This window comes from Acanthopleuribacter pedis, from assembly GCF_017377855.1.
In the GTDB taxonomy this organism is placed as follows: Bacteria; Acidobacteriota; Holophagae; order Acanthopleuribacterales; family Acanthopleuribacteraceae; genus Acanthopleuribacter; species Acanthopleuribacter pedis.
This window is the reverse complement of the sequence record NZ_JAFREP010000006.1, coordinates 1-57,671: the sequence shown is the minus strand read 5'-3', so window position 1 is coordinate 57,671 and position 57,671 is coordinate 1. Positions and strand designations below refer to the sequence as shown.

At 61.3% G+C, this 57,671-nt stretch carries 20 protein-coding genes (1 of these 20 running past the window's edge); 14 read left to right on the top strand and 6 right to left on the bottom strand.

Annotated elements, in window-relative coordinates; translation table 11 throughout:
• Nucleotides 1-1,657 carry the 3' portion of a DCC1-like thiol-disulfide oxidoreductase family protein gene (locus J3U88_RS08395; RefSeq protein WP_207858258.1) on the top strand. It extends 179 nt beyond the left edge of the window, so only the last 1,657 of its 1,836 coding nucleotides appear in the window; its start codon lies beyond the left edge, outside the window; the stop codon is at nucleotides 1,655-1,657.
• 2 nt (nucleotides 1,658-1,659) lie between these two features.
• Nucleotides 1,660-4,911: a carboxypeptidase-like regulatory domain-containing protein gene (locus tag J3U88_RS08390; protein ID WP_207858257.1), complete on the top strand. Its 3,252-nt coding sequence runs from the start codon at nucleotides 1,660-1,662 to the stop codon at nucleotides 4,909-4,911.
• 61 nt (nucleotides 4,912-4,972) lie between these two features.
• Here J3U88_RS08390 and J3U88_RS08385 read toward each other — a convergent pair whose 3' ends face one another.
• The 5 genes from J3U88_RS08385 to J3U88_RS08365 all read right to left on the bottom strand — a co-directional run bounded on the left by J3U88_RS08385 (nucleotide 4,973) and on the right by J3U88_RS08365 (nucleotide 11,428).
• Complete coding sequence (locus J3U88_RS08385) at nucleotides 4,973-5,617, bottom strand: O-methyltransferase (RefSeq protein WP_207858256.1); 645 nt, start codon at nucleotides 5,615-5,617, stop codon at nucleotides 4,973-4,975.
• A gap of 251 nt (nucleotides 5,618-5,868) precedes the next feature.
• Nucleotides 5,869-6,633, bottom strand: a complete 765-nt coding sequence (locus J3U88_RS08380; protein ID WP_207858254.1) for a hypothetical protein — start codon at nucleotides 6,631-6,633, stop codon at nucleotides 5,869-5,871.
• Nucleotides 6,634-7,636: 1,003 nt separating this feature from the next.
• Nucleotides 7,637-8,794, bottom strand: coding sequence for an arginase family protein (locus J3U88_RS08375; RefSeq protein ID WP_207858252.1), 1,158 nt, complete (start codon nucleotides 8,792-8,794; stop codon nucleotides 7,637-7,639).
• Nucleotides 8,795-9,079: a TfoX/Sxy family protein gene (locus tag J3U88_RS08370; RefSeq protein ID WP_207858250.1), complete on the bottom strand. Its 285-nt coding sequence runs from the start codon at nucleotides 9,077-9,079 to the stop codon at nucleotides 8,795-8,797.
• A gap of 672 nt (nucleotides 9,080-9,751) precedes the next feature.
• On the bottom strand, nucleotides 9,752-11,428 hold the full coding sequence (locus J3U88_RS08365) for a peroxidase family protein (RefSeq protein ID WP_207858248.1): 1,677 nt from the start codon (nucleotides 11,426-11,428) through the stop codon (nucleotides 9,752-9,754).
• A 752-nt stretch (nucleotides 11,429-12,180) separates the two neighbouring features.
• Here J3U88_RS08365 and J3U88_RS08360 point away from each other — a divergent pair.
• The 11 genes from J3U88_RS08360 to J3U88_RS08310 all read left to right on the top strand — a co-directional run bounded on the left by J3U88_RS08360 (nucleotide 12,181) and on the right by J3U88_RS08310 (nucleotide 55,657).
• Nucleotides 12,181-12,609: a VOC family protein gene (locus J3U88_RS08360; protein WP_207858247.1), complete on the top strand. Its 429-nt coding sequence runs from the start codon at nucleotides 12,181-12,183 to the stop codon at nucleotides 12,607-12,609.
• Between the two features lie 297 nt (nucleotides 12,610-12,906).
• Nucleotides 12,907-14,079 carry a lactonase family protein gene (locus J3U88_RS08355; RefSeq protein ID WP_207858244.1) on the top strand — a complete coding sequence of 391 codons (1,173 nt, stop codon included), beginning with the start codon at nucleotides 12,907-12,909 and terminating at the stop codon, nucleotides 14,077-14,079.
• Between the two features lie 801 nt (nucleotides 14,080-14,880).
• Nucleotides 14,881-25,872, top strand: coding sequence for a polyketide synthase (locus tag J3U88_RS08350; RefSeq protein WP_207858243.1), 10,992 nt, complete (start codon nucleotides 14,881-14,883; stop codon nucleotides 25,870-25,872).
• 149 nt (nucleotides 25,873-26,021) lie between these two features.
• Nucleotides 26,022-38,990 carry a type I polyketide synthase gene (locus J3U88_RS08345; RefSeq protein WP_207858242.1) on the top strand — a complete coding sequence of 4,323 codons (12,969 nt, stop codon included), beginning with the start codon at nucleotides 26,022-26,024 and terminating at the stop codon, nucleotides 38,988-38,990.
• Nucleotides 38,991-39,135: 145 nt separating this feature from the next.
• Complete coding sequence (locus J3U88_RS08340) at nucleotides 39,136-45,819, top strand: type I polyketide synthase (protein ID WP_207858241.1); 6,684 nt, start codon at nucleotides 39,136-39,138, stop codon at nucleotides 45,817-45,819.
• Between the two features lie 186 nt (nucleotides 45,820-46,005).
• Nucleotides 46,006-50,598: an aminotransferase class I/II-fold pyridoxal phosphate-dependent enzyme gene (locus tag J3U88_RS08335; protein WP_207858240.1), complete on the top strand. Its 4,593-nt coding sequence runs from the start codon at nucleotides 46,006-46,008 to the stop codon at nucleotides 50,596-50,598.
• A 331-nt stretch (nucleotides 50,599-50,929) separates the two neighbouring features.
• Nucleotides 50,930-51,247, top strand: coding sequence for a hypothetical protein (locus J3U88_RS08330; RefSeq protein ID WP_207858239.1), 318 nt, complete (start codon nucleotides 50,930-50,932; stop codon nucleotides 51,245-51,247).
• A 117-nt stretch (nucleotides 51,248-51,364) separates the two neighbouring features.
• A complete protein-coding gene (locus J3U88_RS08325; protein ID WP_207858238.1) occupies nucleotides 51,365-52,792 on the top strand; it encodes a hypothetical protein in 1,428 nt (475 codons plus the stop codon).
• A gap of 316 nt (nucleotides 52,793-53,108) precedes the next feature.
• Nucleotides 53,109-54,740 (top strand): AMP-binding protein, encoded by a 1,632-nt coding sequence (locus J3U88_RS08320; RefSeq protein WP_207858236.1) that lies wholly within the window; start codon nucleotides 53,109-53,111, stop codon nucleotides 54,738-54,740.
• Entirely contained in the window at nucleotides 54,661-54,942 is a 282-nt protein-coding gene (locus J3U88_RS08315) for an acyl carrier protein (protein WP_207858234.1), read from the top strand. The genes J3U88_RS08320 and J3U88_RS08315 overlap by 80 nt, the downstream gene beginning before the upstream one ends.
• A gap of 28 nt (nucleotides 54,943-54,970) precedes the next feature.
• The gene (locus tag J3U88_RS08310; RefSeq protein WP_207858231.1) at nucleotides 54,971-55,657 is read left to right on the top strand and encodes a GNAT family N-acetyltransferase; all 687 of its coding nucleotides are present in this window, start codon (nucleotides 54,971-54,973) and stop codon (nucleotides 55,655-55,657) included.
• Nucleotides 55,658-55,721: 64 nt separating this feature from the next.
• On the opposite strand, the gene J3U88_RS08305 is transcribed toward J3U88_RS08310, so the two are convergent.
• Nucleotides 55,722-56,954: a 6-bladed beta-propeller gene (locus J3U88_RS08305; RefSeq protein ID WP_207858230.1), complete on the bottom strand. Its 1,233-nt coding sequence runs from the start codon at nucleotides 56,952-56,954 to the stop codon at nucleotides 55,722-55,724.
• 593 nt (nucleotides 56,955-57,547) lie between these two features.
• Here J3U88_RS08305 and J3U88_RS35270 point away from each other — a divergent pair.
• Nucleotides 57,548-57,671 (top strand): transposase (locus J3U88_RS35270; RefSeq protein WP_207858328.1); only part of this gene is annotated, 124 nt, incomplete at its 3' end.

Here is a 57,671-nt window from a genome sequence, read left to right as displayed (position 1 = left end):
CACCAACGAAGGCGTGCTCCCCACCGATCTGCTCGTCAGCAAGTACAACAGCACCAAAGTGTTTTGGTACAACCCCCACTTCTACATCAACACCTTCGCGTGGCAAGCCTTTTGGTTTTGTGTCGCCGCCCTTTTGGCGGTTATGCTCCTGGTCGGGTACCGCTCGCGCTGGGTCGCCTTCGCCAGTTGGTTTCTGCTGCTTTCCCTGCACAACCGCAACCCGATGGTGCTGCAATCCGGCGATACCCTGCTGCGCATGCTCGTTTTCTGGGCCATGTTCCTACCCATCGGTGCCCATTTCAGCGTCGACCGCGCCCTCGACCCCACCGAAAAGGAACCGCCGCGGGCCGTGGTCAACCCACTCACCGCGGGGCTGCTGCTGCAAATGTTCTGCCTCTACTTCTTTACCGGCATCCTCAAGAAGGGCGCCACCTGGGAAAACGGTACCGCGTTGTACTACGCGCTGAACATCGACGCCTGGACCCGGCCCTTCGGTTCATGGATGTTGCAATTCCACGAAATGAACGCGCTGGCCACCCACGGCACCTTGTACCTTGAATTGTTCGGTCCCTTCCTGCCGTTCCTGCCGCTGTTCACCGCCCAGTTCCGCATGCTGGCGATCACCGTCTTTTGTTCGCTCCACATCGGCATTGCGCTTACCATGGACGTCGGCCTGTTTTCCTACATCTCCATGGCCGGGTGGCTGCCCTACCTGCCCACCAAGTTCTGGGATTTTCTGGGCGCGCGGATCGGCACCTGGGGCCAGGGTTTGGCGATGTACTACGACGGCAATTGCGGTTTTTGCAAAAAAGGCGTGTTGCTGGGGCGCAGTTTCCTGCTGCTGCCCAAGGCGACCATCGCGCCGGCCCATACCCGCCGCGAAATCCTCGACTTGATGGAAGAAAAGAACTCCTGGGTCGTGGTCAGAAACGATGAGAAGTTCATCGAATTCGACGCGGTCATTGCCGTGTTTGGGTCCTCGGTGCTGACCTGGTGGCTGGTGCCGCTGATGCGCATCGGCGCGGTTCACGCGTTGGGCACCAAGGCTTACCGCACCGTGGCCAACAATCGCAAACTTTTTTCCAAGCTCACCCGTCCCCTCTTCTACCGCAAACAAAGCTGGAATACCCATGGGGTGGTTTCGCTTTTTGCTTTAGTATGTCTGCTGTATGTGTTCGCCTGGAACATTCGTTCCACCAACTTCAACGAACACAAGTCGTGGTTCCCCAGGAAAAACAACGGGTTCGGTTACTTCTTGCGCTTGGATCAGTACTGGGCGATGTTTGCCCCGGATCCAACCCGCGTCGACGGCTGGTTTGTGATTCCCGCCTTTCTGGAAAACGGTGGGCAGATCGACCTCTACAAAAACGGCGAGGCGGTTAGCTTTGAAAAACCCAAGGCGGTGGTGTACCAGCACCCAACCATGCGTTGGCGCAAGTACATGATGAACCTGAAGGTCCTCAAAAACGCGGAACACCGCGATCCCTTCGCGGATTACCTATGTAACGCCTGGAACGCGAAACACCCGGACAACAAGATCAAACGTCTACAAGTCATTTTCATGCGCGAGGACACACCCAACCCGAAAGAAACCGAACCGGTGTATCCGCGCAAAATCTTTTTGAAAAACTACACCTGTGGCAATTACCGGAGGTAACCTTGTCCCCCAGTTCTCGTGGCAACCCCAACCCGCTGTTTCTCGCGGCGGTTCTTGTTCTGATCGGCATCGGTGCCGCCCTCTTTTGGCAAAGCGGTTATTTCTCGTCTAGGGAAAGCGGCGCGGCCCAAACGGCCGAGCCACCTGCCGCCCCCGCGGCCAAGGCGGAAGAGGCCCGCGGCCAAACCGGCAAGAAACGCCATTCCGGGTTGGACGACCCAACCGTTGCCATTTACGGGAACGTGGTGGACGTGGACGGTAAAAACCAAGCGGGTGTCCCCGTTTACCTGCTCAACCACAACCAAAAAGATACCTTGGCGGCCACCCAAAGCAACGCCGAGGGACGTTTTGAGATAAGCGCCGTGTTGCGCGGCGATTACCAACTGGTGGCGAGCACCGATGTGGGCAGTTCCCTCGACGACGCCGGCCAGGGGTATCCGTTGTTCGTGTCCCAGGATACGCAACGGGTCGGCCCGGTCACCTTGACCCTGCGCGACCGTGCCCGCCTGTCCGTGCAGGTCGTCGATCATCGCAGCAGCAGCCCGATTCCCGGCGCCACCGTGACCGCCCAACAGCAGGTCGCGGTAACACAAACCGTTGCAAGTGACGGCGTCGCCTATTTCAATCTGCCGCCGGGGATTGTCACCCTGAGCGCACACGCCGAGGGATACGCTTGGGAACACCAACAGATGCAACTTCGTTTGGACCAAGCAAACCAGGCACAACTGCGTCTGGTGCGCGGCGCCAACGTATTCGGCAAAGTTTACGAACCGAACGGTGTCGGTCGCGAAGGGATTACCGTGCGTTTGTGGCAATCGCGCCGCAAGCACGAAACCAAAACCGACCGCGACGGCATGTACCGCGTTGAAGGGATGCGCCCCGGCCAACCGTTTGAGGTGGCGCTGCTGGTTGGCGAGCAGTTGGTGGCACGGCCCGGCGTGTTCACCATTCCCACCGATCAGAGCGAGGCCGAGTTCAACTTTAAGTTGCCCGAGAACCATTTCCCGCTGAAATACGCGGTGGTGAGCGGTGTGGTGATGGACGAAAGCGGCAACCCGGTCAACGACGCCCTGATCGAGTTTATGCTGGGTTCCGGCAAAACCTACGCCACGCGTAGCGGCAGGGGCGGCACCTTTGAGTTGCGCTTCGAGCACAACAGCCTGAGCACGCGTATTCGCGCAAGCGCGCCGGGTTACGCCGACAATATTCAGAAAAACGTGGCCCTGCTGCTGCAGGAAGAAAACCAAAAAGTACGCATTGTTTTGGGGCCTGGCAACACCGCATCCGGCCAGGTCGTGAGCGAGGCCGACGGCGCGGGCTTGGCCGGGGTCGCCATCTTCGCACAAAGCCAGGATGAACTGCTGGGCGACGGCAACTGGATTGAGGTTGGCAAAAGCGGCATCAACGGGGCCTTTGAACTGAAGGGTCTGCCGCTGAGTTTCCGACTCAAGGCGCAACAGGGCGGCATGCGTTCGCGGGAGATGGGGCCTTTTGAGGGCGATCAAATCGACTTGGTACTGCCGATGAGCAATGCCTTCCTGCTGGAAGCCTGGGTCGTCGACAACGAAAGCGGCGAGCCGGTGACCGACTTTGAAGTGCGCGTCCTGCCCAACGGCACCCAAACCCACCGTTCCGAATGGTCAAACCAACAGGACCACGGCTGGGAACCTTACCAAAACGGCCTGAAGGTGCGTGACGAAAACGGTTCATTCACCGTGACCAACGTGCCCCACACCGACCGTTTCGCGGTGGAAATTATGGCCGAGAGTTACGCCAAGGCCGAGGCCGATCAAAACCATTTCGAACAGGAACTCAAAAACGACGGCGCCTTGGTGCACTACACCCACGAGTTCCGCTTGAAACGAACCCGGCCGAACATCGCGGGCAAGGTGTTGAACGAAAAAAACAACCCGTTGCGCAATGCCTGGGTGGGTTTGGCTCAGGCCGACGGCCAACCGCCGGCGCCACCGTTCTGGCCCAAGCCGGGTCCGGCGAGCGGGCGCGGTTTCCGTTTTGCCAAAACCGCGGGCAACGGCGGCTTTCAGTTCACCAACGTGAACAACAACCAAGCGCTCGCCATCGCCGTTTTCTTCGACGGTCAGGTGCGTTACCACGCGTTGATGTCGGAATTCGCCACCCAGAACTGGGGCAAGTTAACCCTGAAGATTACCCCCGCGGGCCGCATCGATGTGGAAGTAGACCGCGACGATTACCCCAACGCACGGAGCGTTCAGATTCAGCAGGAAGGCGCAACCGTGGAACACATCCCGGTCCCCTCGGGGGCGGGCCTGTTTGCGCACACGGTGGAAAACCTGCTGGAGGGACGCTACCAGGTGCGCCTCGACTTGGACAGCAGCAACGGCGGGCCGCCCTCGTTTTTCAAAGGCGCGATGGTCAACCACAAAAACACAGCGCGGGTCGTTTTTAAAGACGACAACAAGGCCTTCTTGCGCGGCGAGATTCTGATCGACGGCGAACCCTACCGCAACCTGCCGGTGATTCTGCTGAGTTTCCCGCAATTGTTGCCGCTGGAAACCACCACGGACGGCGCGGGCCGCTTCACCCTGGAAAACCTCAAAGCGGGTGCCTACAGTTTATTCGCGCCCGGCCGCATGCGGGTTCAGGCAATGGATTACTCGGCGCAACGGGAATACATCGACATCCCGGCGGAAGGGGTGGAGCGGCGCTTTAACTTCAAGTCCCTGGGTTCGGTGCGCGGTCAAATCGCGGGCTGTCCGGTGTCGCAGGTGATGATTAACGGCATTTCGGAAGACGGACGCCCGGTAAACATCACGGCGGATCTGGAAGCGGACGGCCGCTTTTTCGCCAACAACTTGCCCAAGGGCGAATACGCGGTGTACGGCGATTGCCCACCCAACAGCAAGGAACAGTTGTTCCCCCTAACGGACCCATTCGCAATCATCGGCGAGGGCGAAACGGTGGATTTAGGCGAGGTCACACCGGTCGATTTCGCCCACGTATTCCTGCGATTGGTATCGGGTTACCCCGAATTCAAGTCACGCAGCTTGTCGATCACGGCAACGGACCAAAACGGCCGCACGCTGGAGAAAAAACGCGCGGTGGTGGGTGACCGCCCAATTTACCTGGGCGGCTTCCGCGAAACCACCATCATCGTGGAAGTTGACGCCAACCAAAATGATCCAATGCGCGCCGAAACCCGCAAACGCACGCTAACGCTGCAACCGGCGCAGACGTCACTGCTGGAGGTCAACGTGGTGCCGAATGAGCGATAGATACAGCGGCAGAGGTTGATACTCCGCCGCTTATTCGTTCGGGTGCGCTAACGAATGAGAATTAAGGCGCGACCACCATGGTGATGCCGTCACGGAGGGTGACCATCACTTTGTCGAGGTGTTCGAGGTTGCGTAGGTGGGCGTTGAAGGCCGCGATGGCTTTGGTGGATTCTTCCTGCTCTGACTCGGGGGCCAGGACTTTGCCGCTCCAGAGTACGTTGTCGATCAAGATCAACCCACCGGGACGCATCTTGGGCAGGATGGCGTCGAAGTAGTTAATGTAGTTCACTTTGTCCGCATCGATGAAGGCCATGTCGAAGGGGCCGCTCAGTGTTTTTAAGGTGTCGGCGGCTGGGCCGAGTTTGATCTCGATTTGATCTTTGTAGGGGCTTTTGTCGAAAAATTCGCGGGCGATGGCCGCGTTGTCCTCGCTGTATTCGAGCGTGGTGATGTGGCCGCCCTCGGCCATACCCATCGCCATCATCAGGGCACTGAAACCGGTGAAGGTGCCGACTTCCAAAATTCGTGAAGCACCACTTACCCGGGCCATGGTTTTTAAGAATTGGCCGGCCAAGGGGCCGGATTGCATTTGGGGCAGGTCGGTTTTGGCGTAGGTCGCTTTGGAAAGTTCCTGGAGCAGTTCCGGCAGCGGCGTGGTGTTTTCACGCGCGTACTGTTCAATCGCTTCGCTGACAAGTGTTAACAATGGATTCCCCCGATTCTCGGCCGCACAGCATGCGGCCCGTTTTGACTAAGTCTCCTATTTTCATGGTATCGCGTCCCCACGTCAAAGCCTTTTCCCGGAAGTTGTTCACCTTGACCGACCCCAAACGACCTCCTGCGACGCGGCCGCGGTGAGCCGACGTGTTCACCGCGACCGGCCGCGAGATGAGAACGTTGAGGGACATACAAGGTGCTTTTCCTAGTTCCTAGTCAACGGACCACCCCGCGTTTATGCTAAGCCGCGGTTGATGCTTCATCCGCGCGCACGTTACCGGGTTCCCATTGAATGTAGGTCGTGGTGCGCAAAACCTGAATCACTACCTGGCTGTCGCGTGAACCGCTCCCCGTTGGGAGGTATTCGCCCGACGTCAGTTGCAGTGGCTCGCGGCCCGGTCGACGGACCTCGACCAAACCTTCGCACACCAAAAAGACCCCTTCGCCTTGACGGAACAGCAAGGTGCTGCCCGCCGCCACCGTTTGCCGACGGCTGTCCGCCAACAAACGCAACACATGGGTCGGGGCCAAGTTTTCTTCCTCCTGTTCGATGAGTTTCAGTTTTCCGCCAATCACCAGCGCCGCGCTGATCAGCACCACATTTTTGATGATGTACTGACCTTCCATCGTGAGCGCATAGGGAAAAACGAGAAAACATTCCTGGGGCAGCATCACCAGCGGCAACATGGTGCCGGGCATGTGAAAGGTCAACATCACCAGCGCCCAACGCAGGGCCGGCCGCCAGATGAAACACATACCGATCAACACTTCCCAACAACCCAACAAGGTTGGGAAATCAGGTAATGGGATCCAAAAGGTGGTTTTGAGGACGAGTTCCAGCGCGGGGCTCATTCCGAGAACCTTGAGACCGCCGAACCAAATGAACACAACCCCCAATGCCGCTCGCAGGAGAAAGGTGCCGTACTGTTCCATGGCCTGGAACAACCAATCATCGACACGCAGCATGGTCTGACTAGGAATAAAGGGCAAAGCTAAAATACGCATGACATCACCTCTTAGGCGCGAGTTCGTTACACAACAAACACAGCACCGCGGGCGACAGTACGGCTCAAAGAACCGCCACCACCGACCGAAACCGCCTAAGAATGACAAAATTAACAACGCATCAATGGCCAATACACTCAATAGGTGATTCGTGCCGGCTTGCGAGAACGAGTATTTTCCAGCCGCCGCCCCATGCTACGCACGTGAGGCAGCCGAAAGTTAAGGTTGTATCGCGGTTCCCGTCGTCTCCATTCGATGTCTGTCCCACCGCGGGATACCGGCAAAGCAAAGCGTTTCTCAGCAAATAAAGTCGTGGGTTGTCGATGCCTGGTCCAACCAAACACGCGGTACCCAAATCCATCATCAAGCGCAAGAACCGCCAAACCTCGCGGCGCCAATCCGGGTTATACCGGACCAGCCGTGGTTTGACCCAACACATCGTTTTTCAACCATAACGGAAACCCATAACCCGTCCAACACACCCGAATGGGTGCAACAAACGGATAGACCGCGCGCGTCCCAGATCATCCACACACCGTGCTCCGGCTTAAACCGGCCACGAGAGTTCGATCTGTCGCCCGCTGAAAACCTCGCCCGGTTTTCAACCACAACAGCCGACCCAAACCACCGTTTCATAGACGGTGATCCTGGCACATGGTCTTTTTCGCTTCCAAACCCAAGGTTTCCTCGTGGGGATGGAACCCTTGGTTCGAAGCCGTTTCCAGTCGGCGACGCCGGTGTGGGGACACCCGCCGCCACGTCGCGGAAACAGACGCGGTTCGATAGTTATAAAAAAGGACAACATCACCTGAGCCGCGGCGGTGACGCACCGCGAAGGCGATCTGTCCCCGCGCGTGCCGTCAGAGCGGATAACCCGCCGATCCGACACGTTTGGGGTTTGGATAGGACACGACGGTGAAACCAGGAGGCGTTTTCACCGGCGCTGGGATTGCGGTTGGTTCCGCGCCCGCGACAACTTTAGGATTGCCGCGAGCACCGAAGGTTAAACAGACACGTCGATATCGGCTAGGCCAAGTACCGTTCGGCTTTGATCAACGCGTTCTTTTTGGTGGGGCATCAGTTCTTGCCCCGGTAAGGTTTGTAAGTTGGGTAAGTAAGGATCTTCCAAAGGCGGCAGGCCCGCCAGTTCGGTGACGATCCCCTGCACCAAAAAGGGCACGTGCCACGGTGAGTAACCGCCCTCGTGGGAGGCAATGAGGCGACCGCCACAAAGCTGATCGGCCAAATCCACCAAACGGCGCGTCATCATTTGAAAGGTTTCCGAGGTACACATTTGCATGCCCATCGGATCGAAACCGCCGGCGTCTTGGCCGGCCGCGATCAGGATCAAATCGGGACGGAATTGAACCAAGGCGGGTGCCACGATTTGCTCGAAGGCGTAGAGGTGGGCCGCGTGACCGGAGCCCGGGGGCAACGGAATGTTGACGTTAAAGCCGTGACCCGGTCCTTTGCCGCGCTCGTGGGCGCCGCCGGAACCTGGCGGGAACAAACCGTCCTGGTGCATCGAAATGGTCAGCACACTGGGATCCTCGTAAAAAATCGATTGGGAACCGTTGCCGTGGTGCAGGTCCCAATCGACGATGGCGACCTTTTCAGCACCGAGCCGTTGCGCGGCACGGGCGCCAATCGCCACGTTGTTAAAGATGCAAAAACCCATGGCGCGTTCGGCCTCGGCGTGATGACCGGGGGGACGCACCAGGCAGTAGGCTTTGTCGGGACCGTCGCCGAGGGCGACCTCGACGGCGCGAATCACACCACCCGCCGCCAATCGCGCGGCGGCGGCCGAGTGATAACCCACGGGTGCATAAATCCCCGCCTCACCACCGCCGGTGGCACACAGGTTGAGGATGTGGCGCAGGTAGGGCCGCGAATGCACGGCGCAGATCTCATCGTCGGTCGCGGGTCGGGGTTTTACGCGCAGGAGATGATCCAAAACGCCGTTGACCTCAAGCAACGAGGAGACCCGCTGTTTGGAGGCGACAGATTCCACGTGTTGGAAAGGTTGGATGCCGGGGCCGACGGGTAACAAGCCACCCGCGGAGCCGGTATCATGCCAATAGTAAAGATCGTGGGAGATCCACGCGGCGCGCGGCGGTTCGTCGGCGCCGGGAAGTTGGGAAGGGGGGTTTGAATGGGCCACCTAGACACTCCTCATGGATTTTTGGCCGGGGCGAACCCGTGCCAATAGGTCTTCTTTCAGGGGTTTGGGCAACGCATTCCAGTGAAGGTCCAACAGGGCGCCTTCAAAGGAATAGAGGTAGTAACACACGGGAATGGTTTTGCCGGGATGTTGGTTGCAAATCAATCGATAGGCATCGACGGATCCCACCCGGGCGAGGTCCTCGCGTGAATGGATGTTGATTTCATTGAGCCGTTTCTCAATGGTTTTGCCGATGTTTTTTAGTTGACCAAGCGGCGTTGGCATCGAGTCCTCCTTGGTAGGCCGACGCTTGATCACGCCGGTTGGTTGCTTTAGCCCGCATTTCTCACAAGGAATTCTGCGACGAAGCCGAAAGCCATGCGATTACGAGGGGGCGGCCTTCCGCGTTACTCGGTCGAGCCGCCTTCGCCTCAGCTGCTACGCCGAAGGGTCGGCACTCTGTGCGGTCTCTCAGTCGTAAACTTCGTACGCACAGGTCTTTCAGCTTCTCGCGACGAATCCTTGTGAGAATTTCGGGTTAGAGAAGGCGCACCGCGGGCACAGCACGGCCAGGCAACAAGCCGACACCGGTTGTGTCGTGCCCGCGGCGCAATCAGAAGGAACGGTGGTCTGGCGAATCGAAGGACCCAACCCGAGAAAATCAAAGGGACGCTAACGGGTTGTGGACAGGGTCGGCAGCGAATCACAAGAAGGATTTGGGTTCCAAATACACGGTGTTTCAGGGGAAAACCGAGTTTGGGCGCCAACGTTCCTTGGGAGCATTCGGGGAGATTGAACCCAATCAACGCGCTTCAAGGGGAACAGGCGCGGAGATGGGGCGTGGCAGTGGGATGTTGGGTGCAGGGCACGCCATGCTGCATGCGGCATGGGGCATGCAGACAACCACGCGGTTCGGAACCCGACCGGGCTGTCGAAACCGGGCGCGGTGGTTTCGACTTAGTTGGCACCCTCAACGAAAGGTCGGTCGGGGGTGGTGTCGGGTTTGAGGTCGGCGGCGTAACGGTCGGTCATGGTGAACACGTTTTTGCCAAGCATCTTGTTGGTAACGGTTGAGTTGCGTTCGATCACCTTGGCGAGGGTTTGGTCTTTCAACCAGCGCAAGGTTTGACCGCGGAACTGGGTTTCGTACCAGAAACGGTCACCGTCACGCAGCCGTTCGAACTGCAACTTAAACACCTTGGCCAGGGTTAAACCCACCGCGGCGTTGTAGATTTTGTCCTCGGACATGGCGCCGACCCAGAAGTCGACCCGGTTCACGTCACCGTAAACCTGTTCCAAACGACCGGACACCTCGGGATCACTGGAGATTTCCTGGAACGAAGTCACGGGCAGAAAACCAAGTGATTGACGAATGGTGTTGTAGTCGGCCAGACCGTGGTCACGGCCACGTTGGATGTTGATCGAACCCAAATCCAAACCGCCGGCACCGGGGATCCCGAACAAAAAGTTGCGCACCTCATCGACGATAAAACCGTCGACTTCCTCGGCGACGCGGTTGCTTAAACCGCGCAGGATGGGTTCGATGCCGCCTTGTTCCAACACGGCGGCGGGGTTAAAGAAGGCCGAACGCAGGGCGAGGTGGCCAAATTCGGTTTGGCTACCGTCTTCCTCAATGCGCGGCACGGTCGCGGACAACATGCTGTGCCCGAAACGAAACGCGGCGCTCGAGAACAGGTTCATGATCTGCGGATTCACATCGCGCTTGTAACCCTTGTATTTGTCCAACTCGATGGGACCCATGATCATGGGCAACCATTCGCGGTAGGTAATTACCTGCATTTGGGCGCCGACCAAGGCACGGGCACGCTGGTAGATTTCCTCACCGCTCAGGTTGGGATTGGCACCACGAATTTCGTCGGCCAGACGGTTGTGCTCGCGCATCCACAGGGTGTGCATGGAAATCAAGGCCACATTTTCGTTGACGCGTTCGTCGCCCGCGAAGAACTCAAACGGCAGGAAGGTACCGCCGCCGGCACTGTCGAAGTGACCTTCAAGGAAGGGCAACAGGTTGGCGGGGCCGACCTTGAGCCTACCGCTCCCGTCATTGGCGCGCAACGCGGTGGCGCGTTCCTGATCGGAGCCATAAACGTTGGAGGCGTCGATGAAGGCGGTAATTTCGTTAAGCTGCTGGCGCGGGTTGTCAGGGCCGGTGCCGGTGGCACGGTCATACTCGGAGCGGTTGAACGGCAGGATGGGCACACCCGAAATAAAGAACGGGTCGTCCTCCGGCAGGCTGATGTTATGCGGCTCCAACGGAAAGACCGGGTTGGTCAAACTGATGTCGTGGTCGAGGAACTGCCCCCAGACCCAAACCATGTCGGTGAGCTGCTTGCTGCTGGGTTTGGATTCCGATTGGGACAGCACGATGTTGCTGATGTCGCGCGGTGCCGGGCGGTTCTGACCACTTAAGGTAGAAACCCCGTCGGCGTAGGCGGGGGGAACAACCCGTTCCAGCTGGGTAAAAGGAGTGCCCCAGGTTGGGTTGTTGCGGTTGTTGTTGGAGCCGTCAATGGTACGGTACTCGGTTTGCGCGACGGCGAACGTGGCGGCAAAGAAGATAAAAAATAGCGATGTCGAAAGACGGGACGTTGGCGAAGACGGTAACAAGAACATGGTAGAACTCCGCTGTGAATAAAATTCAAAGCAGAGGCGACACACATGGCACTTTCACATCACTTTTCCCAACGATAACCTTCCACTTTTCTATGAAAAAGATGAACGGAATAACTCGCGATTCATCATGAAGGTATTGGTTGGATTCTCACGTTCAGGCATATTCAACATAAGTCATTAGTTGATGAAAAAGCAAGCATTCCTGTCATTTTTTTTGACATTTTTTATCTCAAATGGATCCTTCCATTATATAGATGTATTGATTCTTTTCATGGATCCGCCCAAAGCGCTAAATAAAAACCGACGGATGCAACAATTCCTTACGGTTGCGTGAGCGCAAGCACCACACCCCAAGCATCGGCCACCCCAAAAAAACCAAAACCGGCAACAAAAACGCACCAGACCCAAGAAAACAACCACACCGCTAAAAAACCACCACCGCCCAGCTTTTTTTCGGCTGAATGCCGCCCAACAGACGCAAAAGTGGTCAGACCTCACGCACGTTCAAACGCGTTCACCCCCTCCTCGGGAGCCTTCCAAAAGAATCTATAAAAAAATGAGTTTCTGGAACCGTTGGGCCCCAACGACTACAGCTAAACCCGCGAGAAAAGCAAAAAATGTCAAGAGGGCCCCCGGGAAAAAAACCAGAATAGTGTCAAAGCTAGAGGGCACGACACACAGGCACACCATCACACTTCTCACAATCCTCCGGCAGACGTTCCCAAAACCAATTCTTATAAACGAGGCATCTCATGAAAATGACAGCATGCACCCCGGTCGTAAACACCGACCGCCTGGAAGAATGTAAAGCATTCTATACACAACACTTCGGCTTCGAAGTGACCTATGACAGCGACTGGTACGTCAACATCCAAAGCCCGGGCGAGAAGCACTTCGACATCGGCTTCCTCAAACCCAACCACGAAAGCCAACCCCCTGTTTTTCAACCCGCTTACCACGAAGGAATCTCCTTCAGCATCTACGTCGAAAGCGCGGACGACGCCTACAAAGCCTTGAACGACGCCGGCGTACCCATCCTTCACGAGTTAGCCGACGAACCTTGGGGCGAGCGCCACTTCGTGGTGGTTGATCCCGCCGGTGTACCGCTCAACATCTGCCACATGATCCCGCCCTCGGAAAGCTTTATCGAAGGTTACGCCCCCGGTCACGCCGCGGTTTAACGCTTAAAAAAGTTTTCCTCAAGGGTTTATTACCCGATTCACACGCACGCTTTCGCGCCTGAAGGCAGTGCCACAAATCACAAAACCCTTTACCTGAGGATAAGCACGGTTGTTTTCCGAGGGTTAGTAAAAAAACCGCGTTCCGCTTGACAGCGAAACCCCGTATGTTAGGATCATGTGATACCGCCCTCAGAAGATTATCTTTTATTCATCACATCTGTTCCTAACGATACGCTGTACGTTGATACCTCCCTCCTCGGTTTTCGACCCTGCTTCTCGATCTAGCGAGGTTCTTCTATGACTATCACAAGCCTATCACGCTTTGTCTGCTTTTGTCTGCTTCTGTCCAGCCTGAATAATTACGCGGGCCGATACCTCTACACCATTGGCAACGCCTTTGGCAACACGGTCATCGGTTTCGAAATTCAGGACGACGGCTCCTTGGTCCAACTGCCCGGATCCCCCTGGGAAACCGGCGGCTGGGGCCTAACCGTCACGCCATTCACCCAAAACGGTTTAATCGCGAGCAAGGACGGCAAATACCTGTTCGCCATCAACATCCTAACCAACAACATCTCGGTATTCCGCATCGCCGACGACGGAACCTTGACCCAGGTTCCCGACTCACCCTTCGACACCGGCGGCCAGGTGCCTTCCTGCATGGCCTTGTCCGACGACATTATGTATGTGGCCCACCTGGGTACCAACCTCAACTTCTGCGTTGAGTGCGACTACCGCGGCCTGTTCTGGGACGAAACCAACGAAACCCTGACGCCGATCCCCGACTCGGTCATCCCCTTGCCAGTCAATCCGCCCGGTTTTGTGTTGGCCGTCGACTTCGCCCCCGACGGTGTCAACATGCTCGGCGCCCGCGTCGGCGACCACAAAATCGACAGCTTCATGCTGGACAAGGACACGGGTTTGCTGGAACCAGCCCCCGGCTCGCCCTTTGATTCGGTGGTCACCCAACCGCTGGGTTTCGCCTTCAGCCCGGTCAACGACAGCCAAGTCTTCGTTTCCAACCTGGTTGAACTGGACGAACGTCCCGGCCTGCTCTCCTCCTTCCTGCGCTCCGGCTCCACCGGCCAACTCGCGCCCATCCCCGGTGCCCCTTACACCACCGGCGACCAAGGCGCGGCCTGCTGGATTGTCCTGACCAGCGACGGTAAAAACCTGTACACGACCAACACGCGTTCCGACTCACTCACCCGTTACACGACGAATCCGGACGGCACCCTCAACTTCATCGAGGTCGTGGACGTTCCCAAGATCGACGAACTTAACGACGAACCGCTCGACATGATCATCACCGGCGACGACCAGTTCTTGTACCTCGTCAACGGCGGCATCGGCGGCATGGTCGGTTACCGCATTCACGAAGACGGCTCCTTGTCCTTGGCACCGGGTCCCCAGCCCACCCCGTTTGCCACGGACTCCGCGCCTTTCGGTCTGGTCTACATCGAAAAGTAACCATCCCACGGCAGGAACGCCGCGCACCGCGCTTGTCGCCCTGACAAAACCGGGCCTTCCCCCCCACACGGGTTACCCAACCTGACGGCATTTGCCTTTCAAACCGGGAAGACCAGCAGTGTTCACGCCGAACCCCTTCACCCAAACCCTTGTCCACAAACGTTGTGCTTCGCGAGCCCCCGCGGGTGACCGAAGACGCCCACCAGATTCTCTACGAGAATACGGCTTTCGCCTTTCGAACGGGAGAAACAACGCGGACACACCGGGTGTTCGCCGGGTCAGCCCCATCCCCCCATCCGGTCAAGCCCCGACCAAGGAACGCGCCTTACGCACGGGAATGAGGCTTAAACCTAAAAAACACGATTGATCGTTCCTTTTAGGTTCAAACCCGGCAACCCCACCACCTGTTTTCACCATGATCACCGGCGAACAGCTCGCCCATGTCGTCGGTGATCGACTTTTTGCATGAAGCGCCCCCCAGCCCAACATGCAGGTCCTGCTTCTCAAACCATTGCTCACGCCGCATTCGCAATGGTTCCCGCGATTGTCATCCCTCAGCCCAAACGACAATCCATGACTCGATTCTTTATTACTTGAGCCACACACACACGACCTAAGTTCCGTCATCGCCAATCGGCTCGGTGCCCGATCCACATCGGCACGGTGCGGTGGTTGTCCTCTACCCACCACCGCCCTCGGTGTGTCACGCCACCCGTCGGTACACCGAGCCCAAACACGGCAGCCCCCGCCGGACGGTCTCGGTCTACCCGCCCCCACCTACGTTTATCCTGGAGACCCAAAATGTTGGAAAATCAACCTATTCATATCAGACCCTTTCGTTGCCGGCTCATCGGCCAAGGCAATATGTTGATTCGTTGCGGCGAGATGTTGCGCGAACAAGGTCACCGGATTCTCGGCGTCGTGACCGAAGATCCGACCGCCGTCGCATGGTGCGCCGAGGCGGGCATCCCGCAACACCGTTACGAGGATCGCGACCAAATCGGAAACGAACCCTTCGAGTACCTGTTCAGCATCGTCAATTTCCACATTTTGGAAGACGATTTAATCAGCCTGCCCACTCAAGGCTGTATCAACTTCCACGACGGGCCGTTACCCGATTACGCGGGTCGCAACACGCCGGCCTGGGCCTTAATCAACGGCGCGAGCAGCTACGGCATCACCTGGCACGAACTGGTCCCTGCTGTAGACGCGGGTCGCATTTTGGTCAAACGCGACTGGCCCATCGGCGCCCACGACACTGCCGCCGGCCTCAACACCAAGTGTTTCTTTGCCGGTCTCGAAGCCTTCGCCGAGTTGATCCAAGGTTTGGCAAGCGACACCCTGAAGGGCGGCGCGCAGCCCGAACGCAAACGGCGCTTCTACAACAGCACCCGCAAACCCAAGGGCAACGCGGTGCTCGATTTCCGTCAACCGGCGGTAAAGCTGGCAAATCTCCACCGCGGCCTGAACTTCGGCACCTACGCCAACCCGCTGGCACTGCCCAAGGCGATGATCGCCTCCGCATCGGGTGCCCGTTTCCTGATTCCGCGCCGCTTGGAACGCCTTAACGACCACAACGACGCCGCGCCCGGTACGGTTGTCGCGGTTGACAACGCCGGGGTGACGGTTGCCACCGGCGACGGCGAACTCCATCTCTCGCGTTTCATCGACGGCGACGGTCGCGCGGTCGACATCGAGGAGACGGGCCTGCAAATCGGCTCTCGCTTCCGCTACCCCGAGGCGGCCACCCTCAAAAAGATCAACACCTTACAAAAAGAACTGGCCCGACACGAGGCCTTCTGGCGCAACCGTCTGGCAACCACTCAACCGCTGCGCGCCCGTGAAACACCGGCCCGCACCCACGCTTACGGCAGCGGCACCCTCAATGCGCTGCACAGCCACCGCGTGTCCCTCGCCGACCTATGCTTGGCCTTGAAACGGGTGCTGCAACGGGAATACGGCTTTAGCGGCGACACCTTCGCGCTGCAAAGTGAACTGGAACCCCTTGACGACTGCCCAATCCACCACCATTGGCTGCCCTTCCCGGTTGCCGACGAAACATCAACCATCGCGCAGGAAATCAAAACGACCCGCCGCGCCTTGGGTTTCACCGCCGACCTGCCCGCCCGCCTCGCCAAAAATGAAGCCGATCCCGATTGGACCCCCCAAGTCGGCATCACCTTCGACGGGGCGTGCGACACGGCCACCCCACCAATCCACATCCACTACGGCAGCCGCACCATTCAGATGAATGTGGACACCGCCTTCGACTTCGACGCCATCACCTTGGCCAGCCAGGTTGAGGCCGAACTGATCGTGCTGCGGCAAACGCCGCTGGGGAATCGCTTGAACGAAAGCAGCAAGTTACCCCACGGCCGCGTTGCTTCAACCGAATATCCCCGTGCCGCCACCATCCACGCTTTGTTCGAAGCACAGGTCGCCAAAACCCCGCATGCCGTCGCCGCCGAATTTGGCGCGGTTCAACTGAGCTACGCTGAACTCAACGAAGCCACCAACCGGCTGGCCCATGCACTGATCGCCAAGGGTACGCAACGGGGCGACCTGGTCGGCATCTGCATGGAACGGTCCGAACAGATGTTGATCGCCTTGTTGGCCACGCTCAAAGCCGGCGCGGCTTACCTGCCGCTGGACCCTGCATACCCGGCCGACCGCCTTGCGATGATCTGTGAGGACGGCGACGTGGCCTTGATCCTCACCAACGGCGAGCAACCCGACTGGCTCAACGCCCAACAGGACCGCCTCGATCTCGAAGCCTCGGCCGCGTGGATCAGCGAACAGCCCAACGACAACCTCGCCATAGGAACCTCCGGCGATTTGGCCTACGCGATTTATACCTCGGGCAGCACGGGCCGTCCCAAGGGCGTGCTGATCGGTCACCAAAGCGTGGTCAACTTCCTGTACACGATGCAACGCCAACCAGGCATCAACCCGGCGGATCGCCTGCTCGCGGTGACCTCGATCTCCTTCGACATCTCGGTGTTGGAACTGTTCCTGCCCATCCTGTTTGGCGCCACCGTAATCATCGCGGATCGCGCCACGGCCGCCGACGGTCGCGCCTTGGCCGACCTGATCCAAAGCAGCACTGCGACGATGATGCAGGCTACCCCGGCCACCTGGGAAATGTTGTTCCGCGCCGGTCGCCCACCCCAAGCCGGGTTTAAGGTGCTGAGTGGTGGCGAAGCGATCAGCCGCGATTTGGCAAGCCGCCTGCTCGACCATGTCGGCCCTTTCTTCAACCTTTACGGCCCGACCGAAACCACAATTTGGTCGACCTGCTGTCACGTGACCAGCGCCGAGAACGCGATTCCCATTGGCAAACCCATCGCCAACACCCAGATCTACATTCTGGACGATCAGTTCCAAGCGGTACCCGCCGGCACCCAAGGCAACCTCTACATCGGCGGCGAAGGCCTGAGCCTCGGCTACCGCAACCGCCCCGACCTGACGGCGGAACGCTTCCTCAGCGACCCCTTCTCGGACCAGCCCGGCGCCCGCATGTACTGGACCGGCGATCTGGCTTCCTTCACCGAGGACGGCGTGATTGAGTTCCACGGCCGCGCGGACTTCCAGGTCAAAATTCGCGGGTTCCGCATCGAGTTGGAAGAGATCGAAGCGATTCTCGACACCCATCCCGCGATTGAAAAAGCCATTGTGACGGCCCGCCGCGGCGAGGACGGAGGGGAAGCGCATCTGGTCGGTTACCTGATCGCCGAACGCGACCAAATCAGCCTGAACGCCGCACGCACCCACCTGGAAAACAACCTGCCCCGTTACATGCACCCCGAGCAATTTGTGCTGGTAACGGCCATGCCGTTGACGCCCAACGGCAAAGTCGACCGCAAGAGCCTGCCCGCGCCGACCCGCGAGAACCTGTTGCTCGACGGTTCCTTCAAAGCCGCCTCCAGCGCGGTGGAGCAACAGCTTGCCAAAATTTGGGGCACGGTGCTGAAAACCGACAGCGTCGGTGTCGACGACAACTTCTTCGAATTGGGCGGTACCTCGCTTCTGGTGGGCCTGCTCAACGAAAAGTTGGCGGAACTGACCGGCGACAAAGTGGACACCACGCTGATTTTCGCCTACCCCACCGTGCGCACCATGGCACAATGGCTCAACCAGAATTATGGCACCCGTTTGCAACAAACCGCGGTGACCAAACCCAAGGCCGCCAAAACCCAACCGGCCCAACCCCGCCCGAAAGCGGTGAGCAAACCCAAGCCGGTAGCGGTCGTAAAAACAACGCCGGCGCCCGCACCCAACAAAGCCGTCGCCAAGCCGATCACAATCAGAGCCACGGCCCCGGCAACAAACAGTGAACGGATCACCAAAAGTGAAGGGTTCGCCGTCGTCGGCATGGCCTGCCGCTTCCCCGGCGCCAACGACATCGAGCAGTTTTGGCAAAACCTGCGCGTCGGCATCGACTCGGTCACCGAGGTGCCCTCGCAACGCTGGGACTGGCGCCGCTTCTACGACCCCAACGGCCGCCGCAAAGCAGGCACGGTCAGCAAATGGCAAGGCCTGGTTAACGGCGTCGACCACTTCGACTACAAATTTTTCGGGATCAGCGCGGTAGAAGCGCGCCGCATGGATCCGATGCAACGCCTGATCCTCGAGGTGGCGTGGCACGCGGTGGAACACGCGGGCTACCGTCCCTCCGATTTCACCAACAGCAGCACCGGCGTTTACATGGGGCTGATCGCCAACGAGTACCCCAACTACCTGCGCGGCACCGACGCCTTCTGGGACGCCCACACCGGCACCGGCAACGCCTTGTCCCTGGTCGCCAACCGCATCTCCTACCTGTTCAACTGGCAGGGGCCCAGCATGGTGGTCGACACGGCTTGCTCTTCCTCGTTGGTCGCGGTTGATCTGGCCTGCAACGCCTTGCGCGAGGGTTTGATCTCCACCGCGCTGGTGGGCGGTGTCAACCTGATCCTCGAGCCGGACAACACCATCCGCTTCAGCCAAGGCGGCATGCTCTCACCCCAAGGTCGCTGCCAAACCTTCGACGACGAGGCCGACGGTTATGTACGCGGCGAAGGCGCCGGCGCCCTGGTGATCAAGCCGCTGGAGCGCGCCATTGAAGACGGCGACACCATTTGGTGCGTCATCAAAGGCACGGCGGTTAACCACGACGGCCACCAAAAGGTCGGCCTGACCGCCCCCTCCCCGCTCGCCCAACAAAACGTCATCCGCAAAGCCTACAACCGCGCGGGCGTTACCCCCGACACCATCGATTACATCGAAGCCCACGGCACGGGCACCTCATTGGGTGACCCCATTGAAATCCGCGCCCTCGCCGAGGTGTTCCGTCGCGAATCGAGCTGGGGTTCCACGGCCATCGGTTCGGTGAAATCCAACATCGGTCACCTGGAGCCGGCGGCCGGGGTCGCGGGCATTATCAAGGTGGCCCTGGCCTTAACCAACGGCGAAATCCCTCCCACCTTGCACGTGCGCAACCCCAACCGCCACATCTCCTTCGAGGAAACCCCCTTCTACATCAACGACCGCGCCCGCATGTGGCGCAAAAAAGCGCATCCGCGCCGCGCCGGTGTTTCTTCCTTCGGTTTCGGCGGCACCAACGCCCACCTCATCATTGAGGAAGCACCGGACGCCTTACCCCCCGAAAAAACCGCGAGCGAATACCACGTATTGACGTTGTCGGCCAAAGAAGTGGAACCCCTGCGCGACATGCTGCGCGCCTGGAACCACGCGCTTGACCAAAACAACCTGTGCCACCTCGCCGATCTTTGTTACACCGCCAACATCGGCCGCGAGCTGTTCGAGCACCGCGTCGCGCTGGTAGTGAACAGCATCGACCAACTTTCCGACAAGCTGCACCTTGCCGAGTTGGTGAGCTGCGACCAAAAGCTGCGCCGCCTGGGCATTTTCCGCTCGACCGAAATCCTTGAAGAAGAAAAGGAAAGTCGCGTCACCCGCATCTGTGCCGAACTGGCCCGCGCCGATTGGGAGAAGCTGGTGCGCTGGTGTCCCGCCGTCGCCGAATACCCTTGCGGCGACGCCAACCCACCCAAACAACGCCTGCTGTTCACCGCGCTGGCCGAACTCTTTGCGCTCGGCTTTGCCGTGGATTGGCAAGCGGTCGACGGCCGTCGCCGTCCACGCCGCCTCCCGCTGCCAACCTACCCCTTCGTGGCGCGCACTTGCCGGGTGCCACGCCCGGCGATGCGCCGCAACGCCGGCTCCCCGCACCCGCTGATCTTCCGCGAACAAGCCTCGCTGGGCCAAGCACTGTTCGAACCCTTCCTGCAACGGGACGGCAACTGGGTCCTCGACCAACACATCGTCAACGACAAAGCCGTACTCCCGGGAGCGGCCATGCTGGATTTGGCCTGCTTCGCGCTGAACCGGATTCAAAAACCCATGCACCTCACCGACATCAGTTTCATGGCGCCGATTTTTGAACGGGAAAAGCAAGACGGCGGCGTGATGCTGAACCTGCAACCCGGCAGCGGCGAGCAACTGGCAATCAACATTAATGAAAGCGCCGGTGCCACACGCTTCTTCAGCGCGATGAGCGGCGCCGGCGACCTGCAGGTCGACGCCGTGCCCGCCAAACCGCACCGCGCCATGGCCCACGAGATCGACATCGACGAACTGTACAGCCAATTCGAACACGCCGGTTTGATGTACGGCCCGCTTTACCGCTGCCTGCGCTCGGTTCAGGTCTACGACAACCTGGTCTTTGGCGAGGTGGCCCTGGAAGAATCGGTCCAAATCGACGACCACCTGCTGCACCCGGCCTTGCTCGACGCGGCTTTCCAATGTGCGTTGGCCCCACTGGCAACCCGCGCGCAAGCGCTGTACCTGCCTTTCTTGGTGGAAGAACTGCAGCTGCACCAAGCCTTGCCGCGCCGCTTCAAAGTGATCGCGGAACTGACCACCACCGAGCCAGGCTCGCCGCTCCTGCGCGGTAACCTGACCTTCCTGGGTGAGAACGACCAACTGCTGGCCCACTTCCGCGACATGAGCTGGAAACGCGTCAGCCAAGAGAACCGCGCGGTGCTGGCACGGCGGATTTGGCGCCCCGCCACCCTCAGCGAGCAGCCCTTGCCCCAAGGACACTGGCTGATTTTCGGCGACGACAATGCGGTCATCGACAGCCTGCGCGCCGGTCTGGAGCAACGCGGTTCGATGGTCACGCAAATCGTTCGCGGTGACCACTTCCAAATTTTGGCGCCGGACCGTGTGGCGGTGAACCCGGAGAAAGGCGAGGACTACGTCTCGCTGCGCCACCTCGCCGACCGCATGTCACCGCGCACGGTGGGCCTGCTTCACTGCTGGTCACTGACCAACGCGGGCGACAACGACGCGGCGCTGGTCAATGGAGTTCACGCCCTCTCTCACTTGGCCCGCGCCTGGCACAACGCCAAGACGCCCGAGGGCGAAGAAGACCTGATCCTGCGGGTGATCACCTGCGGCGCCACCGCGGCATCCTCCCAGTTCGCACCGGCCAACGCCGCCCTGACCGGCTTGACCCAGGTCATCCGCCGCGAGTTCCCACGCCTCAACTGCGGTACGGTCGATCTGGGCCGCTTCCCCAAAACCATCAACGACGAGCGCATGTGGTACATCCTCGAATCACTGGTCGACCCCAACCCCGAAATCCTCTTGCCGGAAGCCTCGCTCAAAGCGCTGGTCCCCGACCTGGATCCCCAGTGGACCGCGGTCAAAGACGCACCGGCCATTCGCCGCGGCGGGGTGTACCTGATCACCGGCGGCCTGGGCGGCATCGGTCTGGCCACGGCGCTGTGGCTGGCCCGCGAGTACAACACCCAGTTGGCGCTGATCACCCGCTCCGGCCGCGTCTCCGACCCCGAACTGCTGAAGCAGATCCGCCAAACCGGCGTTGCGCTGGAAATCATCCGCGCCGATGTGGCCGACGAGGAGCAGATGGAACGGGCACTCCACCAGGTGCACCTGCGCCTGGGCCGCGTCCACGGCATCTTCCACGCCGCCGGTATCTTGCGCGACAAGTTGCTGATCAATAGCGACCGCGAGGATTTTGACGCGGTGCTTCGTCCCAAGGTTCAGGGCACCCTGATCCTCGACAAACTCACCGCCCGCGACAAACCCGAACTCATGGTCTTGTTCTCCTCGGTTTCCGGCCTGTTCGGCAACCCCGGCCAAGGCGCCTACGCCGCCGCCAACCGCTTCATGGACCGCTTCGCCGAGCAACGCGACGCGGCCGGCAACCGCACCATTAGTATCTCTTGGGGTTTGTGGCGCGAGGTCGGCATGGGCACGGACTTTGTTGAAACCGCCGAGGCGCGCGGTTACTGCACCCACACCACGCTGGAAGGTCTGTCGCTGATGAAACGGGCGATGGGCTTATCGGAAGCCACGCTGGCCACGGTCCCCGCCAAAACGTTCTTTAATGAAGACCGCCCGGCACAAGCCGCCAAACCGGCGACACCCAAAGCGACGGCGGCTCCCAAACCCCGCATCGCACTGACCCCGGCTCCCGCCGCACAAAGCACACCGCAAAGCCAACCCGCCGCGACGGCCGCGGCAAGCGCGGCCGCGGTGAACACCGAGGACCTGCACGAGGCAGCACTGGAATTGGTGGTGACCAAGCTGGCCGACACCTTGGAGTGCGCGGCGGACGAGGTGCAACACGACATTCCCTTCCTCGAAATGGGGTTGGATTCGATGCTGTCGATCAACCTGGTCAAAGACCTGGAAGATCACACCGCCAAAAAGCTGCCGCGCACCTTGTTCTTCGATTACGCCAACGTGGAACAGCTTGCCGAGGCGCTGGTAAATCGCTACCAGTTCCAAGCCCCGGGCGGCGAGGCCCAGGCCACGCAGGCCGCGGCGGCACCGCAACCGGTGGCGAAACCGGCGGCTCAACCAACACCCCAACCGACACCCCGCCTCGCGGTCAAACCCGTCCAACCCGCGCCTAGCCAGGCCACCGTCGCCGCACCCAAACCAGCGTCGGCCAAACCCGCGGCGGTCAAAGCGGTCAAAGCGACCGCGGTGGCGGACACCCACCCCGCCGAGGCGCCAAACCCCGCGCCCATCGCCGTCATCGGCATGGCCGGTCGCATGCCCGGCGCGGCCAACCTCGACGAGCTCTGGGACGTCTTGAAAAACGGTCGCGACGTGGTCGGTGAGGTGCCGGAGGATCGCTGGGACATCAAACGCTTTTTTGACGAGGATCCCGAAACCACCGGCACGACCTACTCCCGCTGGGGCGGTTTCCTCGAGAAACTCTACGACTTCGATCCGCTGTTCTTCCGCATCTCCCCGATGGAAGCCGAATGGATCGACCCCCAACAGCGCATCTTGATGGAAACCGCCTGGGAAACCATCGAGGACGCGGGTTACGCGGGCGGCCACCTGCGCGGCAGCAAAACCGGAGTCTTCGTCGGCGCCAGCTACACCCACTACCGCGACCAAAAGGTAGGCGACGTCATGCCGACCTTCGCCGGACTGGGCAACCTCAACGCCATCTTGACCAACCGCCTGAGTTACTTCCTCGACCTGCGCGGTCCCTGCATGACGGTCGACACCCTGTGCAGTTCCTCCTTGGTCGCGGTCAACCTGGCGGTCGAGAGCTTGCGCCGCGGTGAAAGCGAGTACGCCCTCGCGGGCGGGGTCCACGCCGACCTCTCGCCGCGCTACTACCAAATGGCCTGCCGCCTGCGCGCCTTCTCGCCCACCGGCCGCTGCCGCACCTTCGACAAAGGCGCCGACGGCTTCGTCCCCGGCGAAGGGGTAGGTTTGATCCTGCTCAAGCGCTTGGACAAAGCCTTGGCCGACGGCGACCACATTCACGGTGTGATTCGCGGCACGGCGGTCAACCACGGCGGCCAGAGCAGCGGCCTGACCGTTCCCAGCCGCAACGCCCAAGCCGAATTGGTTCGCACCGCGCTGAACGACGCCGGCCTCAAAGCCAACGACCTCAGCTACATCGAGGCCCACGGTACCGGCACCTCGCTGGGCGACCCCATCGAAGTCGGCGCGCTTAGCCAGGTGTTTGAGGACGATACCGACCAAACCGGGTTCTGCGGGATCGGCTCTTTGAAAACCAACATCGGCCACCTCGAACCCGCCGCCGGCATCGCCGGCTTGCTCAAAGTCCTGCTCTGCCTGCGCGAGAAACAAATCCCCGCCAGCCTGCACGTGAAGGAAGAAAACCCCGAAATTGACTTCGCCAACTCGCCCTTCTACGTCAACACCAAGCTGAAGAACTGGCAACCGGTACAAGGCGTACGCCGCGCCGGTGTCAGCAGCTTCGGCATGGGTGGGGTCAACGGCCACGTGATTCTCGAAGAGGCACCGGCCGTCGCCGAGCCAAACGAGCCAAGTGGTCGCTCCGAGCATGTCTTAACCCTGTCGGCCCGCGGCCGCGGCGCCCTGGAAGCCATGATCAGTCGCTTCGCCCACCTCAAAGGCGCGGCCCGCGACGCTTCGGTCGGCGACCTCTGCTACTCGGCCAACACCGGTCGCACCCACTTTAACCATCGCCTGGCGGTGGTGGGAAGCAACACGGAGGAAATCCTCGAGAAGCTGGCCCGTCTGGAACCGCAGGGCAAGCCGCGGCGCTTACCCGCCGGGGTCATCTTCGGCAAAGGGTCACGCGCTCCCAAAACGGCGATGCTCTTTACCGGTCAAGGCTCGCAGTACCCCAACATGGGCCGTGACCTCTACGAAACCCAGCCGGTCTTCCGCGCCACCCTCGATGACTGCGCCGACGTGCTCAAGGACATCCTGCCCATCCCCCTGCTCGACCTGCTCTACGATCCCCAGCACAGCGAGGACATCCACAACACGGTGTACGCACAACCCGCCTTGTTCGCGGTCGAATACGCCGCCGCCTGTATGTGGCTGGACTGGGGCGTCAAACCCAGCGCGGTCCTCGGCCACAGCGTCGGCGAGTACGTCGCAGCCTGCGTCGCCGGTGTCTTCGGCATGGAAGAAGGTCTGCGCCTGGTTGCCGAACGCGGTCGCCTGATGGGCGCCGAACCCCTGGGTGTCGGCACGATGGCGGCGATTCTGGCCCCGCGCGATCAGGTCCAACCCTTGCTCGACACCTACCCCCAACTCGCGGTAGCCGCCGAAAACGGTCCGGCCAACACGGTGATCTCCGGTGAGCGCCAACAACTGGAAGCACTGCTCGGTGAGCTCAAGGGCGAGATTCAGGTGATGCGCCTGCGCGTTTCCCACGCCTTCCACTCACCCATGCTGGATCCCATCCTCGACAACTTCGAGGCGCTGGCCGCCAAAACCACCTACCGCAAACCCCGCATCCCGCTGATCTCGAACCTGACCGGCAAAGCCAAAACCGCCGTCCCCGACGCCGCTTACTGGCGCGACCACCTGCGCGGCACCGTGGCCTTTGCTTCCGGGATCGAAACCCTGCACCAAATGGGCATCACCCACTTCCTGGAAGTCGGCCCACACCCCACCCTGAGCAGCCTCGGTCGCCACATCCGCAACATGGAATCGGCGATGTGGATTCCCACCATGGAACGCGGTCGCGACAACGGTCCGGTCGTCATGCGCGCGCTCAGCAAACTCTACACCGCGGGCACGCCCATCGATTGGGAAGCCTTCAACCGCGACAGCAACCACCGTCGCGTGCCCCTGCCCACCTATGCGTTTGAACGGCGCACCTACCGCGCCCCCGATCCCAAACCCACCCACCAAAACCCAGTCGTCCAGGCCGATAAAGCCAACGCCCATCCACTCCACCCGTTGATTGATCGCCGCGTTGTGATCCAGCTCGGCGGTTCCGACTCGTAATGATCTTCCCGGCCGGTTATCGGCCGGGGACATGACTTCCTACTGCTATCAGCTCAGCTCGTATTTGTATGCCTCCGGCCGCTGTTCCCCGCGGCCACCAGGTCGCGCTTAAAGCGACCGCCCAATCCTATTCTTGAGGAGCCGCCGACATGGGTGCCAAACCAACACAACCCTCTTCGATTCCCCACACCACCGAAGCCTTTGAAAAAGACCTCGTCTTCGAACGCGAACCCCTGCTCAACGACCACCTCGTACACGGGGACGGGGTCCTGCCCGCCGCCGCCCAACTGGAAATGGCCCTGACCACGGCCCGCGCCGTTTGGGGTGGTGCCGTCTGCCTGCGCAACATCGTTTTCCAACAAGGGCTGGTGGTCAAACCCGGCCAAACCATGACCCTGCGTTTGATTCAAACCAAACGCGACAACAGCGGCTCCTTCGAAATCCTCGCCCGTCAAGGCGAAGGCCCATGGCAAAGCTGCACCACCGGCACGGTCGAACCCATGACGGCGCCCCAACCCGAGGCCCGCAACATTGAACAACTGCACCGCGCCTGCACGGAACAACGCGACCCGGCCGAATACTACCGCTTCTACAACGGCCACGGCATTCAATACGGTCCCCTGTTCCGCGTGATCCGCGCCATGGCCCACAACGACAACCAAACCCTGAACCAGTTGGAAACCAGCGGTTGCGACCGCCTTAACGACGAACACTTCCTGTTGCATCCCTGCCTGATGGACGGCGCCCTGCAAAGCCTCGCCGGCCTGATCCCAACCGACAGCGCGCTCACCCTGCCGTTCACCATCAAACGGTTGCGTGTATACGACCGTGTCAACGGCCTGGTACGGGTCTGGGCCGAGGCCCAGCGCCGCCACGGCGACGGAAGCCTCTCCGGCAACGTGCAACTGCTCGGCGAAGACGGCCGCATTTTGGCCGAAGCCGAGGGCGTATTCCTTAAAGCGGTGCCCAAAACGCAAGCGGTCGTCGATACGGCGGCCTGGCACCACACCTTGACCTGGGAAACCGGCGCAACCCTTTCGACCCGTCCCCTGCCCGCCGGCCGCTGGTTGGTTTTTGACAACGAACAGTTCTGGTGCACCCAACTCAGCCATCGCCTTCGCGAAAGCGGCGCCGAGGTAATCAGCATCCGTCGCGGCAAAAAATTTCGCTATGCCGCGAATGAAGGCCGGGTCGTCCCCGGTGAACGGGCCCACCTGCAGGCCTTGCGCGAACAGATCGGCGCCCAACCCCTCGGCGAACAGCCTTTCGCCGGCCTGATTTTCACCTGGCAGGAAGAAAACGCGACCTGCAGCGACGCACTGGCACTGGCACAGATCGCCGCGGTCTTCGGTCAAGGCGCCGCCAAACCCGCCGAACTCTGGGTACTGACCCAGCAAGGGCAACCCATCGGCGAACGCCGGCACATCGCCCTCGCCGCCGGCGCCAACATCGGCCTGGCCCGCGTGATCCGCGCCGAAATGCCGCGCCTCACCTGCCGCGCCGTCGACCTCCCCGCCGAGGAACCCGCCGAAGCAGCCTGGCGCGAAATCAGCGGCAACGGCACGGCCGCCGAGGTCGTCATCCGCGACGGCAAACGCCTGTTGCCACGAATCACCGCCCACACGCCTGCCGGCGAAAGCAACCCGGTCCGCAAAGACGGCATTTACCTGATCACCGGCGGCATGGGCGGGATCGGTTTGGAAATCGCACGCACCTTGGCCGAAAACGGTGCCCGCACTTTGGTATTGGTCAACCGCAGCCCGCTGCCCGCCCAATCGGAATGGCCCGCGATTGCCGCCGACAAAAACCACCGCGATCATCAGAAAATCACCGCGCTGCAAGCGCTCACCGCCGCCGGCAAAACCGTGGTTCCGGTCGCCCTCGACATCAGCGACAGCAACGCCGTGGGCGACCTGGTTCGCAAGGTGGTCAATCATTTCGGCAACCTCAACGGCGTGGTCCACGCGGCCGGTGTCTTGCGCGACGGCCTGATCCAGCAAATCAAAGCCGACGACTGGCACACCGTGTTCGCACCCAAACTGAGCGGCGCCCTCGCCCTGGCCCAAGCCTGCGACAAGCTGGAACTCGACTTCTTCACGATGTTCTCTTCCGCCACCTCGGTCTACGGCAACCTCGGTCAAGGTACCTACGCCGCCGCCAACGCCGCGCTCGACGCGCTCGCCTACCAACTGCGTGCCGCCGGCGTAAAGGCCACGGCGCTGAACTGGAGTCTGTGGTCGGAAGTCGGCATGGGCACCGACCTGGTCGCCGAAATCAACAAACGCGGCTTCCAAGCCATCGACAACCGCACCGGATTGGCTTTGTTTGCTGCCGCGGTCGGCGACAACGCAGCCCAACATGTGTTTGCCCAATTCAGCGGCGAAGCAATCCATCTCGAAGCCGAACAGCTCGCCGCCGTGCAAGCCGCCGCACCAACCGCGCCGGCGGCACCGGCGGTACCCGTCGTCGCCGACAAAACCAGCGTCCGCCGCGCCTTGTGCGCGGTACTCGCCGCCGGTCTGAAAATGGAAACGGACGATTTCGAACTGGACTCCGAGTTCGGCCAATTCGGCATCGACTCCATCCTTTCCGTCCGCCTCGCGGGCGACATCGGCAGCCATTTCAACGTGGAACTCGGCCCCACCACCTTCTACCAATACGCCACGGTGGGCGAGCTGGTCGACGCGCTGGTCGACGAGTTTCAGGTGACTTTGCCAGGGGCTGAGCCGGCACAAGCCGCGGAGGAGACGGTTGTTGAAACGGAGGTTGAAGAACCAACCGCCGCGGAACCCCAAACCGCCTCACCATCCACCAGCCAAGCCTCGGTCGGCATGGTGTTTGACTTGATGGGTGTCCCCGAACAAACCGCGTCGGAAACCCAAGCCAAAACGCCCCAACAACAAACCGGCGGCATCGTTTCTTTCGATCCGGTTCAACCCGAACCCGCCGCGACACAACAAGAAACGGTCAAAGAAGCGCCGGTCACGATTACCGCCGTCGAACCCACGAACGAGACTGAAGACAACCCGGACAGCGATGCAATAGCCGTGATCGGCATGGCCGGCCGGTTCCCCGGCGCGGGCGACATCGACAGTTTTTGGCAAAACCTGCGCAACGGGGTCGACGCCGTCGGCGAGGTACCGAAGGAACGTTGGGACGTGGATCGTTGGTTCTCCACCGACCCCACCGCCGAGAACAGCACCTACAGCCGGTGGGGCGGCTTTTTGGATGAAATCGACCGCTTCGATCCCGAGTTCTTCCGCATTTCTCCCCGTGAAGCCAAGTGGATGGATCCCCAGCAACGGTTGCTGCTCGAGGTCGCCTGGGAAGCCTGTGAACACGCGGGTTACGCGGGCGGCACGCTCTCCCAAGGCAAAACCGGCGTTTACATCGCGGCCAGTTACCAACACTACCGCGACGCCATCGGCCTAAACAACGTCGACGTCTACTCCGGGCTCGGCAACCTCAACGCCATCCTCGCCAACCGCCTCTCCTACGCCTTCGGCCTGAACGGCCCCTGCATGACCGTCGACACCTTGTGTTCCTCTTCCCTGGTGGCCATCCATCTCGCCATGCAGAGCTTGCGCCGCAATGAATCCGACTACGTCCTGGTCGGCGGCGTCCACGCCGCGCTGAGTTCTTGGTACTACCGCTCACTCAGCCGCCTCAAGGCGCTTTCGCCCAACGGCCGCTGCGCCACCTTCGACAGCGAGGCCGACGGTTATGTCCCCGGCGAAGGCGTTGCCGTCACCCTGCTGAAACGCTTGGATCGCGCTGTCGCCGACGGCGACGCAATTTACGGCGTCTTGCGCGGCGCCGCGGTTAACCACGGCGGTCGCGCGGGCGGTTTCACCGTGCCCCGCGTCGAAGCCCAGGTCCAGGTGATTCAAGACGCCTTGCGCGACGCCAAAACCCAACCGGAGGAACTGAGTTATGTCGAGGCCCACGGCACCGGCACCGCGCTCGGCGATCCCATCGAGGTACAGGGCCTGACCCGCGCCTTTGATTCGGAACGGCGCCAGTTCTGCGCGTTGGGTTCGGTCAAATCCAACCTCGGTCACTTGGAACCCGCCGCCGGCATGGCGGGCTTGGTAAAGGTCTTGAAGTCGATGGAGGCCAGTGAGTTGCCACCCAGCCTGCACGTGCAAGCGCCCAACCCGAAAATCCATTTCGAGAACACCCCCTTCTACATCAACAACCGCTTGAGCAAATGGCGCGCGGCCAAAAAAGTCGCCGGCATCAGCGCCTTCGGCATGGGCGGCGTCAACGCCCACGTGGTGATTGAAGAGGCGCCCGGTGTCGCGCCCCGTGAACACAAAGACGGCGCCCGCGTGTTCGTACTCTCGGCCCGCTCACCCGAGGCCTTAACCCGCATGAGCGAAAACATGGCTGGTTGGCTGGAATCGAACAAGCCGCGGCACCTGGAAGACGTGTTTTTCACGGCCAACACCGGCCGCGGTCGCTACGAATACCGCCTGGCGGTAGTCTGCCAAAACCCGGTGCTGCTCGCCAAACACCTGCGCGCCGTTTCCGATGACCCCGCCGTCTTCCTCTCGCCCGATGACGAACCCAAAAAACGCGACGCCCACCAACGCGCCATCCAGCACCTGCTTTCCCACGCCGACCACAACCAACTGAAACGCTGGTGTCGCGGTACCCGCTGGGAAGACCGTTTCCTGCCCATGCTCGCCAAAGCCACGGTCAAGAAACAGGATCGCGTCGCCACCTTGCGGGTCTTGGCGCTGCTGTTCGTGAACGGGGTCGACATCGATTGGGAGGCCTACGAGCGCGACACCGCCGCTGAATACGGCCAACAACCGCGCCGCATCGCGCTGCCGACCTATCCGTTTGAACGCCGTCGCTTCCACATCGAACCGGAAGAGGATCGCCCCCAAACCGCGGAACCCGCCGCCGGCCTGCACCTGCTGATCGACCGGGCCTGCGCGGACCTGGAAGGCGCGCGTTTCCGCAAAACCTTTAGCAGCGCCGCTGACGCCTTGCTCGCCAACCACCAACTGTTCGGCCAAGCCGTGTTGCCCGCCGCCGCGGTGATGGAAATGGTGCTGGCCGCCGCGCGCCGCCTCAACCATCCCAACCACCAACTTCACGACCTGCTGCTGCGCCACCCCATCGTCGATCAGGAAGGCGGCTTAGAAGTCGACCTCGCCGTCAAACGGGCCGAGAACAACGCGCTCCAGTTCCGGCTCACCTCGGATGAGGGACGTCGTGAACACGCTCGCGGTCGCTTGGTGGAAGGCGGCTTGTCGCAAAGCCGTATCGACCTCGACAGCACCCGTGCCGGCCACAACCACAAGGTCGACACCATCGCGGTCACCAATTGGCTCGTCGAACGCGGCCTCGCCGTCGGCCCGATGTTGACCCATTGGGTCAGCCTCGCCACCGGCGACAACGGGTTCCTGCTGGAACTCGACCTGGGCGCCGACCTCCCGGAAGACGTACGTCTGGCGATTGCGGTCGACAACGGCCTGCGCGCCTTCGCGGCCCTCACCCAACAACGGGAACCCGACCTGGAAGCCATCCCGGTCCCCTACAGCTTCAGCCAAACCCAGGTTGGCGAGTTGGCCGCCATTCAGGGTCGCCTGTTCCTTGTCGGCCGCCGCGACAGCCACGGCGCCGGCGGCATGACCCTGTGCGACGAACAAGGCCGCGTCCTGCTCGAAATGGAAGGCATCGGCTTCCGCGCCCCGATGAAACGCACCTCAGCCACCGAGGTCCCCACCACGGCGGTTGTTGAAGCGGAAATGGACGCCGAGGGCGCGCTCCTGCGCCGCACCTGGCAATCCGCACCGGTCACGGCGGCAACCCGAGATCCCGAGGGTTTGCACCTCGTCTTCCGCGGCAACGACCCCCTCGCCTCACGCATCGTTGCCGGCCTGCGCCGCGGTGGCACCGAGGTGATCGAGGTCGGTGAGGCCAGACAGTTCCACGCCGGCGGCAACCACTTCAGCATCAACCGCGGCGATGCCAACCATTACTCCCGCCTCTGTGCCGAACTCAAACAACGCGATCTGCAACCCGCCGCAATCCTGGTCCTGCTCTGTGAGGACAGCCGCGGCGAAGACGGCAACGCGATCGCCGACCTCTTCCTGCTGGTTCAGGCCATGCTGCAACACTACGGCGGCCAAGCGCTTGAGTTCCGCCTGGTCACCACCGGCGGCGCGTTGATCCACGGTGAAAGCGGCGCCGACGATCCCGTTCAAAGTTTCCTCGACAACCTGCTCAAGGCCATGAACGCCGAGGTGCCCGAAGGTGGCGGCGAAGCACTGCTCAGCAGCCAAAATCCCCACCACGTCGCCCGCCACTTGATGCGCGAGGCCTTGTATCCGGCCTCGGTCGTCCTGCTCGACCCGGCCCACGCCGGCGCCCACGGCCTGCTCGCGGTGCTCGCCAACGAGGCGCCCTCCTGGCAATGTAGCGCGGTTTCGCTTTCCTCCGCCGACCGCAACGAACTGTTGGCCCCGCTGCTCGACGAACTGAGCCGACCGGTCAACGAGGTGGAGGTCGCGCTGCGCGGCAACGCCCGTCTGGTGCCCAAACTCGAAGTGATCGCGGATACGGTCGGCGACGAACTGAACCTGGTTCAGCGCGGTGTCTACCTGATCACCGGCGGCCTCGGCGGGGTCGGTCTTGAAGTAGCCCGCTGGTTGGCCCGCGCCGCCAAAGCCCGACTCGCCCTGGTCAGCCGTCGCGGCTTGCCCGAGGACGCCGGCCACCCGGTCCACGCCGCCATGCGCGACATGCAAGCCCTCGGCGGCGAGGTCACCGTCTTCCGCGGCGACGTCACCGACCCGCAATCGATGCGGGCCGTCTTCGACGAGGTCGAAACCCGCTTCGGCGGCGTCGACGGGGTCTTCCACGCCGCGGGTGTTGTTCGCGACGGTCTGCTGAAGGGCAAAAAACCCGAGGACTTCGGCGCGGTGATCGACCCCAAGGTCGAAGGCACCCTGACCCTCGACCGCCTCACCCGCGAACGCAATACACAACTGCTCGTGTTGTTCTCCTCGCTCTCCGCGATCACCGGCAACATCGGCCAAGGCGACTACGCCGCCGCCAACCGATTCATGGACGCGGTTGCCTACCGCCGCGTTCAGGCCGGTTACCCCACGCTCAGCATTAACTGGGGCCTTTGGGGTGGGGTCGGCATGGGTGCCGAATTGGCAGCCACCACCCGAGCGCGCGGTTACGAACCCCTGACCACCAGCGAGGCCCTGGAAGCGCTGCGCGTCGGCTTGATCCTCGGCGGCCCCAACTTGGTGGTGCCGGGACGGCGTTTGGCCGCGGGACAGCCGCCCCAACCGGTCCGGCAACACATTAATCCCGGTTTGGAGCACAAGGAAGCGTTGCAAATGGTGTGTGCCGTCCTGCAGGAACACCTGGAAATGGACCGCATCAACACGCGCCGCCCCTTCCTCGAACTGGGTCTGGATTCAATCCTCGCCGTCAAGCTGGTGGATGACCTCAGCCGCCGCCTAGAGCTGACCTTGCCGCCCACCTTGTTCTTCGACTACGCCAACGCGGAACGCCTGGCCGATGCGTTGATCAAGCTGGTGCCCGCCAAACCCGCCGCCGTTGCGGAACCGGCGGCACCCCAAGCCGCGGCGCCGGCGGCAACCATCCCGCGCGCTCCACTGGCCAACCACATCAGCGACATTGTCTGCCGCCACCTCGAGTTGGAGCGCAACCGCTTTAACCGCAAGCGCCCCTTCCTGGAACTGGGTCTCGACTCGATCCTGGCCGTCAAAATGGTGGACGACTTACAACCGCTCAGCCAAGCAAGCCTGCCCCCCACCTTGTTCTTTGACTACGCAAACGTTGAGAAACTCAGCGATGCCTTAATCGAACACTTCGGCGTCACTTTCGGCGCGCCGGATCCCGTGCCCGCCCCGGCCGTGCAAACCCCGGCACCGGTCGCGAAAAAACCACGCGCACAGGAACCAATCGTTTCCCAACCACAACCCAAGCTGGCAACACCGGTGAAACCGGTGGGACCAGTAGCAACACCGGCGAAACAGAGCGCGAAAAATGTCAAACTGAGCGCGCCGCAACGCCTGCCGCAACGGGAGGCGGGCGTCGCCTCCGGCGGGAAAGCCGTGGCCGTCATCGGCATGGCGGGCCGTTTCCCCGGCGCGTCGAACCTGGTCGACTTTTGGCGCAACCTGGCCGAGGGCAGCGAAACCGTGGCAGACATCCCCAAACAGCGCTGGGACATCGACGCCTACTTCGACGCCGATCCCAACGCCCGCGACCGCATCTACACCAAACGCGGCGGGTTCCTCAACGACATCGACCAATTCGACGCCGCCTTCTTCCGCCTCTACCCCCGCGAGGCCGAGGTCATGGATCCCCAACAACGACTGGCGCTGGAATGTGCCTGGGAAACCTTGGAAAACGCCGGCTACGCACCGGACCAACTGGCCGCCCAACGCACCGGCATCTTCATCGGCGCCAGCTACAACCACTACCGCGAGCACCACATCGGTTCCATGCTCGACGCCTACTCCGGGCTCGGCAACCAAAACGCGATCCTCGCCAACCGTATCTCCTACTTCCTCGACCTGCGCGGCCCCTGTCTGACCGTCGACACCTTGTGCTCTTCCTCACTGACCGCCTTGCAGTTGGCCATCGAAAGCCTGCGCCGCGGCGAGTGCGACAGCGCCCTGGCGGGCGGCGTTCACGCGGGCCTCTCCCCCGCCTACTACCAATCCCTGTGCCGCCTGCGCGCCGTTTCTCCCGACGGCCGCTGCCACACCTTCTCCAAAGACGCCAACGGGTATGTCCCCGGTGAAGGCGCGGGCCTGGTGCTGCTGAAGTCACTGGACAAAGCGCTGGCGGACGGCGACCACATCCACGGTGTGATTCGCGGCATCGCGGTCAGCCACGGCGGCCAAACCAGCGGTTTGACCGTGCCCAGTTCCAGCGCCCAAGCCGAGTTGATCCGCCGCGCCCACGCCGACGCCGGCGTGAACCCCGCCTCGATCAGTTACGTGGAAACCCACGGCACCGGCACCTCGCTCGGCGACCCCATTGAAATCGCCGGCTTAACCCAGGCCTTTAGCGATCCCAATCCCAGCCAGGCACCCACGCCGCAGAGCTGCGCTGTCGGTTCGCTGAAATCCAACATCGGCCACCTGGAACCCGCCGCGGGCATCGCGGGATTGATCAAAGTCCTGCTTTGCTTGAAAGCCAAACAGATCCCGGCCAGCCTGCACGTCGATGAAATCAACCCGGCGCTCAGCCTGGAGAACAGCCCCTTCTACGTCAACACCCGCTTGCGCCCCTGGCGCGAACGGGACGGGGTACGCCGCGCAGGCTTGAGTTCCTTCGGCCTCGGCGGGGTCAACGGCCACCTCGTTTTAGAAGAAGCGCCCCTGCCGCAAGCGACCCGCAACAGCACCGAACGGCCACTGCACGTGTTGGCCTTGTCCGGCAAAAGCCGTCAGGCCTTGCGCGATCTGGCCGGCCGCTACGTGGAACAGGACTTGACCGACGCGGTCGCCGACCTCTGCTTCACGGCGGGCGCGGGTCGCGCCCACTTCGACCATCGCCTGGCGATCACGGCGGCCAACACCACCGAACTGCGAGAGAAATTACGGGCCTGGTTGCAACGGGGCCAAACCGCCAACAAGGAAACGGCCGACGGAAAACTGGCCTGGATCTTCACCGGTCAAGGCAGCCAGTGGCCCGACATGGGTCGCGGATTGTACGAAAACCACCCCGTTTTCCGCGCCACCCTGCAACAGTGCGCGACGGTCCTCGACCCCCTGCTTGAGGTACCCCTGCTCGACTTGCTCTACGGCGAACAGCACCGCGACCTGATCCACCAGACCGGCAACGCCCAACCCGCCTTGTTCGCGCTCGAATACGCGCTGTCGCAACTCTGGCGCGCTTGGGGTGTGGAACCCGACGCGGTTTTGGGTCACAGTCTCGGCGAATTCGTCGCGGCCACCGTGGCCGGGGTGCTCGACTTGGACGACGCCTTGCGCCTGGTCGCCGAACGGGGCCGCCTGATGCAATCGCTGCCCCTCAACCAAGGCGCCATGGTCACCATCGCCGCCGGCCCGGAGAAGGTGAAGCCCCTCCTGGTCGAGGAACCCATGCTCAGCATCGCCGCCCTCAACGGTCCAACCAACACCGTGGTTTCCGGCGATAAAGAAGCCTTGGCCCGCCTGACCGCACGCTGTAAACAACAGGCGTTGACGGTGGTTCCGCTGCGCGTCTCCCACGCCTTCCACTCACCGCTGATGGAACCCATCCTCGACGCGTTCCGCGCCGCCGCGGCCAAAGTCCAAAGCCGTGCCCCCCGCATGCCGCTGATTTCCAACCTGACCGGCTCACCGCTGGAGCAGGCACCCGACGCCGATTACTGGTGTCGCCACCTGCGCGGCGCGGTCGCCTTCAGCGACGGCATGCGCTGCCTGGCGGAGTCCGGCCACACGCGTTTCCTCGAAATCGGCCCGCACCCGGTGTTGGTCGGCATGGGTCGCAAGGTGTTGGGCGAAGGTTTTGCCTGGTACCACAGCCTCGAGCGGCGCGGCGGCGACTGGCGCGTCTTGCTCCAAAACGCGGCGGCCCTTTACGAGAGTGGTCAGTTCATCAACTGGGAAAACTTTGACGCACCCTACCAACGGCGCCGCGTCACCTTGCCCACCTATCCCTTCCAACGCAAACGCCTTTGGAAGGAAGCCACCGCGCGTCAGAAACAGGCAGCCCCCGCGGCAACGACGATTCCCGCCGCGGCGACAGCCGCCGCCATCGACTTGCCCGAGGCCGAGGGTTTCCGCCTGCACCAACCCAGTTGGCAGGCGGCCGCTCCCAGCGCCCACGGCTTGGTCGGCACCTGGTTCCTGCTCGACGGGGACGCCGGCAAAACCAACGTGTTGCGCGCTTTCCTGACCGCCGCCGACAACCGCGTGTTCAGCCGCAAGGCCTCGGCACTGGGTCGCACCGGCGAGGCGGCACGGTTTGACGCGGCCGCGCTGAAGGCGTTCGTCGCCGACATGGCCCGCGAAGGTGCGATTGGTTTGATGGTTCACGCCGACATCGCCGCCGATCTGGACGGCGAACAAGCAGCCTTGCCCCTGCTCCAACTGACCCGCGCTTTGCTTGCCGCCAAATTGACGGGCCTCAACGTGGCCGTGCTGACCGAACAAGAAACCACCAGCCATGATCTCAGCGCCGCGGTCGCCAATGCAATTGCCGCCGAGCACAACCCCTTCAATTGGAAAACCATCTGCCTCAGCCGCCAAGGCATCGTCGAAGCCTGCAGCCAAATTTGGTCGGCGGCGGGAACGGCGGACGGCAGCCGCGAGGTGCTCTTGCAGGAAGGCGGGATTTACCGCCGCGCCTGGGAAAGCAAACAGAACCACAACGAAACTACACCTTTGCGTCGCGGCGGCGTCTACATCGTCCCCGGCGGTTTGGGTGGCCTGGGTTACGCGGTGGCCTCGGATCTGCTCGAACGCTACCAAACCCGTCTGGTCATCAGCGGGCGGTCGGAAGTAAAGGAAACCGACGCGGCAACGGCAACCAACGACAAAGAACGCAGGCTGGCGGCCTTGCGCGCCAAGGGCGAGGTGAGCTACATCGCCGCCGACCTGAGCGACGCCGAGGCGGTCACCCGCCTGGTCAATACCGCCCGCCAAAGCTACGGCGCGGTTCACGGTGTCATTCACGCGGCCGGGGTCGCCGACGCACCGCGATCCCTGCGTGCCAAGGACGACACCCGCTTCCAACAAATTGTGTCGCCCAAGGTAACCGGCTCCAAGCTGCTCTACCAAGCCGCCGAACAAGCCGGCGCCGAGTTGGTGGTATGGTTCTCCTCGGTCTCCAGCTTGTGCCCGCTGCTCGCCAAGGGCATGAGCGATTACGCCGCCGCCAACGAATGGCAGAACCGCCACGCGCTGCGACCGCGCGAGGTCGGTGCACCCAAGGTGGTCAGCCTGGTGTGGCCGGAATGGCAAGGGACCGGTTTGTCGAAGGACCACAACCATGTGGGTCCCCTGCAAGCCATCAGCAGCACCGCCGGCGTGGCGGCCTTCTACCACGCCTTGGCCGAGGGTTCCCCCTGCCAGATCATCCTCAACCAGGACGATCCCATCAACGGCGACCGCTTCTTTAACTTGCCCGCACCCACGCATAAGATCGAAGCCAAACCGGAACCCATCACGGCCGCGCCGGCAACACCGACCCTTGCCCTCCAAGACCCGAGCAACACGGTCGATCTGGTACGCGGCGTGATGGCCGAGGTATTGAAGGTTGACGCCGAAGAGCTGGACCTGGACACCAACTTCGCCGAGATGGGCCTTGACTCGTTGCTGATTGCCGACACCGTCGCCGCGCTTGAAAAGCATTATGCGCAGCCAATTGAACCCCATGTGGTCATCAGCTATCCGACCTTGCGCAAGTTGGGCGGCTTCTGCGCCGAGCAATTCGGCTCCGCTCCGATTGAGAGCAGGCCACCCGCGCCGGTTCTCGCGGAAGGCCTCGTCACCGAAACACCCATCGCGGTTCCCAACGCGACGGCCCCGGTCATCCCCACCCCGGAACCGGCCGCGGCACAAGAAACGGATGGGGTGTTCTTGGTTCGCGACCTGATGGCCGAGGTGCTCAAGGTGGACGCTGAGGATTTGGCCCTGGACGACAACTTCGCGGAGATGGGGCTTGACTCGCTGCTCATTGCCGACACGGTTGCCGCGCTCGAGAAGCACTATGGGCAACCCATCGAACCCCATGTGGTCATCAGCTACCCCACCCTGCGCAAGTTGGGCGGCTTTTGCGCGGCGACCTTCGGGCCTCCCAACGAGGTCACCGCCGCGGCGCATCCACAACCGCAACCCGAAACCGAACCGACGACGGCGGTGATGCCGTCCCTAGAAACCGAAGCCATTCTCAAAGAATTGATCCGCCAAAACGCACCCAAAAGCCAACCCGTCGCCGAAGCGCCGGGCCCGGTCGCCGAACCGAGCCAGGAAGACGACGACATCCAAGACATTTTGCGCCGCCTGAAACACGGGGACTTGTCCCTGGACGACGCCGAACACGTGTTGCGGGACGGAGCGCAGGCAGAGAACAAACCATTGGAGGTAGGTACCTTATGAATTTCTTCATCTACCTCCGGTAAATTGAGCCCCCGGTCTCGCGCCGGGGGCGGCGCTCCACCAAACACCGTCCTTCTTATGTCGATGAACCCCGCGCCACGGCGCACCGCAACCGAGTCCAAATGATTTTTCGTGGGAGTCCCCAATGAGTATGCATCGCAAAATATTAGAACTCTTTCAGCAAAACGAGTTGTCAGAGCGTGCCGCCGTGGTCCTCTTGGCGGCGACAAAAGCAGCCCAAGCATCCGGCGCCAAAGCGGAACCCGCCCCCGCTTCAGCGACACCCGGCGCCGTTTTTGAAGAACCCATCGCCGTGGTTGGTTTGGCCTGTCGTCTGCCCGACGCGCCCAACGCCCGCGCGTTTTGGGAAAACCTGAACAACGGGCACCAAGCGGTGACCAAGGTACCGGAAAGCCGCTGGCCCGAATCCACCTATTTCAGTGAAAACAACAGCGCGCCGGGATTGGGTTATGCACGCTGGGGTGCGTTCCTGAATGAGATTTACGATTTCGACGCGGCCATGTTCGGCCTGACCGAAGAGGAAGCGGCGGTTTTGGACCCACAGCAACGGCTGATGATGGAAGTCGCCCGCGAAACCTTGGACCACGCCGGCTACGGCGCCGATTGCGACACCCGCCGCGACACCGGTATTTTCATCGGCGGGCGCATGAACGACTACGGCCGCGATTATTTCCGTTCCCTGCGCGAAGCCGAGGGTCCGCAAAACGTGCCGATCAACCGCGCCTCATTGCTCGGCCGCAGCCAGAATTTCATGGCCGCCTGGGTCGCCGACCGCTTTAACCTGCACGGCCCGGCGCTGGTCACCGACACTGCTTGTTCTTCCTCTTTGACCGCGCTTTACCAAGCCTGCGCCGCCCTGCGCCTGGGCGAATGCGAGATGGCCTTGGCCGGCGGCGTCGACCTGCTGATCGACCCGTTGACCTACGTCATGCTCAGCAAAACCCGCGCGCTTTCCCCCGACGGCCGCTGCTGGACCTTCGACCGCCGCGCCAACGGCTACGTCCCCGGCGAAGGCGCGGGCGCCGCCTTGCTCAAGCCGCTGTCCGCCGCCCAACGCGACGGCGACACCATTTACGCCACCATCCGTGCCGCCGCGGTCAACAACGACGGCCACACCATGGGCATCACCACCCCCGATATGGACGCCCAAATCGCCCTGCTCGACCGCATCTACGGTGAGAACGGCATCGATCCCGAAAGCGTCGGCCTGATTGAGGCCCACGGGACCGGCACCACCATCGGCGATCCCATCGAGGTCAAGGCCTTGTCCGAGGTCTTCCGCCGCCGCACCAAACGCAGTGGTTACTGCGCCATCGGCTCTGTCAAAACCAACATCGGCCACCTGCACTCGGCCTCGGGTATCGCGGGTTTCTTGAAAACGGTGATGTCGCTGCGCAACAAAACGCTGGTGCCCACGCTGAACTGCGAGGATCCCAACCCGCGTTTCGCCTTCCACGAATCGCCCTTCTACCCCAACCTGCAGCGCCGTCCTTGGAGCCAGAGCAACCAACCGCGCCGCGCGGGCATCAGTTCTTTCGGGTTCGGCGGCACCAACGTCCACCTCTGCCTGGAAGAAGCGCCCGCCGACAACCGCCCCGCGGTGAACAGCTTGCCCAGCGCCTTGTTGACCTTGTCCGCGCCAAACCGGGCGGGTTTGATCGACCTGGTCAACCAATGGATCACCCTGCTCGAGGATCCCACCAGCGCGGCCATTCACGACCTCGCCGCCACCAGTCAAGCGGGCCGCAAACACGAACAGCATCGTTTGGCCCTGGTGGTGCCCAACCGCCAGCAAGCGATAAGTGACCTGCGCGGGTTTCTGCAAGGCGCGGCCCCACACCGCGCCGACAGCGGCGCGCTTTACAGCGGCGAGGCGGGGCGTCCCAAGGTCGCCTTTGTGGTGGATCCCCGCGTGTTCAAGAACAAACGGGAAACCTTGCGCCAAACCTTCGCGGCCGTTCCCGAATTGACCGGCCACCTGCAAACGGTGTGTCGCCACTTGCCGCCGCTCCAAGGCGAAGCCATTGAAGCGGCGCTGTGCAAAGACGGCCCAATCACCGCCAACGCCCGCGAGGACATGGTTTTGTTCTGCCTGGGTCTGGCCTGCTTGCGCCTGCTGCGCGGCTGGGGTTTGCAGCCCAAACTCCCCAAAAACGACCTGTTCCACCAAAAACTCGCGGCCGCCGCCAAACCCCGCGCCGACGTAGCCGCGGTGTTCAAAGAGATCGTGCGCCAACCACTGCACCTGGAAGAGGCCCCGCTCGACAGCATTGAGGCCGACAGCACCTTGTACCTGGGTCCCGTACCCGTGCCCCACCGCATGCACACGCAGATCTTGCCCCTGTTGGTGAAGCAAGGCGCACCACTGGTTGGCTTGCATAAGTTGCTGGGCGCCCTTTACGTCAGCGGTGCCGCCATCGACTGGAGCAAGGTCGTGCAACCTGGATTTCGCCGCGTGCCGATCCCTTCAATCGGCTACCAACGCAAGACCCTGAAGGTTCCCGAACCCCTGCACGCCGGCCCAGCGCTCGCGCCACCCGCCGAACCCGTGGTCGAGGCACCGGCGCCGGTTAAACCCGAACCCGTGGTCGCGGCGCCGCCCGTCGTCGAGGCCGACACCACCAAGGCGAGTTCCACCACCAACGCCGAGGACCATCCCATGCTGACCAAGGTCACCATGGACGAGCAGCGCCGCATCACCTTCGAATGCGCCTACAGCATGGCCGACGTCTACTTCCGCGACCACCTCGTGCTCGGTTCCTCCATGTTGCCCGGTATGGCCTGGCTGGAAATCGTGCGCGCCGCGGTGGAATCGGCAACGCAACTGCGGGTCACCGGTTTCGGCGACGTCACCTTCTTGCAACCGCTGCGCATCGACCCCGGCGAAACCAAACGGGTGACCGGCATTGTCGACCCCAACAGCCATTTCGAGGTCCACGAGGTGGTCAGCGAAGGCGCGGCCGAAAAAGTGCTGCTGCGCGGACGCATCTCCTTCGACTCGCTGCCCACGGTGCCCAACCAACCCGTGGCCGATTGGGCACAACGCTGCACCGAGCGCACTTACGGCGACGAGGTCTACCGCGTCCTGCGCGAACTGGGTTACACCCACGGTCCCTTCTTCCAGAACATCCATTGGATGAGCTCCCTTAACGACTACGAAACCTTCGCCGAGCTGAAACGCGCCGAACGCACACCCGCCATGGCACGCGAACTCAAACTGGATCCCGGCATGTTGGACAGCACCACCATCGCCGCCTTCGGTTCCGGCAACGGCAGCGTGGTTCGCTCCGGCGGCCAACCCTTCATTCCCATCTTCCTGGGTTCGGTTCGGGTCTACGAGGCCATTCCGGCCGCCGCCTACGCCCAGAGCAAAATCCACGTCTGGAACGGGGAAATGAGCCGCTGCACCCAAACCATTCTCGACCACGAGGGCCGGGTCTGCGTGGTCATCGAGGACATTGTTTCCAAAAAGGTCCCGCTGACCGCCTTCGCGGGGCCGGCCACCGAAACCGTGGCCTACGAGGATGCCGCCGCGGCCAACCCGGAACCGGAAGTAGCGGTGGTTGAAGCGGCGCCACCGCGGCGCGATCCCCAAGAGGTCTTGCTGACCTGGCTGTCCGGCTTGATGGAAATCGAACTGGACGAGGACGGCGCCGAAACCGAGTTCCTCTCGCTCGGCATGGACTCGACGATGTTGGTGACCCTGACCCAAAAAGTAGAGAAAGAAGCCGATATCAAACTCTACCCAACCGTGTTCTTTGAGTACCAAACCCCGCTGGAGTTCACCGATTACATGCAGGAAGATTTCCCGGAAGCCTGTCAAGCGCTGATCCAAGCCCAGGCGACGCGGGAGGCGGCAAGCCGCCCAAAGTCGCCGGCCCCTCAACCGTCTAAGCCGGTTGCAGGGGTGGCTCCCAAGGCGCCCGTCGTGCAAACCCCGGTTGTGGCTGAAACGCCCGCCCCGGCACCGGTCAAAGGTGAAGCCACGCCCATCACGGTCACCACGGCCGAACCGGCACGGTCCGTTGAAAGCGGTGAACCGCAAGGTGCTTTTGAGGTGGCCGTGATCGGCATGGCCGGCCGCTATCCGCAAAGCGACGACCTCGACGCCTTCTGGGAACTGTTGCGCAACGGGGTCGACGCCGTCGGCGAAATCCCCGCCGAACGCTGGGATTGGCGCACCATTTTTGATCCCGAACCCGGCAAATCAGACAAGTCCTACAGCCGATGGGGTGCCTTCCTCAAGAACATCGACCGCTTCGATCCCTTGTTCTTCGGTATCAGCCCCCGCGAGGCCGCGAGCTACGATCCCCAGGCGCGCATCTTCTTCCAAGTCGCCTGGGAAACGCTGGAAAACGCCGGTTATGCGGCGCGTACCAACAGCGACACCGGCCTGTGGGTCGGCTACAGCCACGACCACTACTACGAGCAGCGCATCCGCGGTCGCAACAACGGCAGCCGCGGCATCAGCCTGGAAACCTCGATTGCCAACCAGTTCTCGTTTTTCATGAACTGGCGTGGGCCCAGCCTGACGGTGAACACCCTGTGCTCCTCGTCCCTGGTCGCCATCCACCTCGCCATCAACGCCCTGGAAAAAGGCGAGTGCAGCCAAGCCCTGGTCGGCGGCGTGCACGCGGCCCTCTCGCCCGAGTACTACATCACCATGAGCAACCAACGCGCCTTGTCGCCAACCGGTCGCTGCCGCACCTTCGACGCCAAAGCCGACGGCTATGTGCCGGGCGAGGGCGTGGGCGCCGTGCTGCTGAAGCCACTGAAACAAGCGCTGGCCGACGGGGACCGCATCCACGGGGTGATCAAAGGCAGCGCCGTCAACCACGGCGGGCGCGCCAACCGCCTAACAGCGCCCAACCCCGAGGCCCAAAGCGAGGTGGTCACCACCGCCATGCAACGCGCCGGCATTCAACCCGCCGACGTGACCTTCATCGAAACCCACGGAACCGGCACCTCGCTCGGTGATCCCATCGAGGTCAAAGGTTTGGGTCGGGTTTACGGCAAGGACAGCCAGGGCGTCTTGCTCGGCAGCCTGAAAAGCCAAATCGGCCACCTGGAATCCGCCGCCGGCATCGCCGGGTTGCACAAGGTGCTGCTCTCCATGAAACACCGCACCTTGCCCGCCGGCCTACACGTGGAAGAACTCAACCCCGCCCTGCAACTGGACGGGTTCGAGGTCAACCGCACCCTGCGCAGCCTGCCAGCCGGTAAGCTACGCGCCGGCCTGAGCTCCTTCGGCATGCTGGGTGTCAACGCCCACCTGATCGTCGAGGAAGCCCCCCGCCCCGCCCGCGTTGAGGCGGCGCCGCGTCCCAGCCACGTGTTGACGCTTTCGGCACGGGACAGCGACACGCTGGACACGCTGGCAGCACGCTACGCCGAACGGGCCCGCGAGGTGGGTCTGGCCGACCTTTGCTACAGCGCCAACACGGGATTGCGCGCCTTCGACCATCGCCTGGCGGTGGTGGCGGAAGACCGAGAAAGCCTGAGCCACGCGCTGAATCAAACCGGCAAAAAGGTTTTGCGCGGCAAGGCCAAAAGCGCACGCAAGCTGAAAACCGCGATGCTGTTCACCGGCCAGGGCGCCCAGTACCGCGGCATGGCCCGCGAACTCTACCAAAGCGATCACGGCTTCCGCGCCGACATCGACCGCTGCGCTCAGATCTTGAAGCAACGGGATCTCGATCTGCTTGATTTGCTCTTCGGCGACGCCGCCGACATCAACCAAACCGCCAACGCGCAACCCGCCCTCTTCGCCGTCTCTTGGTCGCTGGCCCGGTTGTGGTCACACTGGGGCGTGCAACCCAAGGCCTTGCTCGGCCACAGTGTCGGCGAATACGCGGCGGCCTGTTTCGCCGGGGTCTTTGACCTGGAAAGCGGGCTGAATTTGATCGCGGAACGGGGTCGCTTGATGCAATCCCTGCCCACCGGGGTCGGCGCCATGCTGGCGGTGGCGGCGGCGGAAAGCGACATCGCCCCCTACCTGGCCAAGGAACCTACCCTGGCTGTGGCGGCCCGCAACGCACCCCGCGCCACGGTGATCTCCGGCGACAAGGAAGCGCTGACCCGTTTGAGCGAACAACTCAGCGAACAAGGGATGCGCATCACCCCGCTGCGCGTCTCCCACGCCTTCCACTCACCGCTAATGGATCCCATCCTCGACGCATTCGAGCAGTACGCCGCCGGCATGACCTACAACGCCCCGCAAATCCCGCTGATCGCCAACCTCACCGGCGATTTCCACCAGGGCGCACCCACGGCGCGCTACTGGCGCGACCATTTGCGCGGCGCGGTTTGCTTCAACGACGGTGTCCAGCGTTTGGCCGAATACGACCTGCTGCTGGAGGTCGGCCCGCAACCCACCCTCGCCCGCTTGGCCAAAGCCGCCGGCTACAAAGGTGTGGCCGTCGCCTCGCTCCAGCGCAACAGCCCCGACTGGAACATCCTCAACGAGGCGTTGGCCCAATGCTTCACCCTCGGTGTCCCCATCGATTTCCACGCCGTGGAGGAACAACGCACCCGCGTCGACCTCCCCAGCTATCCCTTTCAACAGGAACGACACTGGATCGACAGCGTCCCGGATGAGGAACCCGCCGCCCCGATGGACGCGGCCACCTCAACCACCGGACGCGCCGGCACCCGGTTCGTCCCCGAAAACCCCGCGGCGACCGCCGTCGCCGTTCCCAGCGCGGTTCAACCCGCGACCCAACCGCAACCGGACGGAACTTCCCCCACGCCAAAGGTTTCGTCCAAAAACTCCCGGCTCCGCCATCCGCTCTTCGATAGCTGGGATTAACCATTCACGTCCTTACTGTTCTTCGGCACGCTGCCCGCATTTCTCACGAAATTGCGGGCACGCGGGGTCGGTTCGAGCTCACGCCGCGATGTTTTAACGAAGCCGCACTTATAAGTGATTTCGTTACCCGGGAAACATCGTTCAGCCGTCCCCGCCGCCACCAACAATTGTATTAACGAGGCGATCATGCATAAGCAAACGACCCCCAAAGTGTTCCGCAAACGGTTTCACTTCGACCGCGAGTATTTGCTGGCCGAACACACCGTGAGCGGGGCCGGCATCCTGCCCGCCGCCGTTCAGCTCGAAATGATTCTGGCCGCCGGCCAAGCCTTCTTCCAATCGCACCTGTTGTCCCTGCGCAACGTGACCTTCAGCGCCCCGCTCGTGGTTCAACCCGGCGAGAGCGAAGAAGTCGCGCTGGTGTTGGAACCCCGTGAACGCGGCTTGGTGTTTCTGCTGGAACACCAACAGGGCGACGAAACCCAAACCTTGTGTTCCGGGACCTTGTCCCCGGCCCAACCACAGATGCCGGTGTACATCAACATGGCCGAACTCTGTGACGCACAGGAACACCGCGTCCCTTCACGCCGCATCCAACAGTGGTACGACAACGCCGGCATCAGCTACGGTCCGCGCTTCCGCACCGTCTGCCGCTTGGAATACCAAAGCAGCGGCGACACGGCGCTGGCGATGTTGGTTCCCTCCGGCATGGAAGCAGGTGCCCCCTCACCCTTCCTCGTCGAACCCACCTTGCTCGACGGTGCCTTCCAATCGCTGGGCATGTTTGCCGAAAGCAACGGCGACGTGGATCGCGACAGCGCGCCTTTCCTGCCGTTCTTTATTAAAGAACTGAAGGTGAACGCACCCGTTGCCGGTTCCGTTTACAGCCTGTTGGAAAAGTATCGCCGCGAAGGCGCCGACGGTTCCCTGCTCCAGGCCGATTTGAAATTGGTTGGGCAACAGGGTCAAACCATGCTGGCCTGTAGCGGGCTGGTCCTGAAACGCGCCGCCGCCCCCGGTCAAACCGAAAACGCCGCCACGGCCCCCGTCGCCGACACCGCGCTGATCCCCAGTGAACTCGGTCCCTTCTTCCACCAAATGCGTTGGGCTCCCCAATCGCCGTCATCCGTCTCAACCAACCCCGCGGACCGGACGATTGTTTTTTGCGATGCTCAAGGTTTGGGTCGGCAGTTGGCCGCGTCACTGCGACAGCAAGGTGCCGAGGTGATCGAGGTCGAACCCGGCCGCCGCTTCCGTCGCTTCGACGCGAACCGCTTCATGGTGGATCCCGTCGACGACCAGCAGTTCAACCAACTGTTGGAGAATGTGTGGGAAAGTGGGCCGGTTCAACGGGCGTTTTACCTGTGGACCTGCTACGCGGCCGACGGTGAGGTACGCCGCCTCAGCGACTTGGAGTTGCGCATTGAGGACGGCGGTTGCGGGTTCTTGAACCTGTTGCGCACCCTCGGATCCCGCGCCAAGAAACCGGTAGAACTGACGCTGGTGACGCAGCAGGCGATTGCCGTGGAAGCCGGCGAGGTAGTGTTCCCCGAGGCCGCCACCGCCTGGGGCTTGGCCCGCGTCGCGCGCCAGGAGTACCGCAAACTAAACATCCGCGCCTTGGATTTGCCAGGAGACTGGTCGGCAGAGCAAACCGCGGCAACACTGCTGCGGGAACCGGCCGTCACCGAATCCGACGAAATCGCCTGGCGCAAAGATCGTCGTTTCGCACCGCAACTGACCCGCGTACAACCGTCCGCCGAGGGCGGTCACGCTTGGAACGTCCGTGTCGGCGGGACCTACCTGGTTACCGGCGGTTTGGGTGGGCTCGGCCTGACCACCGCATCGTGGCTCGCCGATCAAGGCGCGCGCACCTTGGTTTTGGTTGGACGTTCACCCTTGCCACCGGAGCAACAATGGTCGGAACTGGAACCCGATCACAAACACAAACAGGCCGTCGCCGTCATCAACCGCTTACGCGGCCGCGGCATCACCGTGTTGCCCATGAGCGCGGATATTACCAACGCCGACGCGGTCAAAGCGCTGGTTGATCAGGTCTACCGCAAGGTGGGCGAAATCAACGGCATTGTGCACGCCGCCGGTGTGTTGCGCGATGGTTTGATTCGCGGCAAATCGGTGGAAGATTTCCTCGCGGTGCTCAGCGCCAAAGTGCAGGGCACCTGGCTGTTGGATCAGGCCACGGCCGAATTAGACCTGGACTTCTTCCTATTGTTCTCGTCCCTGTCCTCGTTGCTCGGCAACCTCGGTCAAGCCGATTACGCCGCCGCCAACGCCTACCTCGACAGCTTCGCCGCCGGCGCTTGGTCACGCAACCGCCGCGTCATGGCCCTCAACTGGGGTCCTTGGGGCGAGGTCGGCATGCTGGCGGACCGCAACAAAGGCGGCAGTGGAACCAAGGCGTTTGTGGATATCCAGCCGAAACAAGGCATGGCGTTGATCGCCGCCGCCTTGGCCGCACCACAACCGCACTGGGCCTTGTTCCGCGCCACCGCCGAGGACAACAGCCAACCCGAACCCATGATCGCGCAGGAACCGGTCCAAACGCTTCCTCAGGAAGCGGTCCAAACGCTTCCTCAGGAACCGGTCCAAACGCTTCCTCAGGAAGCGGTCCAACCGGTTCGCCAAGGACCGGTCCAAACGGCACCGCAACCCGTGGTGCAACCGGCCCCGACCCCTGTTGCGCAACCCGAACCCGTTGAAGCACCGACCGTGTCTTCGATTTGGGAAGCACCAGGGGAAACAGCCGAACTCTTGCCCGCGCAGGATGCCGCGCTGATCACCGATCTGGTCGCACTGTTCGCCGAAAGCCTCGGGGTCACCCCGGCCCAAATGAATGAGGATTCCAACCTGCTGGAAATGGGTCTGAACTCACTGATGGTGATGGAAGTGAAAAACAAACTCGATACCGACGACATCGTGCTGGAACCGGCCGACTTCTTCCGCCACGATACCGTCAGCGAGTTTGCCGACTTCCTCAAAGCCGAGTACTCCGACTTGGTACAGCAACGCTGGGCCGCGCCGGTCCGCGCCGCGCAACCGGCACCGGTTCACATCGAACCCACCCCGGCGCCGGCACCCGTGGCACCGGTTCAGGTTCAGCCCGCACCGGCACCCGTGGCCCCGGTTCAGGTTCAACCCACACCCGCCGTCGCGACACCAACCCAAGCGCTTGTCGGTAGCGGTTCCCTGCAAACCAACCTGGAAGCGTTTTTGATTGAAGCTTTTGGCGAAAGCCTGGGTTTGCAGCCAGGCCAATTGGACCGCACCGGCAACCTGTTGGAGTTGGGGCTGAATTCGTTGATGGTGATGGAAGTAAAGAACAAGCTGGAATCGGGCACCGACCTGGAACTGGATCCCGCCGACTTCTTCCGCTTCTCCTCCGTCGACGACTTGGCCGAGTTCCTGATCGAAGACCACGCCGATGTTTTGGCGGCCCGCTTCGCACCGGAACCGGTTGCGGCACCCGCGCCCGCGCGCACTGAACCGACGCCGACGCCGGCACCGATCCCCGAACCCGCCCCCCGCATTGAGGTCCGCAAACCGCAATCGGCCTTTATGCGCCAACGGGTTTCTGAACTGAGTCAGGAAGATATCCAATCCAAGAAAGACGGCAACTACTTCTACGAACCCGTCATCTCGGAAGGTGAAGGTGCTTGGGTCCAAATCGGCGACCGCCGCATGTTGGTCCTCTCCTCCTACTCCTACCTCAACCTGATCGGCCATCCCAAAATCAACGCCGCCGCGGCCGACGCCATCCAGCGTTTCGGCACCGGCACCCACGGCGTGCGCCTGTTGGCGGGCACCAACGTGCTGCACCGCCAATTGGAAAAAACCATCGCCCGTTTCAAAGGCGCTGAGGAGGCCATCGTCTTCTCCAGCGGCTACATCACCAACGTCACCACCGTGTCCACCCTGGTGAAACCCGGCGACGTGGTGATCGGTGACATGTACAACCACGCATCCATCGTGGACGGTTGCCGCCAGTCCGGGGCACGTTTCCTGATCTTCGGTCACAACGACATGGTCGATTTGGAACGCTGCCTCAAGAAAGCGGGGAACGCCGGCAAGTTGGTTGTCGTCGACGCCGTGTTCAGCATGGACGGCGACATCATCAACCTGCCCGAGGTGGTGCGACTCTGCCAAAAGTACGACGCCATGCTGATGGTCGACGAGGCCCACAGCGTCGGCGTCCTCGGCGAGCGCGGCCACGGCATCGAGGAACATTTTGGGCTCGACCCCTCCTGTGTCGACATCAAAATGGGCACCTTGTCCAAAACCATTCCCAGCGTCGGCGGCTACGTGGCGGGCAGCAAAGAGCTGATCTTCGCCATGAAACACAACGCCCGCGCCTTCATCTTCTCGGCCGCCCTGCCGCCCGCGCAAACCGCGGCGGCGATGGCCGCCTTCAATGTAATTGAAAACGAACCCGAACGTGTTGCCCGCTTGCGGCGCAACATTCAACGCTACCTCGCCGGTCTGAAACGGATCGGTCTCAATACCTGGTCGACCGAAACCTCGATCGTCCCCGTTATCTGTAAAACCTCGGAACAGGCGCTGGAAATGACGAAACACTGCCAGGCGGACAATCTGTTTGTGCAGCCGATCATTTACCCGGCCGTTCCGATCAACTCACCCCGTTTGCGTTCGATTATTACAGCCTGCCACAGCGAAGACGACATCGACTTCGCCTTGGACGTGCTGGAGCGCGCGGCGAAAGCCACCGGATTGGTTGCCAACCCTGCTCTTGTATCTGTATAAGTCGCAGCCTCTTACGGGCTACACCCCGTAAAGGTTTCGACGCGTAATCCCGAACGTGTTGTGGTTCGGTTGGGTGGGGGGCCGCCCCACCGGACACGACATCGACGGGAGGTCGACACCCCAACAACGATGGTTGGGGGCTTTTGCCAACCCATCGTCAACGGGCGCCGGCCACACCACGTGGTGTGAACGGGCCCGACTAGGATCCGGTAAATCTGTCTCGGAGGGTTTGCCGTCCACCTCGTCGATCCAACCCGCGAGAATCGTCTCGTGGGCTAACCCGCCACCCACCGCGTGTTCTTTTCCCAATGACGCTATCTGGAGGAAACGAATGTCTGCCAATAGAAAAGCCAACTTCTTCGGTTCAGTTTTAACCGCCATCGCCTGCACGCCGAATCTCAACCCCGATCCCAGTGCTTACCAGCACGGGGTCATTGAACCCACCCGCCAAATCCGTGCCTTCATGGAAGAAGTGGGCAACGAGGATCCGGGGCCGGAGCAACGGCGCCATGTGATGGACTTGCTAAACCAAGTACTGGACACCAAACACGTGGAACCTGAAGAACGGCGTGAGCGCATCCAGGAAATCCTGGAACGCCACGACCTGCAACGCGAATTCGCCCACCTCGACGCCGTCGAGGTCCGATAACCTCGCCTCGTTCACGGAACCCCGCCGCGCCGACCTAGGGCGCGGCGGGCTAGCCCGCGGACGACGGCACAACCACTCCGAAGCAAGGGAGCGACCAAACTCCCGGAGGAATCCGCGATGAATACCGACGCGAACACCCCACTGCTGATTGAGAACCTCTACTTGGACGGCGCCGGCCTTCCGGTACCGCCCGCCACCGTTCTCGCCTACGAACGTAAGTTGACCCGGTTCATGGAAGCCGCCCCCTACACCGGGCGCACCGTGTTCTCGGTGTTGACCTCGCTGTTCGAGGAAACGGCGCGCCAGGTATTTGGACCCAGTCTTTCGGCGTTTTACACCCAGGGAACCTTAACCGCGTTCCAAAAATGGGTGTTGCGCTTTTGGCAAGTCTACCCAGAGGCGCGCTGCATCTGCACGCCGCTGGAATACATGCCGATGTTCTACAACCTGCCACGTCGTTTTCGCCATATGGTCGACCTACCCGACCTGTTCTTCCGCGAAGAAGACTTGATGGCCGCGTTCTTTGAAAAAGGGACCGCCCTCAATCGCGGATTAAGCGAAACCCAACAAAAATCCCGTCCCATCTGTTTGCTGATCTCCAGCGAACCGCGCTGCGGCGGCAAACGCCTGGACATGAACAAAATCAGCGACCTGGTCGCCAAACGCAACCGCGAGCTCGGTTTCCAGCAATACCACCTGTGGACCGACGCCAGCCAAGATTTCCGCACCCTGCGCAAAACCGACGTGTTGTGGTACTCCAAACGCCACGCCGGCACCGGCGGCGGCATGATCTTGGTCAACAACCAAACCTACGACCTGGACAACAACGAACTGCGCGAGGCCGTACGCGTCCGTTCCGGGTATGACATCCGCTACATCATTCGCCTGATTGCCTCGTTGTTGTCGATGAAAAGCCGTATGCTTTACGGCCTGACCCAACGCATCAACCAGGTGGGCGAACACGAGGGGAGCACGGGTCCGGTATCCCTGCGTGGCGAAATCAACGCCGCCGTGGCCGCCTTCAACCGCAACCCCCGCCTGCAACAAAACTTCCGTTTGATCGTCAACGAGGAGAAACCCCCCTTCGAAAACGGCGAAATGCACGCCATCCTACGGCTCGAACTGAGCGAGCAGGGTCGCGACCGTATCGACCTGTTTACCCTGGAGCAAGCGCTCCAGGCGGATCGGGTCACCATCGGCCACTTCTCGCTGGATCACTGCAACGGATCGGGTGGCATCGGTTACGACGACGTCGTCGCCGCCTACGCCGCCGAACCTTTTAACCTGCCGCATTTTGTTGATGTGGTCGAACGGTTTCAACACGAGTACCAGGACTACCTGGTGCGCACCTTGATTCCGGTCGACGGCCGCGAGAACCGCGAATGGGTGCGTGACCACTTCTACCGCGCCGTTCTCCAGCACGAGTACTACCGCATCTTCATCAGCGTGGCCCATCCACCCGGAACATTGCGTCGTTTCATCCAACATTTGGAACACGCGGTGGACCAACAACTCGGAACCCAGGACATCCGCGTTTCGGCGTGATCCAAGTCTCATAGCAAGTGGCCGCCCCTCCCCACTTGTTTTCGTCCCCCCGGCCCTTCCCGGCGGGATAGCGAATGCGGAATACCCTTGACAGACGAAGGACCGATGATTGTGGGCTTTCGCCCGCCCGGCCTCGCTGTGCCCAAATACCGTAGAAGAAACCCACCAGACGAAGGACCGATGAATGTGGGCGCTCGCCCGCCCGGCCGCGCTGTGCCCATCTGCCTCAAAACATCAACCTCAATATTTATAAACCTTTAACAAAAACTAACCGGTGTTTCGGCCACCCGAACCACCGAAGACAAAGGATAAAACGATGACGGAACCCGCAAATATCATACGCGACTTGTGTATCACCGCCGCGACCCACCCGCATCGGCCCGCCGTCGAGGTCGGCGACCAGATCACCACCTACAATCAGCTCGTCCGCCTCGCCGGTGCCTGGGCCTCGGTTTTTGCCGAACCCTCGCCGTATATCGCGATTGCCGCCTGTCGCAGCCTCACCGCCTACGCCGGTATTTGGGCCGCGATGTTGGCCGGCAAAGGCTACCTGCCGCTCAACCTCAAGTACCCGCCGGCGCGCAACCGCCGCATGATCGATTTGGCGCACAGCCGCACCTTGATCGTCGGCCGCGAATTTTACGACCAGTTGGACGACTTGCTCGACGGCCTGCCCTCGCAACGGGTTTGGCTTGAGGACGACAGCCGCTTGGTCGCCTTCCAGGCCGCGCACCATCGCCACCGCTTCGCCGTGTTGCCGCCCGCGTCAACCGTCGCGCCGGTCGTACCCTCGCTGCACCCGGAATCCCCGGTATACCTACTGTTCACCTCGGGCAGTACCGGAACCCCGAAAGGTGTCGCCGTCACCCACGCCAACCTGCGCCCTTACGTGGATTACGTGGTCGCCCACACCGAGGTGGACGAAACGACCCGTTTCTCCCAACACCCCGAGCTCACCTTCGACCTTTCCAAACACGACCTCTTCCTGGCCTGGCGCGTCGGTGCCTGCGTGGTCGCGCTGCCGGCAGCCGCCACCATGCTCCCCGGCTTTTTCATCAAACAAAAACGCATCAGCCACTGGACCTCGGTACCCTCGATCATCAGCCTGCTCGACAAACGGCGCATGCTGAAACCCGGCGCCTTCCCCGACGTCAAGGTCTCCGTTTTTGCCGGTGAACCGCTGACCGAGGCCATGGCCGCCAAGTGGCAAGCCGCCTGTCCCAACAGCGCCGTGGAAAACTACTACGGCTTGACCGAGGCCACCATCGCCATCACGCACTACCGTTGGCAGGACGAACGCGTGGGCGAGGGCGTCAACGGCATGGTGCCCATGGGCCGACTCTTCGACGGCCAGGACTTTTGTCTGATCGACGAGAACCAGGACGTGGTGGACGGCGACACCGGCGAACTCTGCTTGCACGGTTCCATGATCACCAAGGGTTACCTCAACGATCCCGACAAAACCGCCCAAAAGTACGTACGTCTCGGCGACGACGACCGCATCTGGTACCGCACCGGCGATTTCGTCCGTTACCAGGACGGCTGCTTCTACTACCTGGGCCGGCTCGACAATCAGGTCAAACTGCGCGGCCACCGTGTCGAGTTGCAGGAAATCGAACACGCGATCCAAACCATCGCCCAATGCGAAGCGGTGGTCGCGGTGCCCTGGCCCCTGGACCAGCGCCGCAAGGAAGCCGTGGTCGCCGTCCTGCCCGCCGCCGCCGAGGTTGACCCCGTCCTGCTCAAGGCCCAATGCAAAACCCAATTACCCGAGTACATGGTCCTCAAGGATTTGTACTTCATCGACCGCATGCCCCTCAACAACAACGGCAAAATTGATCGCCGTGACATCGAAAGGAGATTGTCCCATGAAAAAAACACTCAGAACGCGCGCCCAACAATTCATTCTCGCCCAGTTTCCCGAGAACTGGCAGGCGTTGAATCTTGACCCAACCCAAGTTGGCGAGAGCTTCGACCTGATCGACTCCGGCCTCGTCGACTCCATGGATTTCCTCAACCTGATCGACCGCATCGAACAGGAATTCGAGTTGTCCATCGACTTCTGCGACCTGGACCCTTCCAGCCTGACCCAACTGGGCCGTTTGCTGGACCTGATCGAAAACGCCGGTGCTAAAAGCGCCCTGGTATAGCAGCCATTTAATAATGTAAGGAGCCACCATGACCCTGATCGCCGAAAAAACCAAAGTACTGGCCCGCATCCGTCACATCGCCATCGAAGAAGGTAGCGAACAACGGCTGGCCGACGCGGCCGGCTGCCTGGCCCGCTGCTACTTAAAAGACAATCCGCTGATGGCCTGTAGCGGCCTGGAAGTGGAAGAATTCGAACCCATCGCGGCCTACTTGATCGGCGCCGCCCTGGAAAACGGTATCGCAATCTTCGCCGTCGACGAAACCCGCAACCGGGTCGTCGGCGTCTCCCTGGCGGAGGACTACGCGCACTGCGACCCCATCCGCGACATGCAGGAACTCGACCCGTTGTTCCACCCGTTGTTGAACCTGTTCGGCTTGATGGACGAACGGCTGAAAGCGGAGGAAGACGTGGCCGAGGGCCAATGGCTGTACCACGCGTTCCTGAACGTGGAGTCGAAGGATATTGAAGGCGTGGGTGTCGCCGCCGGGATCAGCGCCCAATTGTGCGAGGCGACCTTCGCCGCGGCCCGAAAGCAAGGCTTCCAATTTTGCGTCGGTCACACGACCAACCTGTTCTCCCAAAGGCTGTACCGCAAAATGGGTTTTGAACCTCGGGTCGAAATCCCGTACCACGACTACGCCTTCAACGGCGAACGCGTGTACGCGGACGTGAAATGGCACCACAGCGCGGTGCTGGGCGTTGCGTCGCTCTAACCCAAATTGAGCGAAGCAACCGGCGTGGCAGGTCAAGGGGTTGGTTTCTGCCACGCCACCCCGCTCACTCTTGTTTTTTAGCCTTGGCTTTTACGGAGCGCATCCGTGGCTGATCGCGAAGACTCGCCAAGACAAGGAAGGGATGGTCTTCATCCGCGATCAAACGATCCTCAGCACTTAATAGAGGTTGATGGGTCCATTCCTCAATTTTGGTTACCATCTGCTTTGATGAGGTATACACCAGAGCCTCGCCGTTGAAATCCTGGTATCGGGTAATGCGCGTATAAAGGCGTCTTTTCAAAAGTTGTCGGCCATCCCTTGAAAAAGGCACATACCCACGAAACCCGACTTTCACAAAAACGAATTTCGGGTGTGGGATAATTCCATGAATAGTACCGTTATAGTTGATCAAGTAATGAATCTTTCGACGATCATCGAAAGTTAGCCCCTCATAGTCTTTCATGGTAAGCGGCTCTGGAACTTGAATGGCGATTTCTTTTGCTTGGTTTAAATGATAGTCAAGCAGCGTGATCGATGAAAAGTAAGGACTGCCAAGCCAGTCCACTTGGCCCACCCTCTCAAAATGCCGAATACCAGAGCGACTAAATTTTCGTTCATATTCGAGATTCCGCTCGCCTAAGACCTGAATCAATTCCAACCGTTCAACACGGTGATCATCCCCCCAAATCACCTGAACCCGTGCGCTTTGAGCCGCCTCGTTGTCACGTACTTGAATGTTTGAAAAAATGATTTCCTCACGGGTATTCCAGTAAAAGGCCTCTCCACTAGGTAACCAATTCAACCCGGTAAGCTGTTTGGTTCGGAAGTTTAAAGTAAAACGATGCGTGCCATCCAGGGAGAAAACAAAAATACTATGTCTGTATACATCCCAAAATGCAATCTGATTGTCAAAGATCAGCGTGGCATAACTCAATTGGCTTATTTCACCAGGCCCCTCTCCTTTTCGCGCGACGACTTTGTCAAAAGTTCCATCCAGATGGTAACGGTAGAGCTCGTCACCCTTATCATTCGTGAGAAAGTAACCATCGGGGACACTTTTTAGGAGCGAAGCGTTTTCGAATAGCGCCACGTCATTCTGTTCCAAAGGAATAGCCGTATGAAAATCGAGCAACTGATCAAAAAAGCGAACTTCTGACAGCGCATCCACGTTCATTTGATTCGATGGCTGTTTTCGGGGTTCTCCGGGCTGAGCGTTTGACCACTGAATCACCAAAAAGGCCAACCCACCAAAAAAAATGCTCATCGATACAACATGTTTAATGCCTGTCTTGTTCACAGAGCGCCTCACACCAAAGGTAAAATTCATGGCAGGCCGAACCAAACCCACTCTCGGTACAATCATTTTGAAAAGAACGATAGCAAGAGGTAAACAAGGAAGGAGAGCAAAAGTAAACCTTGCAAACGGTTGTTACGCTGCCACCACACCAACAACTGCACTTCGTCCTCTGAATGGCTTCGTTTTGTTGCAATGTCCAATGTACGATCTGGGCTTCTGCCGGCCGTGGTATCAGCAGGCCAACCAAGAAAAACAACATACCAAGACTTACCAATGACTTACACCTCATCCAAAAACCTCCTAGCGTTTTTCATCAAGGGCAGGACAAGGGCAAATTTTCCACACGACTGATCAAAAACAAACTTATCAAAAAAAACACAAGGGTGTCTATTTTTTTTCATACCCCATCAAACTTTAATTCAGAACAAAAAAACACTGAACCACCGAGCCGACAACCCAGCTAGATACCAGGAGGACTAAAACCTAAGAAGCGCGATAAGTCGCGGTGATTTTAGCCAAACCTCTTATGTGTAGCGGGGCACCTCGCATCTCGGAAACCAAAAATAGCGTGATGTGATGTCCCAGCCGCTCGAATGTCGAAAGCCGGCAACAGTTTTCTGCGGAAAACGTTGTACATGGCAAGTCTTGCAGCCATTAGGAACAAAAAATCATTGTTCAGGGAGATGTATGATCGACTGAGGAGCAATAATAAAACAG

What these genes read in the sequence shown, in the direction of transcription:
- J3U88_RS08380 (WP_207858254.1), bottom strand. Translation starts at nt 6,633, where the DNA reads ATGCGTATTTTAGCTTTGCCCTTTATTCCTAGTCAGACCATGCTGCGT.
- J3U88_RS08370 (WP_207858250.1), bottom strand. Translation starts at nt 9,079, where the DNA reads ATGCCAACGCCGCTTGGTCAACTAAAAAACATCGGCAAAACCATTGAG.
- J3U88_RS08365 (WP_207858248.1), bottom strand. Translation starts at nt 11,428, where the DNA reads ATGTTCTTGTTACCGTCTTCGCCAACGTCCCGTCTTTCGACATCGCTA.
- J3U88_RS08360 (WP_207858247.1), top strand. Translation starts at nt 12,181, where the DNA reads ATGAAAATGACAGCATGCACCCCGGTCGTAAACACCGACCGCCTGGAA.
- J3U88_RS08355 (WP_207858244.1), top strand. Translation starts at nt 12,907, where the DNA reads ATGACTATCACAAGCCTATCACGCTTTGTCTGCTTTTGTCTGCTTCTG.
- J3U88_RS08350 (WP_207858243.1), top strand. Translation starts at nt 14,881, where the DNA reads ATGTTGGAAAATCAACCTATTCATATCAGACCCTTTCGTTGCCGGCTC.
- J3U88_RS08345 (WP_207858242.1), top strand. Translation starts at nt 26,022, where the DNA reads ATGGGTGCCAAACCAACACAACCCTCTTCGATTCCCCACACCACCGAA.
- J3U88_RS08340 (WP_207858241.1), top strand. Translation starts at nt 39,136, where the DNA reads ATGAGTATGCATCGCAAAATATTAGAACTCTTTCAGCAAAACGAGTTG.
- J3U88_RS08335 (WP_207858240.1), top strand. Translation starts at nt 46,006, where the DNA reads ATGCATAAGCAAACGACCCCCAAAGTGTTCCGCAAACGGTTTCACTTC.
- J3U88_RS08330 (WP_207858239.1), top strand. Translation starts at nt 50,930, where the DNA reads ATGTCTGCCAATAGAAAAGCCAACTTCTTCGGTTCAGTTTTAACCGCC.
- J3U88_RS08325 (WP_207858238.1), top strand. Translation starts at nt 51,365, where the DNA reads ATGAATACCGACGCGAACACCCCACTGCTGATTGAGAACCTCTACTTG.
- J3U88_RS08320 (WP_207858236.1), top strand. Translation starts at nt 53,109, where the DNA reads ATGACGGAACCCGCAAATATCATACGCGACTTGTGTATCACCGCCGCG.
- J3U88_RS08315 (WP_207858234.1), top strand. Translation starts at nt 54,661, where the DNA reads ATGAAAAAAACACTCAGAACGCGCGCCCAACAATTCATTCTCGCCCAG.
- J3U88_RS08310 (WP_207858231.1), top strand. Translation starts at nt 54,971, where the DNA reads ATGACCCTGATCGCCGAAAAAACCAAAGTACTGGCCCGCATCCGTCAC.